Source organism: Acinetobacter sp. YH12205 (genome assembly GCF_013418125.1).
In the GTDB taxonomy this organism is placed as follows: domain Bacteria; phylum Pseudomonadota; class Gammaproteobacteria; order Pseudomonadales; family Moraxellaceae; genus Acinetobacter; species Acinetobacter towneri.
The window spans coordinates 115,343-161,406 of sequence record NZ_VPCQ01000007.1; the positions used below are offsets into that span (position 1 = coordinate 115,343).

The window sequence follows — 46,064 nt, forward strand, 5'->3', positions numbered from 1 at the left end:
AAAAATACTGCAAAAGGTGAAATTAGCGCACCATTCCAAACCCAGTTTGGTTGGCATGTACTGCAAGTGACCGATACACGCCAGCAAGATATGACTCGTGAATACCAAGAACGTATGGCACGTCAAATACTAGGTGAACGCCAGTTTGATACTGAATTGGACAGTTGGTTACGTGAAACACGCAACAATGCTTTTGTAGAAATCAAAGACCCAAGCCTAGATCGTAAAAAGAACTCCTAAGCGCATATAGCTTTTAGAGCTTTAGATCACAATCAAAACCAGTGCCACCGCACTGGTTTTTTTATTTGCAAGGGTATCTGCTCAAACTTATGTCCTCATCCGTTCGACTTTCATCAAGAAAAGTTTTTATTTTCTATTAGTTCCAATGGTAGCTGCAATTCTCCACACTCTTCTTCTGGCTCAGATGGGATAGTAATTTTGACTTGATTATTTAACTGCCATACTCCTTTTACAGGTTCAAATAACTTGTATTTAAGCTGAAAAATACGCTCTTCATCTGGCATTAATTCAACTTTTTTAATAATGGAACACTGCATCTCAGGAAATAATTGATCTTTTGTTTCAGTATTATAAAAATCTAAAGGCACATTGCAATCAGGATATTCTAATATCACTTTATCCGAATAATTATTAAGAAAAGATAATTTAATCTCTATAGGAGTACCTTTATCTTTATCAACTTTTAGATCATACGAAGCATCTTTACGTAAATCTGTTTTTTGATATAAATCCAAAAATTGAATTTCACGAACGACTAGACCACACAAATCAGTTGCAGCCCCAGATAGTCTTAACGTATATTGATCCTGTTTAAAGACATCATCACTATTGCTGTCGTTAGCATTCCCAAGACCAGGTGGAGGTGGAAGCCCATTACCTGTACCTTCTAAACTAGCTCCCCCTACACTAAAATCCTGTCCGCAACCAATCATTGTTAAAAATAAAACATTAAAGCAAAATAGCTTAACCATTTTCTTCACGGTCATGTTGATAAACCCCAAATATAAAAGTTTTAGAAGCATCTAGCTTGCCTTCATCCTCTTTACATTTTTCAGAAGCTAGCTTGAGTAGTTGTAGTGAATATTCGTGCCACAATTTTAGACTTTGATCACGTAAAAACTGAACAGATGCTTCTGTTAAGCCATCCGCACACACAGCTTGTTCTAAAAAGTTTGTCTGATTATTTTCAAATAAATTATGTAAACCTGCAGCCAGATGGGATTGTAAATTTTTAATCAAAATTTTACGAGCTTCTTGTAAAGAAGGATCAGGAATAAACTGTCCTTTTTGCAAGAAAATATTACCCTCTTTTTCAAGTACTATGCCTAATCGGATCAACTCATTTAACACAGACCTAGGATGGCGTTCAGTAGATACTTTTTTTACCAGAATTTCGAAATTATTTTCTTCATCACTACTGAATGGTAAACATTCTCCCCAGCCTTCTGCTAACCACAAACCTATAACCCGAGAAGGAACACTAATTGGTTCAGAGATATTTGCTTCAGTCAAAGGCTTACCCGCCAGCTTTGTCTCTTTATATGCACTGACATCCTTACGGTGTAGACCAGATAATAAACTAATAGCAGAAATAGTAGGCTTTTGATCAATCCTTTCTAATTCTTGAAGAGCCTGTTGATAAAAAATTGGTTTTAAAGCAGCTGAAAATTCTGTATATCCAACACCAGAACGAATTAACCATTGGCTAAGATAATCCATGAGTGCAAGCACTTGCTTTAAATTAAACTCAGCATCATTAGTAGGAAGTTTAGTCATTACACCAACAGCAATAGAATTACAATTGAAATTTTCTCACTATTTTTAGTCTCTTACAAATTATATCAGATGAATTTTCATATCTTGTGAAATAAAAATACTCACAACCTGGCTCTCACTATATCACTTTTTAATTTTTTACTATTTAACGTTCATCTATTTACAACTGTTAATTAAATATTCTATCATAAAAATGCGAATTTTTCGCATTCTTAAACAAAGTATTCAATTTAAATAATCATCGTTAAGGAGTAAGTATGATGAAAATTTCACCCCTGATTCTTCTGTTTACCATTTATGCTAGTTCAACGTCTTCTTATGCTGGCTTTGCAGACAGTTTAAGAGATCTAAGAGGAACCTTAAGTCAAATTAACGAAACGACCAAAGAAGTAGCAGGTACAGCCAAAGAAATGACTAAGTTTCGTGGTAATGATGAAACATCTAAAGATATTGAACGTACTATAGGACAAAAATTAACCCCAAAACTAAACAACTTACCGCTTTATGAAACGTCTAATAAATCAAGCAAAGTAAAAACTAAGCTTTCTAAAAATTCTGACATTATTTATGCAGGTAATGTCAGCTCAAATGGATTAATCGAAGTAACAACAGAATATGGAAATGGATGGGTAGAGTCTCATTTAATTCATTAATTCTTAAAATGGGGGCGATAGTGATAACATAGCTATCAGAATTTTGATGGCTATCTCTGTGAAAAATATTTCTAGTGAGTAGCTTATTATGAACAAGATAATTAAAAGTGGCTTTGTGACTGTAATAATTACTGCTTTGGTTGGTTGTAACAGTGACAGCTCAGATAATTCCAATACACCAACACCAACACCAACACCAACACCAACACCAACACCAACACCAACACCAACACCAACACCAACACCAACACCAACACCAACAACAGTAGCGGATAAATTGGCTGGAGAGTGGATTCAAGGCTCATCTAACTTAGGTATTTCTGATTGTAATTTAGCTCAGATTGAAATTACTAAAACTGGGAATAATTCAGTAGAAGCCAGTAATGAAGGTGTTCAATATTCTCTATATAATCCTTCATTAAAAATGTGTGGAGGTGAATTGGTTAGCAAGCGTTATCAATTACTTGGAGATCTAATACTAAAAGATATTAAAACTGGTATTAAATATGATAATTTCTTTTACTATCCTGTTAAATATCAAAAATATAGCACAACTTCAGAAGAAAATAGAGTCTTAACTTTTTTAAATGATGACTCATTTTGTATTATTAATTCAACTAGTAATAATCCTGCTTACATTAAGTTAGAAAGGAATTCTATATCTAACCCCTACAAGGATAATCGCTGTTATGTAAAAAGTAATGTCGGATTATTTACTGCAGAAAAACCTAAGACCCTTATTACAACAGCAAATTTTTTAAATGTAGATGCGGTTAATTCAACCAGTAGTACTGCATTCCTATCTCAGCTTAATGAAATGGGGAAAAATGGATATAAAATTGTCGCATACAATAATAAGGTGTATGGAAATCAAACTGTAAATAGCTATATGAAGTTAGCTAATCAGAATACTCGCTACTCTGCTATTGTGTCTGATCGAACTGCAAGCTCTATTAGCAATATCTATTTTTCATGGTTAAGTAATCTTAATGAGAATGGAAAATCTGGATACCAATTTCTTCATTCTGTAAGGCCTTCTACTGACTTAAATTTTAAAGACTATTTTTTAAAAAATGAAAATGATAATGCATCATACACTTATGATAGTGGTTATCTTTCCCCACTTGTTGACACTAATCAATTAATAAATGTACTTAATAAATTAGGTCAAGAAGGTTGTCGCATTATTCAATTTAAACAATACTTTACAGGAAATCATGTAGAAATTTTAGATAATAAAGAAAATCAACCTAAGATAGTAACTTGTATAAATAGTAGTAAACATAATGGTACCTACACATATCGATACAAAGATTATCCAACAGAGAGTACAAGACTTGAACGTGCTTTAGCATTGCAAAGTATGATAAATGCTCAGGCTAAGGATGGGTATCGTTTAGTTAGTCGCTCTTTAGATATATCTGCCACTAAAAAAAATGGCTTATTATTTATGAAAGATAGTGAAGAGCTAGATGTAGGAGAATTTAAAGTATTTTCAGAAGAGATTTTCTCAAATACTCCTATCCTTAAATATTTGAATAAACGCTTTAATCAGCAAGGTCAAATAGGCTGGTTGTATACAAATGCAGAATTTGTATACGCAAATAATCCAAAATCTATTCAGGCAGATCTCAATGATTTTCAAATAATTGAATAATTTTAGATGGGCACGATTGCATAAAGAGACTATAAGCAGTAAGCATCCAGTGAACCCCCACTTTCGCTAAAATGCAATGCCCCAATAGTGTCCACTTAAATTTTAGTGGGCACTTATTTATGGGAGGATTACCCTGCCAAATCAGTGGCAACCCGACCAAAATCAAAAAATAGGTATGAGGTTCAGCACACGCTTACACTTAAGCTTATAAATCAGAGTATGTAAATTGACCAGAAAAAGAGTAAGACATAAAAAAAGCCTCTCAAAATGAGAGGCTTTTTTTCAGAATATCAATTAACGATTGTTGTCGTCTTCTTGAGATTCTTCAAATTTAGAATCGTTGTCAAAACCGCTTGCAGACTGACCACCGAAGCCACCTTGACCGCCAAAGCCGCCACCTTGACCACCGAAGCCACCTTGACCGCCGAAGCCGCCACCTTGACCACCGAAGCCACCTTGACCACCGAAGCCGCCACCTTGACCACCGAAGCCGCCACCTTGACCGCCGAAGCCGCCACCTTGACCACCGAAGCCACCTTGACCGCCGAAGCCACCTTGACCGCCAAAGCCTGCGCCTTGACCGCCTGCTGGTGCACCCGCTGGACGTGGATTACGCGCAGGAACAACTGTAGAAATTGCATGTTTGTAAACCATTTGGCTTACAGTGTTTTTCAATAAAACAACATATTGGTCAAAAGATTCAATATGACCTTGTAGCTTGATACCGTTCACAAGGAAGATAGAAACAGGAATACGTTCTTTACGGAGAGAATTTAAGAACGGATCTTGTAAAGTTTGACCTTTAGACATGTTATAACTCCAAAAATAATTAAAAATCAGCGCAAAAACTATCTTTATTTTTCAATTAAAAATTATAAAAAAGACAGTGTGTAAATTTTGCTTTATCCGTACCAGTTTCGCAAGTCTTCTTGAGCCTGCTTTATCGTAAAATATGTGTGAAATTTATGCGATTCCTGCAACGATCTGAGCCAAGTATATTGACGTTTCGCAAGTTGTCGTGTTGCGAATAGCGCCTTATCCTCCATTTCCTGCATTTTTCTGCGACTTTCATCACCTTTTTGTAAAAACTCTAAAGCTTGACGATAACCGACAGAGCGCATGGAAGGTAAATTTGCATCTAAATCGTATTTTTCAATAAGATGACGCACCTCATTTAAAAAACCCATTTCCCACATGATCTCTAAGCGTTTTTCAATACGCTGATGTAATTCTACCCGATCAGGCACTAAGGCGTGGTTATGAAAAGTGTAACGATATGGTACATTTTTAGGTTGTTCTGCTTGCAGTTGGGTAATTGGTGTGCCTGTTAATTTATAAACTTCCAAAGCACGAATAATACGTTGCTTATCGGACACTTTAAACTTTTGTCCCGCCAATGCATCTACCGCACATAATTCTGCATATACAGCCTCCCAACCTTCACGCGCGGCTTTATCTTCAATTTCAGCACGTACTTGGTAATTGGCACTGGGTAAATTTGAAGATAAACCTTCAAGCAATGCCTTAAAATACAGCATGGTTCCGCCCACTAAAATTGGGGTTTTTCCTATCGCGTGCATATCGTCAATCAAGGCGCAGGCATCTTCGACAAATTGTGCAGCAGAATACACTTCAAGCGGGCTGATAATATCAATCAAATGATGCGGATAACGCGCCTGTTCCGCTTTAGTTGGTTTGGCTGTACCAATATCCATATCTCGATAAACTAGCGCAGAATCGACTGAAATCAGCTCAAAATGCCCCATTTCATACAGCTCACATGCCAAAGCAGTTTTACCGCTTGCAGTTGGTCCCATTAAATTGATGACCGGCAATTGATTTGACATGTAACGCTACTCTCCTCGAGCAAAAAGTTTATCTAGTTGTGCCAATGGAAAGGCACGCCAAGTCGGGCGACCATGATTACATTGGCTAGCAAATTCGGTTTGTTCCATTTGACGCAATAAGGCATTCATTTCAGAAAGACTTAGCATCCGATGTGCCCGTACTGCGCTATGGCATGCCATTCCTGCCAAAATATGATCACGCTTTTGCAACAAGGCTTGCGCTTCATCATTCGGGTCTAAATCATCAAGGAGTTCAGGAATTAATTCAGCAAAATCTGCCCTATGCAAAATCGCGGGCACACCGCGCACAATGACCTGTTCATCACCATATTGGTCTATTTCCAAGCCCAGTCTTGCCAATTGTTCTTTTAAATCATCCACCCGCATGGCTTGCATACGACTGATGCTGATAACTTTGGGAATCAGCAATTGCTGCGAAGTCCAAAACTCAGGTTTATCCCAAGCGGCTTTCATTTGTTGCAACACAATTCGTTCATGGGCAGCATGCATATCTACAATAATCAAGCCTTCACTGTTTTGCGCCAATATGTAAATACCGTGCAATTGCGCAATTGCAATGCCAAGTGGATGTTCATCCACCACAGGTGTTGTGGTTGTTTGCGTAAGATTGGCTGAGTCTTGATCCAGTTCACGTAAAGGCGCGAGATAGCTTTTTAAAGCATTGTTGAGCTGTTGCGAACCTTGATAATTGCTCTGCACAGGTCGGTTATATTGAACTGTCTGCGGCTGACTCTGATTAAAATCGGTAAGTAACTCACTTCCCGCTTGTGAAGCGGGCTGCATCGTGTACGCATCTACTGCATCGTCAGCGGAATTGTAAGGATTTGCCTCGGCATGTTTGTGCAGTAAAAATTGTTCCTGATAACGCGGTTGCACCACATAAGGCGCAGCTTGTTCGATAGGATCGGCTTTCATGGCTGTAGCTAAATCTGCAGTTGCAGTTTGAAATTGCGCTAAGGTTTCTTTGGCGTAATGTCTTACAAACTCATGAACTTCTCGCTGATTTAAAAAGCGAATTTCATGCTTGGTCGGATGCACATTGACATCAATATTTTCAGGTTCTACTTCTAAAAATAGCAAATATGCAGCATGTTGATGTCCATGCAAAATACCTTCGTATGCCATACGCAAAGCATGGGAGATGGTCTTGTCTTTTACAATACGTCCATTCACATACACATACTGTAAATCGGCTTGTGAACGTGCATCGGAAGGATGCCCCAACCAACCCGATAAGCGCATGGTGACACTATCAGCATCAATCCAATAGGCATTTTCGACAAAGTTTCGTCCTAAAAGTTGCTGCACGCGCTGAAAACGCAATTCGCCACTGTCTGCAATGGGTAAATTCAGTTTAATGCTGTCGTTGTGTTCCAAAACAAAACGAATATCAAAATGTGTCAGCGCCAAACGACGGACAATTTCTTCAATATGTCCAAATTCTGTACCTGCTTTTTTCAGGAACTTACGTCGTGCAGGCACATTAAAAAATAAATCCTGCACCCGAATATGTGTGCCTTTTTGTGCAGCAACGGCCTGAATATCTTGATGGTCAAAGGCAGTGCCATTGACTTCAACCTGATAACCAACACCATCTTCAGTTTGGCTGCTGACCAAAGTCAAACGCGATACTGCTGCAATTGATGCCAGTGCTTCACCACGAAAGCCTAAACTGACAATAGCATGTAAATCATCAGCCGTTTGAATTTTACTGGTCGCGTGACGAGTCACCGCCAAAGGCAAATCTTCAGCATGAATGCCACGACCATTATCAATAATTTCAATGAGTGTACTGCCGCCTTGTGCCACCCGAATAATTAGCTCGGTTGCACCTGCATCAATGGAGTTTTCTAGTAGTTCTTTGACCACAGAGGCAGGACGTTCAATCACCTCACCTGCAGCAATTTGGTTGGCTAAGGCAGGTTCAAGCGTGTGGATCCGACGTAGATTTAAAACATCATTAGGCATGATTAAATTGTTGCTCCAAAGCTTGTTGTAATGCAACCGAAGACGAACTTAGCGTTGCAGTACGGCTTAATTCATCTTCCGATTTTTTAATTTCAATGATCAGGTCTGCGGGCGGAATTTCATCGCCACCTTTTGATGGCCATTCAAATAAAAACAAGGCATTTGGGGTTTCTAAATAATCACGAATGCCCATCAGCTCTAATTCATAAGGATCATTTAAACGATATAAATCAAAATGAAAAATATCTTGTCCTTGTATTTGATAAGGTTCCACCAAGGTGTAAGTCGGGCTTTTAACCGCGCCCTGATGCCCCAAATGCTGTAGAAAATAACGCGATAAAGTGGTTTTTCCTGCGCCTAAATCACCAATTAAATAAATCACACCCGACCGAAAATGCGTTGCCAAAACCTGCGCCAGATTTTGGGTATCTTGCTCATTATTTAAAGCCAAATTAAATGAATACTGCATAACGCTCACGACATGATTCAAAAGACCAATTATGATAGCATCGCACTGCTTTAAAGCCTATGTACTGATGGATAAAACTGTGTGAATGTGGACAATTTATAACAAGTTTAGACAAGGCAATGAATCAATATTGTTAAGCTTAGCACCCAAACTGCTTAGGCTATTTTCAATATGATGAAAAAGAAACTCTCCCACCTGAATATGAGCAATTTGCAGATGAAGTCGACTCATCCCAACACCTTTGTTCCACCCATGCTAGATGGTGTGAGCGCCAGCAAATTGCATTTACCCAAATTAAGCACACAGCCTGAATCAATTTTTCGTTATTTATGTATCCAGTTTGCCCATATTTCTGCACAGGAATGGCTGCAACGCTTTGAGGAAGGTCTGGTTTATGATGCCGAAGGCAAGCGTTTAGATTTAGATACACCTTATAGCGCACATCAGGATATTTTTTATTATCGTTTTTTAGCGCATGAAGTTGCCGTGCCTTTTCAGCATCAAGTTTTATTTGAAAATGAACACTTATTGGTTGTAGATAAACCACATTTTTTGACCATGAGCCCTACAGGGCAATATGTACAAGAAACCCTATTAGTACGCTTAAAAAAACAAACACAGAATGAGCAGCTCACACCTATTCATCGTTTAGACCGCGAAACTGCGGGTGTGGTGCTGTTTTCCAAACAACCAGAAACTCGGGCGGTGTATCAGCAATTATTTGCAGAACGTCAGGTGCAAAAAACCTACCATGCCATTGCGCCTTATCAAGCTAATTTGTCACTACCATGTACTGTGCAATTACGCATGGAAAAAGGTGAACCTTTTTATTTGATGCACGTCGTGGCAGGCACACCTAACAGCGAAACAGAAATTCGTTTGCTTGAACATAATCAAACATGGGCAAAATATGAATTAAAGCCTACAACAGGCAAGCAGCACCAACTGCGTGTGCATTTAAATAGCTTAGGTATTGCGATTAAGAACGACCCGTTTTATCCCATTTTACAGCACAAACAAGCAGATGATTTTTCTGCACCGCTACAATTGCTTGCCAAGCATTTAAGTTTTTTTGACCCGATTAGCCAGCAACAATTCCACTTTAGCGCACAGCAAGAATTGACATTGTAATATGTTTGTCATTACAAAATAGTGGTTTTTCGTTGTAGTCATATTGAAATTACAAATGAATTGTTTACAATATTGCTAAAATTTAAATCTATTTCCTTCTATTAAAAATTATGAGAAAAACTGAAGTCTATCAAGTACGCTTGGACTCTCAAGAGAAAAAACAAGCCTTTGCTGTGTTTAAACAGTTGGGGATTACGCCTGCGCAAGCGGTACGTTTGTTTTTTAAGCAAGTCGTGCTGACTAAATCAATTCCCTTTTCAATTGAAAATCAGAATATTAATCTGGAACAATTGATTAAGTTACGCAAATTAAAACAAGAGCAAAAAGCAACGCTAGTGGATGCAACCCCAAGCAATGAAGCATCTGTAACTGGCAATAATAGTGTTGAAGATTTTGAACTGGATGATGAACATCTAGACTTGTTTGATGAACTCAATGCAATTTTGGGTGAAACTGACAAAAATTAACAGTGTTGCATTTTTAAACAATTCTTTAAAAATTTACTTTAAAAACTTAGCTATGCTTCATGCAAGGACAATAAAAAAGCATGGAGTATCGTAATGATTGTAAGACGTGCCACTTTAGAAGACTTAGACCAGCTTGCTGTATTGTTCGATGAGTATCGTCAGTTTTATGGTGCATCCTCGAATTTAAGCCTTTCAGCAGCATTCTTAAAACAGCGTTTTGAAAATCAGGAAAGTGTGATTTTCATTCATATCAAAGATCAAAAAATCACTGGATTTGTATTACTTTATTTAGGCTTTTCTTCGGTTGCCTGCTCGACCTACTATATTTTAGATGACGTTTATGTCACCCCTGTTTTTAGACGACAAGGTTCGGCCAAACAGCTCATTGATACTGCAATTTTATTTGCACGACATGAAAATGCGCTACGGATTAGCCTTGAAACACAGAAAAGTAATTACCAATCCCACCAATTGTATGAAAAGATGGGTTTTGTCAAAGATGATGAATTTCAAACCTATCACTGCTTTTTAAAATAGTCATCTGATCTGACGATTGCAGAGTTAGACAATGGATTTAAATTTAACCTAGCCCAAGCCATTGCTCATAAGCTATTGATGAAAGCTCAGCTAAACTCATGTTATTCCATACGGCTTTTTGCCAACTCGACATGTTCAGGGCTTAAATACATCCATTCACCCACATCTAAAGCCAAATCAGTCAAGTTTAATGCACCAACTTGCTGACGATGTAATTGTTCTACTTTATTGCCCACTGCTGCCAGCATACGTTTAACTTGGTGATAAACACCTTGATGAATGGTCATCTGCAATTCATGTTCAGCAAGCTGTTGTACCTCTGTTGCAGCAAATGTCCCTGATTCATTGCGCAATGCGACACCCTGCTCAAGTTGCTGGATTTGTGTTGCATTAATCGGGTCTGCGGTGTGCATAGCATACACTTTTGCCACATGCTTTTTAGGATGGGTCAATGCTTGTAAAAACTGTCCATCATCCGTCAGCAATAACAGCCCTGTGGTGTCCTGATCTAAGCGTCCAACACACTGCAAACCACGATTCAGCAATACATCATCAAACAAGTCAAACACACTAAAATGATGGGTCGCCTGATGCGAACACTCATAGCCTTGTGGTTTATGTAAGGCGATATAGACCTTTTCACGATATTGATAATTTTCCCCATACACCGAAAATTGCAAAACCGTTTCAGGCGCAATTTTTATCGCGAATTTAGGATTGGTCTGGGTTTCGCCCATAATGGTGACTGCACCATTTTTAATGAGTTGTTGGCAATGTTTACGTGATCCAAAGCCTTGTGATTGCAACATTTTTTCCAACAACATGATGAGCGACCTAATGATAAAAAGTATAAATATATTTGCTGCTATTCTAAACCAAATACACCGTAAATTCTGAACACATTGCGTACCTTGCCCGCTTGTAGTTCAAAACAGTTACAATAACTGCACTTTTCCAATTTATTTCCCCTTTTATGGATCACCATGCTCTCTCAATTAGACCTTAACCTGATGGTGCTGATCGTTCTACTCGCATGCGGTATTTTTAGCCAAAATACGGCTGTGACCATTGCCGCAGCAGTACTGATTGTTTTTAGAATTACGCCGCTAAGTGAATTTTTCCCACTATTGCAGCAGCATGGCTTAAATCTGGGCATTATCATTCTCACCATTGGCGTACTGACACCCATTGCCAGTGGCAAACTTCCAGGCGAAGCAATTCTAAAATCTTTCCTGAGTTGGAAATCTTTACTTGCGATTGCAATTGGTGTTTTTGTGGCATGGTTAGGCGGGCGTGGTGTCAAGCTCATGACCAATCAGCCTGATGTGGTCGCAGGCTTATTGATTGGTACAGTCGCAGGTGTTGCTGTGCTACGTGGCGTGCCTGTGGGACCACTGATTGCAGCAGGAATTCTCACCTTGTTTATTGGCTATTCTTAACATAGATTTAGGGACGCTTGGTTTAGATGGTTTTGCTTGAATTCATCGTCTTGTATCAACCAATTTCAATAAAAACCATCCAAATCTAAGCCACTTTGCGAAACAAGATAGATGTTAATATCATTCCCATTGCAGATAAAACGGCCATTAAAATACCAACCCAAAGCCATGTTCCTGTGGCAGATACGATAGCTGCGACCACAGGCGGCAATAAAAATTGTGAAATTGCCGAGCACTGCAACACCAAACCTACGGTGGTACTAATCGCAATCGGTTGTGGTGCAAAATTAAGTACTTGCGCAAATACCACAGCTGCGACTAAACCACCAAATAAAGAGAAATGGATGACCAATAAAAACTGCACAATGAATGGTAAAACATCACGCAAAATATAAAAACTCAGTGCGCATAGCATCAATACCGCAAAACCCATTTGCATCAACACTTGCGCTCTCAGCCCACGCTGTAATAACAACCCACATACAAATGTACCCACCGCATTTGCCATTGCAACCATAGCTGTGAGCACACCTGCGGTTTGTAAAGATATTTGATATTGCTGATAAATGGTCGGCAAAAAACCCACCAAACTGAACCACTGCCCTGCATAAACACCAAAAACCAAAGCCAATATCCATGCGGGTGGATGGCTCAAAGTGCTTTTAATCAGTTCAAAGATGGCAATGGCTTGCGTGCTGATCTGCACACTTGGTACGGCTTTATAAATGATGATTGCGAGCGCAAAGGATAACAATCCCAAACACATCCACATGCCTTGCCAATCCAAGATGGGCAGTAAAAACGGCGTACTTAGTAAACCAATACCCATCCCACCGCCCATATAGGCACTCCACAGCCCCATTTTGGCAGGCAACTGCTCCACTGCAACCAGTTGACGAATAAATGCAGGGCCGCTGAGTGTAATCAGTAAAAAGCCAAAACCTTCAATTACACGCAGACTTAATAGTGCGGAAAAGCTATGTACAAAACCACCAACAAAACTTGCACCTGCCAATAAAGACAAACCCAAAAGTACACAGCGTTTTAAGCCAATTTTTGCGGTATAACTGCCTAGCAACAACGCCAAAGACATGCCCGCAGCTTGTACCAAAGACAGCAAAAAACCTGCCTGAACCAAACTAATTCCGAGTTCAGCTTGTAGGATGGGTACAGTCGGTGGCAACTTGCCAATATGCATTGCTGCCATAAAACCCGCAGCAACAATCCACAAATCCTTTGTCAGCCAACGTACCGAACTCACTGCGCTCTCCCTTAATTTTCGCAAGGCAAGCTTAGCAAGAACATCTCACTGTTTTTAGTGGAGATTTAGATGAGCTTAGTGTTTTTAGCGATAAATTAGCATTCTCTTTACGATGCTGATCGTACGATTTTTAACTTGAATAATACTGCGTGCGTTTTTGGGAAAATTTCTCTAATTGCTTCAAAAAGCCTTCAAAATAGCACTTTTCTTTTTCTTCGCTACGATAACCCGCATACAAGGTACGGCGTAATCCTCCCGCAGCAACGCAGTCTAAACGACGTGAAGTTACCCAGCCTTTTTGCTCATATTCATTCACCACCCAATCTGGCAATGCGCCAATCCCTCGCCCACTCGCCACCAGTTGAATCAACATTTGGGTTAAATCTGTAGTACGAATAGCTTTTGGCTGAATATTGGCTGGAATGAATAGCTTAGACATAATATCTAAACGGTGTTTATCGACAGGATAGGTAATCAGGGTTTCTTCTGCCAACTCCTGTACGGTAATGCGCTCGGCACGTACTAAAGGATGAGTATTTGACAACACCAAACGCGATTCATATTCAAAAATTGGAAAATATTCGATACCTTTTAAGGCAATCGGGTCTGCGGTAATCAATAAATCAAATTCTGCGTTTTGCAATAATTCATGCGGATTGGCTTCAAAACCTGAAGCAAAATCTAAATCTACATCAGGGTATTGCTGACGATATTGATTCAGCAGCGGCATCAACCAGTCAAAGCAACTATGACATTCCGAAGAAAAAATAATTCGCCCCGTTTGACCATGCACAATGCGGGTAATATCAGTTTGGGTGATTTGAATTTGTGGCAGGACATCATCCGCCAGTTTCAATAAACGCTGTCCGACATTGGAAAATGTCACAGGGCGACTACGACGGTTCACCACTTCTACGCCATACCAATGATCTAGTTCTTTGAGTTGATGAGAAATGGCAGATGGCGTCAGACATAAATCATTGGCGGCAGCAACCAAAGAACCATGTTCACGCAGGGCTGATAGCGTTTTTAAGTGGCGAATTTCAAGCATTGCTTGTTCCTAGTTTTTCAAGTTATTGACTGCATGTTTAGACCTAGGTCGCATTTTTATTTTGCAAAATAAGAAACAAAGCCAAACATGATTCAATTTAATAATGAATTAATTTAATCTTAGCATGTAAATAATGAGTTTTCTTCATCTTAGTTTTTATTCGATGATATTTACTACGAAATCAATACAATTCCATAAAAATAATATGGCTTTCAGCAAGCATGTTTTAGGCTTCCAACGTGCAGAGCCAAACTAGAATTGAAATTCTTAACCCAAGCCTCGCTTACTCCGACAACTTCTCTCCACAATGTGGGCAGTATTTATAAGGCTCCTGTTCTAAACGCAGCTCTTCTTCACGACGCTCACGAATTAACTGCAATAAAATATCTTGGGTTTGCTCAGTGGTTAAACCGACTTGTTTGCGTAAATCTTCAATTTTTTCTTGATCATTTAACAGATCAATCTCACTATTTTGCAATAGCTCTCTAAATTTCAACCCTAAATGCTGCTTACGTTGTTCAAGTTCGTTGGCTAAACCTGTGGCTAAAATACCTGCAGGCAATGCTGCCAAGCCGACACCCAATACCGTAATTAACGCACCTAAAATTCTGCCCCAAGGGGTAATTGGTGTGACATCGCCATAACCGACTGTGGTTAAAGTCACCACTGCCCACCACATCGAAGCGGGAATTGAGCTAAAGGCTTCAGGCTGTGCCTTGCTTTCCACCACATACACACCTGCGGCAGACATCACAATCATAATAGAGAGAATAAAAATGACTGCCTGAAATGATCCTTTTTCCCGTTCGATCACTCTTAATAAAATTTGCAATGATACAAAGTAACGTGTCAGTTTTAACAAACGCAGCAAACGTAAAATTCTTAGGAACCGTAAATCTAGATGCACAAAGAAGTTAATATAAGCAGGTAGAATCGCCAACAAATCTATAATTGCCCCACCGCTGGTAAGCCATTTTACACGCTGTTTCCACGGCGAAATAAACGGGTCTTTTTCGGCAATACTCCAAATCCGCAGCAAATATTCAAGCGTAAACACTGCGATGGAAAAGTTTTCAAAATGGTCAAAAAATACCTGATAGGCAAGATAGACATCATTCACCGACTCTAAAATAACCGCACTGGCATTGCCTAAAATCAGTAAAATTAAAAAATAGTTAATGCAACGACTAAACCATGTTTCATAGTCATCGTCGTGTAAGTTGTTATAGACAAATTTTCGAAATGTGTACCACGGTGTAAATGCCATACCGAATATTATATTTTAAGGCTTACAGTGATGGCAGTTTAACCGAAGTTTTTCTCAAAACGATAGTATTTTATGTGACGTTAAGCGGGCATTTTTAATGCAGAATTGCAGTATAAGTCATCATTATCCAAATGACTAAACTACTGAATAAACAGCAATGCTAAACGCACCTGATCATAGCCCATGCGTGGACTAGTCGCTTCAACAATCGGGCGCAGTTTAATTGCGCCATCATCGCTGAAGTGCTCTGCATTTTGACGCTTCATTAATCGCTTATAAATTTTACGGACCTCTTCCACCACTTCTTCACCTGGATGTGCCACTGAAATATCCAGATTTTGTTCTTTTTGCAAACGTGCCAAATGGTTGATAATAGTTGCAGGAGTTAAACCTCGCTCTACTGCAATATCCTGAATATCATAACCTTCTTCAAATAAAGCGCGGGTTTCATCTAACGTGGCAGTCGCATAATTGGTTTTTCCACCTTTGGCAATTTTCTTTTCATTGCGCAAAATTTCGGTTTCGTTCAACGTGCCACCACAGTGACGAATAAATGCATTATGTTGTGGTGTTAAATCCATCAGCTCATAGTGCGTTTCAGCTTCTTCAGACAATTCCTGAAAACGGCGGTCAGCCTTAATCGCTAAACTGTCGAGTTCCAAAGCTTGGCTATTAAATCCCAATAAACGCAAACCGCTTAACGATTTTAATCGTGACAACGCCACATAACCCTGCCCTTTTTCAAAAGTATGGCTAAGATTGATTTCTGCCGCTTCTAAGGTCATACCTTGTGATTTGTGGATGGTAATTGCCCATGCCAAACGCAGCGGAATTTGCTGGAAACTGGCAATGGTTTTGCCTGCATCATTATCCACCGACCAAGTTTCAGGCTCGACCAGTAATACTGTGCCATCGGTCAATTTTACTTTAGGCAAAATACCGTGATCGTCATCTTCTTCAAAGCCAATCACTTCGCCCAAACTGCCGTTGATATAGCCCATATCGAAGTTGTTTTTAACAAACATCACTTTGGCATGTTTTTTTAGATTTAAAATTTCAGGCGCACGTACGGATGATTTCAGCGTTTCAATCAACTTTTCATTGCCATCACACACGGCATCAAACTGCTTGCTCTCAGTTTCAATTTCATTCAGATGCTTAAAGTTGATATTGTCCACGTCCATATTGTGCGTATATAAACGTGTGAAAGTGTCGCCAATATCTTGATGGCGGGTGTGCTCCAAAGCCTGAATATGTTGATGATCAATACTTTGTGCACGAATTGCATTGAGAATGTCATTTAAATAATCGTCGCCCTGACGGTGCTGCTCAGTTAAATAACAGACTCGAAATTTAGCTTCGACCCACGCCTCTGACATAAAACAGAACTTGTCACGATTGCGCTCATCGTTTTTTCCTACAGGCGGTAACTGGAAAAAATCTCCTGCAACAATCACCTGAATGCCGCCAAAGGCTTCATCACTGTCTTTAAAATATTTTAAAACCTGATTGACTAAATTCAGTTGCTTGGCATGCAACATCGAAATTTCATCAATAATCAACACTTGCGCATTTTCTAAATGTTCTTTGAGATATTTGCGCTCTTTCATATTTTTTAGGTCGGCATCGGACAAAAAGTCTTTAATACCAATACCTGCCCACGTGTGAATGGTCATGCCATTCATATGCGTTGCAGCAATACCTGTAGATGCTGTAATGGCTACAGGTACTTTTCGTGCTTTTAAATAATTGATGTATTGATTCAGGGTATAGGTTTTACCCGCACCAGCAGAGCCTGTTAAAAAGACATTTTCGCCTGCTTTTAAAAGTTTAAGTGCAGTTTCCTGTTTCATAAGACCTATACCATTGCTGAACGGCTATAGCCTAACGAGTTTTTGCCTAAAAGTTAAGGCTCAAGTCTGCGAATACGACAACTGTTGTCTTATGCTTTAGCTGGCAATTGTGGATTCAGCCATGCAATAAACTGCTCTGCAATGGTCACCAGTAACTGTTCCGCTTTTTGATTATTCGGATATTCCAACTGATCAAATTCAAGTTGCCCCTGCCGAAAATGACAGCCCAGAGTCAATTGCTGCGCATAATGTGGCGATGCCATGTGAAAAGCCACATATTGCCCTTCACTCATTAGCTTGGCATAGCTAAGTGCCAAACAGTGTTTAAAGTTTTTCGATTCTTCAATAATACGGTCTAAATCGGTCAGTTCTTCAAAACACCAACCTGAAAAGTACAATATTTGCTGCGGGCTTTTCGCCTGCCATGTGCTACACGGAATTTCTTTTTTCAGTTTGGCAAATAGCTCTGCTTTATACACTTGTTGATGCCAACGCACCGCCTGATGAAACAGCCCCAACCAACTCAGACTTTTAGGAATATGCGTATGCGCTGCAAAATATTCCAGTAAATAGTCACGCACATAACTGTCAAACACTGAAACTCGCGTATGCTGCGCCCGTAAATAAAAACGCTGCCTAAAATCATCGGGTTGAAGCTGATAACGCTGCAATACCGTATAAAAGTCACGCTGCTGCTGACTCTCGGGCTGAATATAATCCAACAAAGCGGGTGGTAAATCCTGTGTGATTTGCTGTAAATACAACATATAACTTTGCATGACACGACTCAAACGTCTAAATACATGTTTCACCAAATACTCATCTTGCTGCGCCACTGTTTTTAGCAAACTCATCCATTCATCCAAATACAAAATGGAAGGACTAATCGCAACGCGTGGATCATCTACAGATTGTTTTTCACCATGTGGCATTAGGCTGACATTATGTGCATGCGCAAACCACGCCTGCTGTGTCGCATACACATTACAGCTTTGAATAAACATACGCGCCGCAGAATATTGAAAATATTGCAAAGTTGCCAAAATAATCCGTGGATGTGCCTGACTACAATCGACAAAACTGAGCGCTGTCACTGCGACCCGCACACTGGTGTGCTGCATATTTAAACTGAGCCAATCCAACACTTGTGCAGACTGTTTAAACAGCCAGTTCACCGCTCGTGGATAATCAAATAACGGCAGTTTGGCAACCTTCTTTTGCCAAATTAAAGGACAGGATTTTAAGAAATGCGGTTTTGCCAATGCATCGGAACGCTGCCACACTTCTCGGTGCATTAAACGGGCAAAACCCAGTAAATGACCATGTTCTTCGGCATGCCGATACAACAACTGAATATCATCCTGATGGTCAATTAAATCTTGTAAATTAAAACGCTCAGGAAAGGACACCGCCAAAATACGATACATGGCTTTAGGCAAAAACTGTGCTGCACTAAAACAAAAATCATCATAACTGTGCATTAAGGCTTGCACAGGCAAAAAGGTATCACCCTCAATAAATTCTAAAGCACACAATGCAGATAAAGCAGTCAAAGTTTCCTCTGGAATGACCGCACCATGCTGTACAGCACCTGTAAAAACAGCGTGTTGGGCATAATCAGACTGAATCAAGGCTTGATCTAAAATCTGAGCCTGTACACCATCTAAATGCAGCAGCAACTGTTGAACACGTGCAGCACCATCCACCCACATATAGGCTTGCTGCATAATCAGATGTCGTAATTGCTGCGCCTGATTACGCAAAAATAAGGAGTGTTGTGGCTTTAAATCGCCCGTGTGAAACTGTAAATCATGCAGAAAAAAATCTTCAAACGCTTCTTGATGCAGCCCCGCAAACTCAAACTGCGTCTGAATTAAACTAGGGTTAGATTTAGGCGGATAAAATTCAAGGCTAAATAGACCGTTTAGCAATTCAACCCGATGCTGCAAAGGATCGATCCGAAACAAATTTTGTGCTGTAAAATGTCCAACCAAATCCATTTGATCTTGATAGATTTCTGCGGCCACACTGGAAATACGAACCAATTGCTGTGCAACGGCATGCAACTGGCTATGCTGGCAAATTGGCTGCATATACGCTCCTCATGCTTAAGTGCGGTCTATCTAAGTGTCATCTTATTTTTATTTGATTGCACCGACTAGACCCATCACGTGATACATCCCTATTTTTTGTTTTTTATTTCCATCTGCAAAAAGTGGACAATTCTTCAATCGAGCTTAAGCCACTTATTAATTGAATTACACCTGAAATTTATGTGAACGGTATCTACACCTTAAAATTAGAGATACAAAAACACTATAAACAAGATTTAAGCCCTTGCCTATAGCCTGCGCACAACTTCAGAAAAAATAAAAACCCATTAAAAAACAAATAAATTTCAATTGATTAGTTTGCATTATTTACTCAGAAAATAGGGTTGGTGTTTGGTAGGTAGGATTTCACCACAAAGCATTGAATACTCAAATCACGGTTCAACACCGCGATAACAACACATTATTCCAATACCCAATGCAAGAAGGAATCTGAGCATGGCTTTTAAAAATATTGCAGATCAAACCAACGGTTTTTATATTCCTTGTGTGTCTCTCTTCGGCCCTGGTTGTGCCAAAGAAATTGGCGTAAGAGCGCAAAATTTAGGTGCTAAAAAAGCCCTGATTGTGACAGATGAAGGACTGTTTAAATTTGGCGTAGCCGATACCATTGCAGGCTATCTCACCGAAGCAGGCGTTGCTAGCCATATCTTTGCAGGTGCTGAGCCAAACCCAACCGACATTAACGTACATAAAGGTGTCGATGCCTACAATGCCAATCAATGCGACTTTATTGTGTCTTTAGGTGGCGGTTCTTCACACGACTGTGCCAAAGGCATTGGCTTAGTTACCGCAGGTGGTGGGCATATTCGTGATTATGAAGGCATTGATAAAAGTACCGTGCCAATGACTCCACTAATTGCCATTAACACCACAGCAGGTACAGCATCGGAAATGACCCGTTTCTGTATCATTACCAATACCGACACGCACGTTAAAATGGCAATTGTCGATTGGCGCTGCACACCACTCATCGCCATTGATGATCCAAAACTCATGATTGCCAAACCTGCAGGTTTAACCGCAGCAACAGGCATGGATGCCTTAACCCATGCTGTAGAAGCCTACGTTTCAACTGCAGCCAATCCTATTACCGATGCCTGCGCTGAAAAAGCTATTCGTATGATTAGCCAGTGGCTTAGCCCTGCCGTGGCAAATGGTGAAAATATTGAAGCACGTGATGCCATGAGCTATGCGCAATATTTGGCTGGTATGGCATTTAATAATGCCTCATTGGGTTATGTGCATGCCATGGCGCATCAACTCGGTGGTTTCTACAACTTGCCGCACGGCGTCTGTAATGCAATTTTACTGCCGCATGTTTGCGAATTTAACCTGATTGCCTGCCCTGAGCGTTATGCAGATATTGCAGAATTGATGGGAGTCAATACTGACGGATTAACCACCACAGAAGCCGCCTATGCCGCAATTGATGCAATTCGTGAATTATCTAGCTCAATTGGTATTCCAACAGGTTTAGCAGAGTTAGGCGTGAAAGAAGATGACTTGGCGATTATGGCTGAAAATGCACAAAAAGATGCCTGCATGCTCACCAACCCACGTAAAGCCAATCATGCACAAGTGGTCGAAATTTTTAAAGCCGCGATGTAATTTGAATCTCCTGCTGAGTGAATCACGATTTGCTCAGCATCTCCCATCCTTTTTTCAATTTTCGTCTGTTGCTGTTTTATTTTTATCCTTCCCTTTGGCAGAACCATCTCAGATGCGTTCTGCTTTTTTTGCTGTTCAGAACAAAATGAACTCGCAGCATAAAACTAAAGCGATTTAGATGCAGAGGGTTTGCATAATTCAATTTGACAAATGCGCACAGCTCATCAAGGATATAGTCAAAATAAAATGGATGACGAACACCTTATGCTGTTAAGTAAAAAACAAAAAACAACACCAAGCTATCAACCCGATATTTTGGGTGCCGATTACCAACAAATGACGCTGGATTTTCCTTCGGATTATGAAGGCAAAGTGATTGCTACCTTGGTACGCAAAAAAGCCGAACAGGAAACCCGTAAAGCCGTACTTTATATTCATGGTTTTATTGACTATTTTTTTCAAACAGAAATGGCAGACCAGTTTAATCAGCATGGTTATGACTTTTATGCCCTAGATTTACGTAAATATGGGCGTTCGCATTTGTCACATCAAAATTGGTACAATGTGCGCAGCTTGTCTGAATATGATGCAGAAATTTCCGCTGCACTTGAGCAAATTGCCACAGAAGAACATGACTCAGTAATTTTGGCAGGACATTCAACAGGTGGATTAATCACCACGTTATATGTGGCACATCATCCCAATCATCCACTGATTCGTGGTTTATGGTGCAACAGCCCTTTTTATGATTTCAATATGAGCGAGATTGAGAAAAAATTCGGCATTCCTCGTTTAAGCCAATTGGGCAAATTGCTGCCAGAAATGAAATTTCCAAGCCGCCTTAATCCATTTTATGTACCAAGTCTACACAAACAATATCATGGTGAATGGTTATTTAATTTGGAATGGAAGAAACCGCGTTATCCAAAAGTGCGATTAAGTTTTGTTCGTGCAATTCATGAAGCGCAAAAAGAAATTCATGCCAGTGTGCATTTGGGTGTACCCACCTTAATTATGCATGCGAGTCAAAGTAGTTATCCACGCCAATGGAATGAGATTGCGCAACGCACTGACGTAATTTTAAATGTTGCAGATATGCAAAAATATGGGCATCACATGCATGGCGATATTCAGCTTTGCCAAATTGAAGATGGCGTGCATGATTTGGTGCTTTCTGCGCCAGAAGTCCGCGCGGAAGTGTATCAGTCCTTGTTTGACTGGTTAAACCGCAAAGGGCTGTAAAAACTAAAAAAAACAGTAAGACTAAAGGACAGTGAAATGAAAGCCTAAAGACTTGATTCGTCATTTAGGCTTTGTATTTTAATAAAATTTGATGTGCAGGATGATGCTTTGGCATCAGTTCAATTAAACGCTCTACCGCATCAATCGCTTCAGGGCTATGCGCCAAATGTTTCAGCAATACATCGGTATCTTGTGCATTAAAAATGGCATCACTCAGGCGTGATTCTAAACAATCTCGCCATGCGCATAAAAATGGACTTTCAGTTTTCGCCAAAAATACCCCTGCACACGTTTGCAAGGCAGACTGCACATAACCTGCATCTAAAGCCTGCTCAGCTTGTAAAAAATCGGCTTCAATATGCGCCAAAACTCGGTAAGGACGCGAGCCGAGCATCCCCCCTAAAATATCGCGTAATTGCGACATTTCAGCTTTTAGCGTTCCCATGCTGACTTTACGCTCACCATATAGTGCTTGGTGTAAAGTGTCTAAACTCATGCCTTGTGGGCAAAGTGCCAAAATCACCAATATTTCAATTTGACGCGGTGTCATCACCACCACTTTGCCATTAAATAACACCTGTGGCACACGAAACGCGCGAATATAAAGCTGCTGTTTTTGCTGTTCCAGCAACGCATTTTGAATTAAAGAAGCACAGCGCTCTGCTGCCAACAAACCCAAACTGTTATGATTTTTCCAAGTGGTCGATAAATCAATCACGCCCAACACTTGTTTGGAATGTGGGTCTAAAATTGGTGCGGCATAACAAACCCAGTCATGTAACGATGACATATAATGTTCACTGGAAAACACACAACTGGCTTGCTGAGTTTTGAGTGACAAAGCCAAAGCATTGGTACCCACCAACTCTTCACGCCACTGTCCACCCTCTACAAAATGTACTCGTTCCGCCACATTACGCATTTGAGCGCTCGCTGCCGTCCAAATAATCGTACTGCCCACATCGCCCACGGCTGCCACCATGTCGGACTGCTGCGCGATATGTTTTAAATCTTCTGCGCAATTTTGCACAGCTCTCTGTAAAGCCGAACCGCCTTGCGGATGCGATAAACTGGAATTTAACGGAGCAGCCTGCCGATCTACAGGAATTTCTGCAATTTCAGAGCGTTGCCAAGAATTTAAAATACTCTGCTGAATTTGCTGCGCATGCAGCGGCGATAAACTACTGCTTTGTCTAAACCGTTCAATATGCAGTTTTTTTTCCAATAGATCTTGTTTTTTCATCATGACTGATTCTCACAATCCTGTGGGCATTACATCCATTGTACTGCTTACTTTTGTAAGGATTTGTTCGCTGCTTGTAAACCTGCAACTTTCCAACCTTTTTCCAACCTTATATTGGTATGCTAATCAAATAACGTACTAAAGTACCTTATACCTTAGCCGTAAATTTAACCTGATTTTAGACACAGGATTGTGATAAAAGGTAAAGATGACGGCAGATTATAAAAAACCATCAAAGGAAGAGAATTATGCGTTACGTAGATCCCAATCAACCCGGTTCAAAAGTTCAATTTAAAGCACAATACGAAAACTTTATTGGTGGCGAGTGGGTCGCCCCTGTAAAAGGCGAATACTTTGAAAATATCTCTCCTGTAGATGGCAAAGTATTTACCAAAGTCCCACGCTCATCGGCAGAAGACATTGAACTGGCTTTAGATGCAGCCCATAAAGCCAAAGCACAATGGAACAGCTCATCTCCAACCACACGCTCCAACATTCTGCTTAAAATTGCAGATCGTTTAGAACAAAATCTAGAATTATTGGCAGTGGCAGAAACATGGGATAATGGTAAGCCTGTTCGGGAAACATTGGCTGCCGACATTCCATTGGCGATTGACCATTTCCGTTATTTTGCAGGCTGTATTCGTGCCCAAGAAGGCGGAATTTCTGAAATTGATGAAGATACCATTGCCTATCACTTTCATGAGCCGTTGGGCGTTGTGGGGCAAATTATTCCATGGAACTTCCCAATTTTAATGGCAACATGGAAACTTGCACCTGCTTTGGCTGCGGGTAACTGTATTGTACTTAAACCTGCGGAGCAAACCCCTGCTAGTATTTTAGTTTTGGTCGAACTGATTCAAGATTTATTGCCAGCAGGCGTATTAAACGTAGTCAATGGTTACGGTGTAGAAGTGGGTCGCCCATTGGCAACCAATCCACGTATTGCCAAAATTGCATTCACAGGTTCAACCCAGGTCGGTCAATTGATCATGCAATACGCCACTGAAAACATCATTCCAGTGACTTTAGAGCTTGGTGGTAAATCTCCAAATATTTTCTTTGAAGATATTATGGCGCAAGATGACGACTACTTAGACAAAGCACTCGAAGGCTTTGCTATGTTTGCGCTGAATCAGGGTGAAATTTGTACTTGTCCATCACGTGCGCTCGTACAGGAAAGTATTGCTGACCGTTTCCTTGAAAAAGCCATTGAACGTGTTAAACGTATTAAAACAGGTCACCCGCTTGATACTGAAACTATGATTGGTGCGCAGGCATCGCAAGAACAACAAAACAAAATCTTGGGTTGTATTGCGACAGGTCGTGCCGAAGGTGCGCAAGTTTTAACAGGTGGCGGTGAACGTCATGAAGTTGGCAGTGGTTTCTATATTGAGCCGACAATTTTCAAAGGCACCAATGACATGAAAATTTTCCAAGAAGAAATTTTCGGCCCAGTGCTTTCTGTGACTACATTTAAAGACTTTGATGAAGCCATTAAAATTGCCAATGACACCATTTACGGTTTAGGTGCAGGTGTTTGGTCACGTTCTGCGCACACTTCTTACCGTGCAGGCCGTGCTATTCAGGCGGGTCGCGTTTGGACGAACTGTTACCACATCTACCCTGCGCATGCCGCTTTCGGTGGTTATAAAAAATCAGGTATTGGCCGTGAAAACCACAAGATGATGTTAGAACATTATCAACAAACCAAGAACTTGTTGGTGAGCTACTCAACTAAACCTGCGGGCTTCTTCTAAGCTTTGTTAAATTTTAAAAGCTAAAGCTCCTATATAAAAATGCGAACTTCGGTTCGCATTTTTTTATATTTGGGATGTACAGATGGACAAAAAGAAAAACAGAAAAAGCCATTTATCTACATAGATTTACAAGTCATAGACCTAAAATTACTAACATCAAAGTCATGTAGATGAAATCACAGACATAAAAAAAGCACCATTTAAAAAATGATGCTTTTTGATCAAATTACAACTGCTTATTTTTTTGCAGCTACAGATGCTTCAGTAGTGATGTTAACAGTAATTTTATCACCCACGTTTGGTACATAGCTTGCAATACCAAATGCAGAACGGTTGAATGAAGTTGTTGCATTAAAGCCAACAGTCGCCGCCTGAGTCATTGGGTGTGGACCTTGTTTGTTCAATACTGCGTCAAGTACCACTGGCTTAGTAACACCTTTAACGGTTAAATCACCTGTGATTTTAAAGTTTTTCTTGTCTTGAGTTTCAACTTTTGTACTTTTAAAAGTAATGGTTGGATATTTTGCTGCATCAAACCAATCTGCTGCCATTAAGTGCTCATCTAAAGCTTTTACGTTGGTGTTGATGCTACTTAATGGAATCGTCACATTCACAGATGAGTTAGCAGGTTTTTTCTCATCAATGTTGATAGTACCTTGAATGTCTGAGAAGTTACCTGATGGCGTAGAAAAACCGAAGTGATCCCAAGTAAATACAGTAGCAGTATGCGTTGGGTCAATTTGATAAGCCACTGGTTTAGCCATTGTCATTGTTGCTGCAGACGCGATAGCCAAACCTAAAGCAATTGATTTCATGTTCATATTGTTCATCTCTAAAAGTGTTGATACGTTTCAATGAGGTTTAGTTTATAGATTTTTGCTGCAAATACAGGATTAAAGATAAAACAGTATGTTGCATGACTGAAACGATAAATTTGTAAAAATATGCATGCGCGTTTTACATCGCTGTTGCAGGGCTGCGATATTGAATAAAACCTGTTCTTTTTGCGACACGATCATACAACTGCCGTGCCTGTAAATTATCTTCATGAGTCAGCCAATATACCCGATCACATTCACGCTGTTGCGCTGTTTGATTCACCTGCTGAATAAGCTGCTGAGCAATTCCCATCCCTCTGTACTCAGGCAAGGTATATAAATCTTGCAAATAGGCATAAGGTTTAAGCGTCCAACAACTGTCATGTTCAATTACATGCACAATTGCCACAACTTGAGTTTGATATACGGCAGCAAAACTATAAATATGCGTACTGTGTGGATTAATTAGTTTTGACCACGTATTTTGCGTAACCTCATCACTTAATTGCACCTGATAAAATTGCTGATAACCCTGCCAAAGTGGTTGCCATTGCTCAAATTGGATTTCACTTAACGCTACAATGTCGATGTGCTTAAATTGACGATCTAATATAGTTGTCTGCAAGCTTTGATGTTGCCTGATTATTTTTGCATCGAATCATTTTACTAATTATGCACAATTCATATTATGCTTAGGCTATTTTATACACTATTTTTCAGCAATAAAAAAGCTTTACCCTACGCATAGAATAAAGCTGTTTTTGACGATACACCTTTTAATGCACCGTATTCATCGCAATAGATTAAAGCTTCTCAATCAAAATACGATCAACCTGCTTTAAGCCTGATTGCTTTTCATGGTTCTTACGGCGAATTTTGATTTGCTGATCTTCAGCCAAATCCTGTAACAACAACTCTACCGCCACCATAGCTTCAAGTGGTAAATCTTGTCCAATCCACTTTTGCTCACCCGCATCCATTAAAGTGACTTCATCATTAATTTGCTCGTACAAACTCATTTCTCATCTCACTCAATTACACAGAGGTTTATTCACAAACCTGACTTACACTGACAAAATTTGTTGGATCATCACATCGAATACCAAACAAATATGCAAAAATAAAAGACGTCCCTTTGCAGGAACGCCTTTAAAAACACTGGATTAAAAAATTAAGCTGTTAATTCTTTTACTGCAGCAACAACCGCTTCAGTGGTAATGCCAAAGTACTGATACAAGTCTTTTGCAGGTGCAGATTCACCATAAGTTGTCATACCAATAACTTTACCGTCTAAGCCGACAAACTTCCACCAGTAGTCTACATGCGCTGCTTCAACCGCAACACGTGCACGAATATGTGATGGCAATACCGCTTCACGATATGCTGCATCTTGCTTCACAAATTCTTCTGCACACGGCATAGACACAACACGTACACCTTCAAGCTGCGCGTATGCTTCCATTGCCAAGCCCACTTCTGAACCTGTTGCAATAATAATGGCTTTCAATTCACCTTTTTCTTCAGCCAAGACATAACCACCTTTTGCCACGTTCTCAATTTGCGCTTGAGTACGAGTTTGGAATGGCAAGTTTTGACGTGAGAAAATTAAAGCAGTTGGACCTTCGCTGCGTACTAATGCAGATTTCCAAGAAATAGCCGCTTCAACGGTATCTGCAGGACGCCATGTATTTAAGTTTGGCGTACCACGTAAAGATGCAATTTGTTCAATCGGTTGGTGTGTTGGACCATCTTCACCCAAACCAATCGAGTCGTGGGTATACACATGAATCACACGTTGCTTCATTAATGCAGACATACGCACGGCATTACGCGCATATTCCATAAACATTAAGAATGTTGCAACGTAAGGAATGAAACCACCGTGAAGTGCTACACCATTTGCAATAGCAGTCATACCAAACTCACGTACGCCATAATGCACGTAGTTCCCTGCTGCATTGTCCTGAACGCCTTGGCAACCCTTCCAAAGGGTTAAGTTTGAACCTGCCAAGTCTGCAGAACCACCCAATAATTCAGGCAATAATGGGCCAAATGCTTGCAAAGTATTTTGGCTGGCTTTACGCGTTGCAATAGTTTCAGCTTTAGCATTGGTTTCAACAATAAACGCATCTGCCTGCGCGATGAATTCTGCAGGTAGTTCACCGCTTAAACGGCGTTTAAGTTCTGCAGCTTCCGTTGGATATTTTGCTGCATAGGCATCAAAAGTTGTATTCCATGCTGCTTCTGCTTCTGCACCTTTCGCTTTAGCATCCCAAGCGGCATATACATCTTCAGGAATAACAAATGCTTCATCTGTCCAGCCTAATGCTTGACGCGTCAAAGCGATTTCATCATGGCCTAATGGCGCACCGTGACAGTCTTCTTTACCTTGTTTGTTTGGCGAACCTAAACCAATAACAGTTTTACAAATAATAATAGTCGGTTTTTGCGTTTCAGCTTTTGCTTCAACCGTTGCAGCACGAATTGCATCGGCATCGTGACCATCAACTTTTAAGACTTGCCAGCCGTAAGATAAGAAACGTTGTTCGGTATCGTCAGAGAACCAGCCTTCTACTTCACCATCAATAGAAATGCCGTTGTCATCATAATAAACAACCAGCTTGCCTAAACCTAAAGTACCTGCCAATGAACATGCTTCGTGTGAAACACCTTCCATTAAGCAACCATCACCCAAGAAACAGTAAGTGAAATGGTCTACAACCTGAATATCTTCTTTATTAAATTGTGCAGCCAGTGTTTTTTCTGCTAAAGCAAAACCAACAGCATTGGCAATCCCCTGACCGAGTGGACCAGTGGTGGTTTCAATCCCTGGTGCATAACCCAATTCTGGGTGGCCAGGTGTTTTAGAGTGTAACTGACGGAACGCTTTTAAATCTTCGATTGAAAGATCATAACCTGTTAAATGCAACAACGCATATTGCAACATTGAACCATGACCATTAGACAATACAAAACGGTCGCGGTTTGCCCATTGTGGATTGGTTGGGTTGTGATTCAAAAATTCACGCCACACCACATCGGCAATATCTGCCATCCCCATCGGTGCACCTGGATGTCCTGAATTTGCTTTTTGCACAGCATCCATTGCCAATACACGAATTGCGTTTGCAATACGACGTTCGTTAAGCGGGGTCGTCATAGGTCAGAGTCCACAAAAAATCGTTAAATAGAAGAAGATGAATAGAATTCAAAACAGCCGCTATTCTCTCAAAAAAACGCCTGAGGGGTAAAGCCTATGCAACAATATTTCCGCATTAATTCCCATTCAGGGTATTTTTCGTGCAAATTCAAAGACGTTTTCACGTTTATAACAACAAGAAAATAGCTAATTGCCGTGTTAAGCTCTATTCTTGGCAAAATTCTAAAGTATAGATATTTCAATTTATAGACGCAGGATGGAATTGTGATGTCGCTCTTGCAGCAACTCCAATCAAATGCCTAGCAACAAGTTAAAACACAACAGTATTCTGTAGAAATAATAGACAGATTTTAACACATCTTGAATTTTATTCACTTTTCACACAATAAATTGAATCACAGCCATCGTCCAAAATTTTAAAACAGCTTTTGAAAATGCAGCTTGATGCAGATAAAGTCAATTCAAAGTCTTTAAATTACCCATCTACAATATTGTTTTTAAAAATGATTCACCACTTAAAAACAAGGTGCTCCTTAGTTTAAAATTATGACAGCATACTTTAGCCAACATGAATATTTTTGAGTCACAATATAGTCATACCGATACTTTATCTATTTTTTAGCTAAAGATATGCGATAAAAAGTCATTGAATTGAAATAAATTCAGCCAATTTAGTCGTAATGCGCTAGTCCTAAAGTCTAACTCGATGTAACATATTGCGTCTTTTGAATTTAACTGTGATAGGACTTATGCGCGAGTACGCTGTATTTACCTCGGAATCTGTAAGCGAAGGCCATCCAGATAAAATGGCTGACCAAATCAGTGATGCCATTTTGGATGCAATCTTAAAAGAAGACCCTTATGCGCGGGTTGCTTGTGAAACGCTTGTAAAAACGGGTGCGGTTGTACTGGCAGGTGAAATCACAACAACTGCAAATGTCGATTTTGAAGCCGTTGTTCGTCAAACCGTAAATGGCATTGGTTACCATCATTCTGACTTAGGTTTTGATGGTTCAACCTGTGCGGTCATTAACATGATTGGTAAACAATCACCTGAAATTGCACAAGGTGTAGACCGTCAAAAGCCTGAAGATCAAGGCGCAGGTGACCAAGGTTTGATGTTTGGTTACGCCAGCCGTGAAACTGATGTATTAATGCCTGCCCCAATTTCTTACGCACACCGCTTAATGGAAAAGCAAGCTGAATTACGTCGCAGTGGTGCTTTGCCGTGGTTACGCCCAGATGCAAAAAGTCAGGTGACTTTTGCTTATGAAAATGGTGTGCCTGTACGTTTGGACGCGGTGGTGTTATCTACTCAGCATGATCCTGAAATTTCTCAAATTCAGCTTAAAGAAGCGGTAATTGAAGAAATTGTGAAAAAAGTGATTCCTGCAGAAATGTTCCATGCAGACACCAAATTCCACATCAACCCAACAGGTATGTTTGTGATTGGCGGTCCTGTAGGTGACTGCGGCTTAACAGGTCGTAAAATCATTGTCGATACTTACGGCGGCATGGCGCGTCATGGTGGTGGTGCATTCTCTGGTAAAGACCCATCTAAAGTTGACCGTTCTGCTGCTTACGCAGGCCGTTATGTTGCCAAAAATATTGTGGCAGCTGGCTTGGCAGACAAATGTGAAATTCAGGTGTCTTATGCTATTGGTGTTGCAGAGCCAACATCAATTTCAATCAACACCTTCAACACTGCAAAAGTGGCAGATGAGTTGATTATTGCTTTAGTACGTGAACACTTCGATTTACGTCCATACGGCATTACCAACATGTTGAACCTGTTACAACCGATGTATAAGCAAACTGCAGCCTATGGTCACTTTGGTCGTCAAGGTTCTGACACTGCATTTACATGGGAAAAAACCGACAAAGTTGAGGCGTTAAAAGCTTCTGCAGGTCTGTAATGTAAAACTTTTCAGTTTTATCAAGCTCACTTCGGTGGGCTTTTTTATGCCTAAAATTTAGCTGTCAAACCACAATATACAAAATACAAATATGTTATAGTGAATCATTCCTGAGATTTTTTAAATACTCATCTAAGATAATGATGTAGGAGTTTATTATGGCGGTTATTCTTCAAGTCGATTTCCCTTCTGAAGGCCCATTTGGCGAAAGCATGAGCCAAGCGTACCGTGAACTTGCAGAAAGCATTAACCTAGAAACTGGCATGCTTTGGAAAATTTGGACTGAGAACGGTCAAACACAGGAAGCAGGTGGAATCTATCTGTTTGATCATGCGGCCAATGCTGAACGCTATTTAAAAATGCACACTGCACGTTTAGAAAGTTTTGGCGTGAAGGATATTCGTGGCAAGATTTTTGAGGTGAATGCTGCACTGTCTGCAATCAACCAAGCTGACTTCTTAAGTCGCTAATCTTTTTAAATTGCTCATCCATATTGAAGAATAAAATGGTGAGTCTCTTCAATATTGAAAAAACAGTTGAATAAAATCCTGAGCCATTTAATGATTCAGGATTTTTTGAAATCTTGTATAGACGAAATAAGCGTTAAGCTTAGATGCAGCACTTATTGCGTACGAATCACCTCAAGCACCGATTGTTGCACGGGCACTTCTTGATGATCTTGCAAATAAACATGCACGACTTTAAACACAACGGCTGCTGCCAAGCATGCCAAAATACAGAATAACCAGAAACCATAAGGACTACGAATATTGTGTGAACCACAAGTACCACATTCTTTTTCTGATGATTCCACCACCCGATTGCAACATGCGCAACGATACTGATGATACAGCATAGGTATTCTCCTACTTCACTGTAATTCTTGTTTTTATTGTTACACCATCTACCCTGATGCAGTGTAATTTTGTTTAAGCAACTGTGACACTTTGTAGCTTACACCCTTTGGATGATTGAGCAGACACAATCGCTTGTAAATTAGAATGTCAAAGTTCGGCTATTCGCGCAAATCGTATTTTTGAATAAACAGTCACTTTATCCATCTAAAATAGGTATGTCGTGGTAAAATTCTACATGTTCGATCATCTAAAACTTAGGTTCAAACTTAGCTTTCAGTACATATTTTTTTATTACACGGAGTAAGTTAAAGTGGTACAACTCATTAAAAAAGGCGGCTTGCGTGAACGTGCCAACCGTAGCCGTAAATATCAAGGTTCGGAAAATACCGAAGCAACTTTGCGATCAAACCGTACTTATCAACCCAATCATTTAGATAAAACTGAAAACACGACTAAAACCGAAATTCCGAATAAAAAATCGTCAAACTTGGCTTTTGACGACATCAAAGCGTCTGATTAATTGACATTAAAACTTATGTTTTAAAACATACGTAGTGCATCTAACCACAACCACACAGCAAACAATAAAAATAATCCGCCCGAGACCATATCAATATAACTGCCTGAACGCTGATATAACTTTTTCATTTTTGGTGTCGAAAGTAGCAACATAAATAATGTAAATGTCACAAAAGTTTGGATTGGAATAATCACTGCCAATTGGGCTTTTAAAGATGCACTTGCCGATGAACTCAGCGCCAAAGCAAATACGCTGCTAAAATAAATTAAGGTTTTCGGATTAGATAAATTGGTGAATAGCCCCAATAAAAAGTAGTTTTTTGCGGCTGGAATTTGCACTTGAGTATCATCAAACTGTTTGCGCTGCTGCCAACTATGCCAACCGCCCGACAACATGCCCCATCCCATTTTGGCAAGAAATAAACCGCCAATCAGCATTAAGACTTGCTGAATCCAAGGAAATTGCTGCACCAAAACCGTAAAACCTAATAAGGTCAGCACCACCCACACCACAATCCCTGATGAAATACCCGCAATAATCTGCAAGGTATTACGGCGGGTATTGCTGGCTGCACTTTTGGCAATTAATAAAACATCTGGTCCTGGACTAAGCTGTGCCACAAAATGCAGCGCACAAATGGTGAATAACAAAGACATAAATACATCAGGAGAATTGAAAATCCGATTATACCTTGTGCGGTAGGAGAATAAATAAGGCTTTAAATGCACACCTCAATGTTTAAACACTCACGTGCATATTCACCAAAAAATACCCATAAAAAAACCGAATCAGCACGATTCGGTTTGATCTCAAGCATCACCCATATTATTTAGGTGGATTGACATCTTTCATTTCAATTTTTTTCGCATCGGGGGTAATTTCACGTGCTTCACCATCAATAATACTGGAATCACGACCACCGCCCTGCTGATTTTGCATGTCTTGCATTTGGCGCATTAAATCTGCAAACGGGTTTTGACCTGCTCCGCCCATGCCATTCATATCGCCCATCATGCCACCCATCATTTGATCCATCATGGCTTGCTGACGTTTCATCATGGCTTTCATCATTGCCGCTTTAAAGGCATTTTGTACGGCAGGAATCATCACCAGCAATGCCAAAACATCGCTGATTAATCCTGGAATCATCAATAAAAAACCCGCAAAAATTTTAGGTAAATTATTACTCAGCGCAGGATCGGCACTCATCTGCCCCATTTGCATTTGCTGCATTTGTGGCATCACGCCTGCAGAATATTTACGAATCAGGTTCAAACCAATGAAGAAAGCAGCGACAAACCAAAAGAACACGTACCACATGCTCCCCACTAGGTCGCCCACACCAATCCAGACGAAGACTTCAAGAACTAAGCCAATTAGAACAATAAGAAATAATTTCATGAAAATTAATCTAATCTCAACAAAATAAATAAAATGCAGTAACCAAGTGCTTCATCGGGATCAAGCTTTTTTGATTCGCTGTTGTTTCAATATGGGCATTATTGTATTTTTAAAGGTTAAGTCTGTCATTAATATTTTCATCATCACCCAATAACAGACTTAATACGTCTATATATTTAAACGATAAAGATAAAAATATGCGGCATAAGCCAATAATAACCACAACGCAATAAAAACTGATGCTGCAATATAACTGCTCGGTTTTTGACTGATCGCATCGGCTTGTAAGCGACAACGCTGCATTACTTCAGCAGGTACTAAACGCAATACCAACATGATGCCCAATGGCACTAAAATCAGGTCATCTAAATAACCCAAAACAGGTATAAAGTCTGGAATTAAATCAATGGGAGAAATGGCATAAGCAGCGACCAACAATGCCAAAAGCTTTGCCATAAACGGTGTTTCAGGATCACGTGCGACAAACCAAACCGCATAAACATTTCGTTTAATTTGCTTCGCCCACTGTTTTAGCCTATCAATCCACTTCATTGCCACTCTCATTTGCTACCGTATATAAAATATACACCTCAAAACTTAAAATAAAATGAAGTCCAAAATTGAAAATGTGGCGTGGGATACATTCCAATGGTTTAAACAGCAGCTTACTGACCGAATGTTTTGAAATTACTCCACACAAAAGAGATTTAAACTCCTATAATTCAACTTGATGTAATTTTTTAAGGCTTGGCATGTCACTTATTATTGGAATCGACCCTGGTTCTCGTCTAACGGGCTACGGCATTATTGAACGTGATGGCGCTAAATTACGTTTTGTAGATGCAGGAACCATTCGCACCGAAACCAGTGAAATGCCTGAACGCTTAAAACGGATTTTTGCAGGGATTGAACGGATTGTGAAATTTCACGGCCCGACTGAAGCTGCAGTTGAACAAGTGTTTATGGCGCAAAACCCAGACTCTGCCTTGAAATTGGGACAGGCTCGTGGTGCAGCGATTGCCGCTTTGGTGAATTTAGATTTACAAGTGGCGGAATATACCGCCCGTCAAATTAAACAATCTGTCGTGGGTTATGGCGCTGCCGATAAAGAACAAGTACAAATGATGGTCATGAAACTATTAAATCTATCCATTAAACCACAACAAGATGCTGCCGATGCTTTGGCTGCTGCAATTTGCCATGCTCATGCATCAGGCAGCATGACCAAATTGGCTGTGCTCAATGCCTTGGGCGGTATGGCTCGCGGGCGCAGTCGCTCAAGCTCCAGACGTCGCTAAATCAGCATCGCCATCGCTTATATTTTACCGATTCACAACCTGATAAATCGCTTGGCTCATGTGCTGTGCCTGTAAACCGCGCATGCCCTGCTGTGCCAATACATCCCCCGCCAAGGCATGTAACATGACAATTTCATGCAATTGAATTTTATGATGAAACTGGGCTTTTAAACTGGCAATCATGCCTGCCAACACATCGCCCATACCACCTGTACCCATACCAGGATTGCCTGCGGTACAAATCCACAATGAACTTGCTTGCGGTTCTGTAGATGCAGCTTGCAAAGTCAAACTACCTGAACCTTTTAACACCCAATCGCCTGCATAGCGTTGCTGCAATTGCTGAATCGCGGCAATACGGTCTGCTTCAATGGCTGCAACCGTCGTATTCAGTAAGGTCGCAGCCTCACCTGAATGTGGTGTGGCATAACTGTTCGGTTTTAGTTGGGCTGGATGATGCGATGAATGCGCTTGTTTCGCCAAAAACCACAAGGCATCGGCATCGTAAACTACTTCTACCTCGGACTGATTTAGTGCGGCAAACCAGTCTGCATAATGCTGTTCTGCCCAAGCATCTCGTCCTAGTCCCATCCCTAAACTCACGGCATCGATCTGTGAAATTAAGTGCTGAATTTCTGCGCCTGTCAGTGCGTCTATATCCCGCAACATTAAATTCGGCGCACGGCTTAATATCGCCACATGATGTTTGGCATGACAGACCACAGTCACTTTCCCTGCACCTGCGCTTGATGCGGCTTCTGCAGCCATCATCACCGCACCACCCATTTGCGCATGTCCGCCCACAATCAACACATGCCCATAACTGCCTTTGTGTCCAAAAGCCTGCCGTGCGGGTAATTGAATCAAATGTGGTGTGAGTTGGGCCAACGCTTTGAGTTCTGCATCGGCTGGAATCAAATCCAGCACATCGACCAGTCCAGTATATTCCTGTGCCTGCCCTGTAAATAACCCTGCTTTCAAACCCAAAGCTGTAAAGGTGTAATCGGCTTTAATTGCACATGGCAATGGCTGCCCCGTGTTGGCATTTAAACCGCTTGGAATATCAACCGCAATTTTTAAACCCGCTTGTTGATTCATTGCGTGAATAAGCGACTGCCACTCATCATTTAAAGGACGATCTAAACCAATACCAAATAATGCATCAATATAGCAGTCATAACTTTGTTGAAATGCAAAACCTTGAATTATATTGACTTGTTCTGTCTGAGCTTCTAAAAAAGCCTGATGTAAATCTGCCGATGAACCGCGTGTTGCGGCATAAATATCGACTTGAAAACCTGCTTGTTTTAAATATTTTGCAGTTAAATAGCCATCGCCTGCGTTATTGCCTTGTCCACAACACACAGCAATTTTTTGTATTGTAGATGGCTGTTTTGCAAAAATTTTGCGAATTTGTAAATGCAGTGTCCACGCCACTTGCTGCATTAAACCGTAAGAACTATTTTGACGGGCAAACCAGCGCTGCTCCCACGCTTGAATACTTTGACTATGATAAACAGGGCTATGGTACACTTGCTGCGGCATTTTCTTCCCTTCTATTTTGTTATGGCAACATCCACCACTTCAGCACATATTTCTCTGCATCAAGACGATCCAGCCGCCTTGAAAGCGTGGATTAAAGCTCAAGCTTTGGCGCTTGGTTTTGCTGATTGTGTCATTGCCAAACCAGATGCTCAAGCAGAATTAGCACGTTTTCAGGAATATTTAAAACGTGGCTATCATGGCGATATGAAGTTTCTAGAAGAAAATTTAGACAAGCGCGCCAATCCCACACTATTAGTCCCGAATACAAAAAGTATTATTTGTGTGCGGATGAATTATTTGGTGGAAACACCACGTCCACGACACATTCCCGATGCACCTAACTCTGCAATTATTGCCCGTTATGCACGTGGGCGCGATTATCACAAAGTCATGCGCGGACGCCTAAAAACTCTTGCCACCCGTATTCGTGAAAAAGTGGGGAATTTTGAATCACGCCCCTTTGCGGACTCAGCCCCGATTTTTGAAAAGTCACTGGCAGAAAGTGCTGGTATGGGTTGGACAGGTAAACATACCTTACTGATTCATAAAAAATCTGGATCTTTTTTTGTATTGGGCGAGTTGTTTACTTCACTAGATTTGCCTTTTGATGCACCTGCAACTCCGCATTGCGGTTCTTGCACAGCCTGCATCGACATTTGCCCAACACAGGCCATTGTTGAACCTTATATGTTGGATGCGCGTAAATGTATCGCTTATTTAACCATTGAATATCAAGGTGTGATTCCTGAAGAATTACGCCGTGGCATTGGTAATCGTGTGTTTGGTTGTGATGATTGCCAACTGATTTGCCCGTGGAATAGCTTTGCCCAAGTCACCACGGTGGATGATTTTCATCCTCGACATGCCTTAGATCAGATCAGCTTGCTAGATTTATGGCAATGGGATGAAAGCACGTTTTTAGCCAAAACTGAAGGTAGTCCATTGCGACGTACAGGCTATCAAAGTTTTATGCGTAATATTGCCATCGGGCTTGGTAATGCCCCTTTTTCAGCACAAATTTTACAAATTTTGCAGCAAACGCGAACACAGCATGATGAGATTGTGCAAATCCATATGGATTGGGCCATTCAGGAACAATTGCTTAAACAGCCTAAAATTTAAACAAAAACTACCACCAAAATAGTGCGATATTTTAAGTGCAGTTTTCTTGCCAATTTATGCAAATAACTAAATTTTAGCAACCAATTCATCGCAAAAATAATAATCCATAAAATTTAATTTTGCAGCGAAATATCAGAAAAATTGCTTAAGTTTGCAACTAAATAGACTGCATGATTTTAATTCTATTCTGTCGAATATTTGCCACGAAATTGGGAGATTATGCCTTTCTGATTCAAACTATTTGTGTATGATACAGACTATGAATAATAGGGATGATGGACTTTTACTTATGTCAGTACGCAATGATTGGACTCGAGAAGAAATTCAGCAGTTATATGAACAGCCTTTTCTGGATTTAGTCTTTGAAGCACAGCGTGTGCATCGCCAACATTTTGCTGCCAATACTGTACAAGTCAGTACCTTATTGTCGATTAAAACAGGTAAATGCCCTGAGGACTGCAAATATTGCTCGCAGTCTGCGCATTATGATTCACAGCTTGAAGCTGAAAAACGCATTGCGGTTGATAAAGTCATTCAAGAGGCTAAAGAAGCTTTAGCATCAGGTTCTTCACGTTTTTGTATGGGCGCAGCATGGCGTAATCCGCATGAACGCGATATGCCGTATGTTTTAGAAATGGTGCGTGAAGTCAAAGCACTCGGCTTAGAAACTTGCATGACTTTGGGGATGTTAAACCAATCTCAGGCAGAACGTTTAAAAGATGCAGGCTTAGATTATTACAACCACAACCTAGACACCTCGCGTGAGTATTATCCTAATGTGATTAGTACCCGCAGTTTTGATGATCGCTTAAACACTTTGGATATTGTGCGTCAAACAGGTATGAAAGTATGTAGTGGCGGTATTGTCGGTTTAGGTGAAGATACCCAAGACCGTATTGGTTTATTACATGAATTAGCGACTTTACCGTTACATCCTGAATCTGTGCCGATCAATATGTTAGTTCCGATTGAAGGTACACCATTGGCTGAAGTAGAAAAACTGGATGTGATTGAGTGGATTCGTACTATTGCAGTTGCACGTATTATCATGCCAAACAGCTATATTCGTTTATCTGCAGGGCGTGAATCGTTATCCGATTCAGATCAGGCGTTGGCATTTATGGCAGGTGCGAACTCGTTATTCTCAGGTGAAAAGCTTTTAACCACACCAAACGCAGGCGAAGGCAAAGACAAACAATTGTTCCAAAAGTTAGGCTTAGTGCCTGAACGTGCTAAACCAACGGTTTCTGAATTGTCGGTAGATGCGATGGCAATGGCTTAAAGTTTTAGCATCCATCCAAATGTACAAAGTCCCGCAAAGGGACTTTGTTTTTTATGCAGCAAAATAAGTTTATGCGGCAATGCTTTTAAGAGGTGATTAAAATTCCGTAACTGGCATTTAAATACTGCCCTGTTTTAATAATATCTACCCCGTTGGCATGTTCTACCGTCAGTTGTTGCTGAATCGCATCATAATAAAACCGATCATAACAGTCCTGATGATGCAGCAACCACGTCAAAGTATCTGCTAGATTGTCATCTACAATATACGTTTTTTCTTGAAAGTTTTTAGCCATAAATACGGTCAGTTCAATATTTCTAGGTACTGGATTTTAAGCGGAATACCTTGTGGGATAAAGTGTGCGGAGGATAGAAAATTTAATTGTGCACTTGTATAAATCAAACTTCGTACAGCATGAGAAGTCTCCCCACCAAAAGAGGTGGGAATGATATATGTAGTTTTGAAGATGGATAAGTGCAGTCTAATCTATACATGCAGGCAAGACTAAGCAAAATATTCAGGCTATTAGCCTAAAATAAAAAAGTGAGTCATAAAGACTCACTTGGTTTTAATACAGATTCAATACTTAACATTATTGTGTCTTAGAATCCCCACACTTACGACACTCTAAATGCGCCCCGATTTCTTCCATTGCGTCATATTCATAAATATGGATACAGAAAATTTGCTTTAACAGTTTGATCATAAATGACATTCCTTTTGATTTTTATACATCACGTTTGTGATCTCATCCTGAGATACAAATGCCATCAAGGCTGATTGACATAAACTACTATTATCATATTTAAAAAAAATAGCAAATCTAATTTAGGAACTTTCCGACAAATGACAAATTCATCTGCATACTTGCTGAAATTGAGTGCATAAATAGCTGTAAATTCATTCGCTTATATTATTTCAATTTTCAGCGCACTTGAAACAAGAAAAACTGCTCAAAAGCTAATTTATTAAAAACCAAAGAATCGCAATAGCCAATAACATCATGCTTTCTGTTATTTCAATACTCGCACCAACGGTATCGCCCGTAATTCCACCTAAACGCTGCATAAATTTATATCGCAAATACAAGGTGCTAAGGATAAAAGTCAGAACGGTCACCAAACCCACCCATCCCCAAAGCACTCCTGCAAGCAAGGTCAATGCGATCACAATTTTTGTGCCTGTTTTAGGTAAATACTCCTGAATAGAAGTTCCTAAACCATTGGCACGTAAATAAGGCGTGCTTAAAAATAAAATCAAAGCACTTAACCGTCCCAATACGGGTACAAACAGCAAAAAGGCAAAATACTGTTGTTCAAGCAGTACATATAGCGCAGACCATTTTAATAAGCAGCAGATCAGTAAGCTCAACACTCCAACCGGGCCACTGCTTGGGTCTTTCATGATGCTTAAGCTACGTTCAGAATCGCCAAAACCACCGACCCATGCATCGGCAGTATCCGCCAATCCATCTAAATGTAAACCACCTGTCAGCCAAATCCAGAGTACTAAAATTAAGCTGCTACTGAGCACCAAAGGCAGGAATTGCAATAGATGCGCCATTCCCCACAACACAGCCCCGATTAATAAGCCAACGAGCGGATAAAACAACAGTGATTGCGCATTTTGCACTGCAGTTGGTATCTGTTTTAAAGAAACAGGAAACGTGCTCAGAAATTGCAAGGCAATCCAAAAAGGTGTCATGTTTGCCCCTGCATGTAAATCTTGCCATTAGGATGTAACTGGAATGAACTCAATTGCCCCAACGCTGCAGACATTTTTAAAATATCGTCTAAAGGTTGTTTCTGCGCCATCACTTTGAGTAATTTAATTACCCCGCCATGCGTAACCAATAACACACGTTTAGGTTGTTGCTCAAGTTGTTGTATATATTGGTTTAGATCAGACAGACCCTGCAAAACGCGCTGCTGAAAATTTGGCAAAGATTCTGCTTGTGGTGGACAAAACTGGGTTGGTGTCATCCAAAATTTAGCTAAATCTTCAGGGTATTGTTCATACAAAGTTTGGGTGGAAATAGCTTCCCATGCACCAAAATGCATTTCCTGAAATTGTGCATCAATATACAGTGGCAATTGCTGTTCCAGCGCAAAAGTCTGAGCAATCTGCACACAACGCTGTAAAGGCGAACTCGCTACGATATCCCATCGTTGCCCTGTAGCTATTGCCGTGTTTAAAGTCTGCTGCATGTCTTGCCAACCTTTTAAAGTCAAAGCATCATCGGTTGAGCCACGCAAAGTATGACCCAATTCTGTTTCGCCATGTCTTAATAGGTCTAGCATGATCATAAAGATACTTTCTCACCAATAACCGCAGCTTCGGCAAAAGTCGCCATTTGATTATGCAAGGCACAGGCCAGTTGGATAATGCCCAATGCCGCGCCCGCACCGCTGCCCTCACCTAAGCGTAAATTTAGATGCAGCAAGGCTTGTGCACCTAATGCTTCTAATAAGCGACGATGTCCATATTCAGCCGATTGATGCCCAAACAACATCCATTCTCGGACTTGAGGATTTAAACGCACTGCAACTAATGCAGCAGCACTGCTGATAAAACCATCCACCACCATCGGCAAGCCCAACTGCGCACAGCGAATATACGCGCCCACCATTGCAGCGACCTCCAATCCACCAACTGCACATAAGGCTTTAAAAGCATCATCTTGCACATAGTTCTGATGTAGAGCTAAAGCAGCATCAATCACCTGTTTTTTATGTTGCAATTGTGCAGTGTCAATTCCTGTGCCTATGCCAGTCAAGGCTTCAGCAGGTTCTTGTAATAAAAAGCAAGACAAGGCTGATGCCGAACAGGTATTTCCAATACCCATTTCACCTGCGACATAAATCGAGGCCTGCTGTGCGATGGCATCTTCCACACTTTGACGTCCAAGTGCCATCGCATCTGCACACGCTTGTTCAGTCATGGCGCGGGTTTTAGCAAAATTCGCTGTGCCTGCACGAATACAATGCCGCTCTACTCCTGCATATTCATACGCTTCCCCGACCGAGCCGCAATCCACCACTTGTAAATGCGCCTGATATTGTCGGGCGATGACGCTGATACATGCCCCACCTGTGGCAAAATTTTGTAGCATTTGCCGAGTCACGGCTTGGGGATAGGCGGAAATATTTTCTTCCATCACGCCATGATCGCCTGCGAAAATACATATCCACGGACGTTCAATATTCGGCTGCGTTGTTCCTTGCAAAGCCGCCAGTTGAATCGCAATATTTTCCAATGCTGCCAATGAACCTGTTGGTTTGGTCAATTGAAGTTGTCGTGCAATTGCCTGTTGTTTCATCTGTTCATTTGGCTTTTGACACGCTGCAAACCACCAAGTCATTTCTTCTCTCCTTTTAAAAGCATTGGAAAACCTGCGACACAGAACTGCACTTTGTCTGCAATTTGTCCCAATTGCTGATGTAATCGCCCTGTTTCATCGACAAATTTTCGGGTTATTTCGCCCATCGGTACAACGCCCAAACCTGTTTCATTGCTCACTAAAATAATATCGGCTTGCAACTGAGGTAAAACTTCGAGCAATGCTGAAATTTGTTGTTCGGCAAAGCTTTCTGCAGATTGCATCAACAAATTACTCATCCACAAGGTCAGACAATCTACTAAAATCACAGCATTCGGATGATCCAGCATCTTTAACTGCTCCGCCAAATACAAAGGCTCTTCGCACAATTGCCAAGTCTGCGGACGCTGTTGTTGATGATGCTGAATCCGCGCCTGCATTTCTGCATCGCCCGCTTGTGCAGTTGCTACATAAATGACGGATTTGCCAAGTTGCTGCGCGGTTTGCTCAGCCATACGGCTTTTACCCGAACGCGCACCGCCCAAAATAAGTTGAATCACATGTGCTCCAAAGGAAATTGATGCGTGCTAAATAGCTGACCTTGTAAAGTGTGTGCCTGATAATAACCAAAATTTAAATGATGGATATCTAAATCGAAATATTGCACGGGGAGATTTTGAATACGCTGCAAAATCAAATTGGTTGAACACGCTGTTTGATATAAACCCAAAGTAATATGTGGATGATACTGTAAAGCTGCGATTTCAGCCCCGCCTACGCTAAGTGCCTGACGTATACGCGCCAGTTGCTGTGATTGATCTTGCACTTCTACAAATAAAGCACTATCAAAACTATTGATGCCGCCCACTTTCAGTTGAAAAGGCTCTAGTTGCAACTGCTGTAAGGCTTGAACTTGTTGTTGAAATTGTGACTCGAGAAAGTCATCTTCCCAATGCTTTTTTGCTGCATAAAACCCACAAATATATAAGGTGATATGAAACTGGCGAGTGTTTGGGCGAAATAATACATCTGAAAATTGCTGTTTTAATTGTTGTAAATAACATTCTAAAGCTGGATGTTGAACAGCTAAATACCAAAGCACATAACGCTCACGCCCACGATGCCATTCAGGATAATCATGCTGCTGTGTTGGAATAACGTACTGATTGGCTTGAATAAACACGGGATAATTCAATGAATTAAAACAGCTTATGGTAAAACATTCACAACTGAATAGACATGAAAATCATGCAATTTGAGGTGAATATTTTTCAGTTTGGTATTTTAACCATCTACATCATTTAAATAATTTTGATTTTAATGAGATGGATAAAATTCAGAAGATGGCTGAAACAGGTCTGCAATGTTATGCTGAAATGAAGATGATATTTTCTAATCTACACAAGACACTACATTACTGTGAAGCTTTACCCCATCAGAATCGGTATAACTGGAGTTTATGATGCAACAAGAATTGATCTGTTATAAACAACTTCCTATTTGGAATCATGACTCAATTCCACAAGGGTTTAAAAAACAACACAATACCCAAGTCGGCACATGGGCGAAGTTGACTATTTTAAAAGGCGAATTGCATTTTTCGATGCTGCATGAATCTGGTGAAGTACAATCTGAGCATATTTTTTCCGTGGAAAATCAACCACCATTTATTGAACCGCAAGCGTGGCATAAAATTGTATCTGCCAGTGATGATATTGAGTGCCAGCTTAGTTTTTATTGTTTGCCTCAAGATTATTTTGTTAAAAAATATAAATTAAGCCCAACACATTCTGAAATTTTAATGGCACTTCCACAGTTAACCGTGGGTAAAGCTTTGGATGTTGGCTGTGGTACAGGCCGAAATGCGCTGTATTTGAGCCAAAACGGTTTTCAGGTGGATGCTTGGGATGTGAATCCGAGTAGTATCCAAAAATTAAATGAAATTATTGCTACAGAACAGATTTCATCTATTCAAACTACTGTGCGGGATTTAAATCAGGATGCCACAATTACGGAGGAATATGACTTCATTAACTGTACAGTGGTGATGATGTTTTTGGCGCCTGAAACCATTCCTACGCTTATTCAGCACATGCAGCAAGCGACCAAACCACAAGGCTTTAACTTAATTATTTGCGCGATGGATACTGAAGATTACCCCGTGCAACAAGACTTCCCTTTTAGTTTTAAAGCGGGTGAGTTAAGTGCATATTATGCTGATTGGGATATTGTGAAATACAATGAAAATGTCGGTGAGTTGCACCGCACAGATGCAGATGGCAATCGCATTAAACAGCGTTTTGCGACGTTGTTGGCGAGGAAAAAGTAGATGTGCAAGTGGAATCTTAAATGAATAAGCTTTTGAGCTGCTCACAGACTACATTTCAATTGCTTACATAAAGCTTAAAATAAAAAACCACTTAGGATTAGTACACTGAACCGTACCAGGTTTGTCGGAGACTTTTTTATTTAAGTTAGGCCACCTGACCTAACGGGTTAATCTTATCATAGTACATTGCTTCAAACTCAAAAGGCGATACATAACCCAGTGCACTGTGTACACGCTTTTTATTGAACCAATCTACCCAGTTTAGTGTCGCAAGTTGTACATCTGCTAAACCTTGCCAATCTGCTTTTAAATATTCAATCACCTCTGTTTTGTATAAGCCATTCACCGTTTCAGCCAAAGCATTATCGTATGAATCACCGGTCGTACCGACTGATGCTCGTAAATTTGCTGCTTCTAAACGATTGGTATAACGAATGGAAAGATATTGCACGCCTCTGTCACTATGATGAATCACGTTCTTTGGCATGCCTCGATCGTGCAATGCTTGCTCCAGTGCATCGAGCACCATATCTGTATTCATACGTGTTGATACTTTCCATCCAACAATTGCTCGCGAGAACACATCAATAATAAAGGCGGTATAGACCCAGCCTGAATGAGTTTGAATATACGTGAAGTCAGCGACCTGAGAAGCACTGCTTCGCAAGGGTCAGGATGATCTGCATTAAAATTGCGTTTTACTAAGTCATCTGCTCGTTTTTGATCATCTCGGCTACGGGTGGTTTGTTTATTCTTACCACGCCAAACACCTTGTATACCTAGCTTCTGCATCAATCGAGCAACTGTACAACGTGCGATAACATAACCTTCACGTTTCAATTGTTGCCAGACCTTACGCACACCATATCGACCTAAACTTTCTTTCCAAATACGTTTGATTTGCTCTGCATGATGTAAATCATGCAGAGCACGTTTCGCTCGATGTTCTGGATTGTCAGCGAGATCTAAAGCCCGATAATAGGTCGAAGCTGCGATCGGTAAAATCCTACAAATCGCATCAACACCATATCGATCTTTATTGTTATGGATAAAATCCACCATTATTTGTGTGGGCGGTCGAGCTCCGCCTGGGCGAAAAAAGCGGCTGCTTT

The 46,064-nt window shown here is 40.5% G+C and carries 45 protein-coding genes, 1 pseudogene and 1 other annotated feature (1 of these 47 cut by a window edge); of the genes and pseudogenes, 17 read left to right on the forward strand and 29 right to left on the reverse strand.

Annotation, left to right across the window (positions count from 1 at the left end; all coding sequences use genetic code 11):
- Positions 1 to 240 carry the end of a peptidylprolyl isomerase gene (locus FTU92_RS10825; RefSeq protein WP_179988723.1) on the forward strand. 1,062 nt of this gene lie to the left of the window's left edge, so the window shows 240 of its 1,302 coding nt (coding positions 1,063-1,302); its start codon lies off the left edge, out of view; its stop codon occupies positions 238 to 240.
- A 113-nt stretch (positions 241 to 353) separates the two neighbouring features.
- On the opposite strand, the gene FTU92_RS10830 is transcribed toward FTU92_RS10825, so the two are convergent.
- Together FTU92_RS10830 and FTU92_RS10835 are read right to left on the reverse strand one after the other, a co-directional pair.
- Entirely contained in the window at positions 354 to 1,007 is a 654-nt protein-coding gene (locus tag FTU92_RS10830) for a hypothetical protein (protein WP_131261490.1), read from the reverse strand.
- A complete protein-coding gene (locus tag FTU92_RS10835) occupies positions 985 to 1,797 on the reverse strand; it encodes a DUF6502 family protein (protein ID WP_180096242.1) in 813 nt (270 codons plus the stop codon). The genes FTU92_RS10830 and FTU92_RS10835 overlap by 23 nt, the downstream gene beginning before the upstream one ends.
- Positions 1,798 to 2,054: 257 nt before the next feature.
- On the opposite strand from FTU92_RS10835, the gene FTU92_RS10840 reads away from it, so the two are divergent.
- Both FTU92_RS10840 and FTU92_RS10845 read left to right on the forward strand, forming a co-directional pair.
- Positions 2,055 to 2,450 carry a hypothetical protein gene (locus tag FTU92_RS10840; protein WP_131261492.1) on the forward strand — a complete coding sequence of 132 codons (396 nt, stop codon included), beginning with the start codon at positions 2,055 to 2,057 and terminating at the stop codon, positions 2,448 to 2,450.
- Between the two features lie 88 nt (positions 2,451 to 2,538).
- The gene (locus tag FTU92_RS10845) at positions 2,539 to 4,107 is read left to right on the forward strand and encodes a PT dipeptide repeat lipoprotein (RefSeq protein ID WP_180096244.1); all 1,569 of its coding nucleotides are present in this window, start codon (positions 2,539 to 2,541) and stop codon (positions 4,105 to 4,107) included.
- Positions 4,108 to 4,401: 294 nt separating this feature from the next.
- On the opposite strand, the gene hfq is transcribed toward FTU92_RS10845, so the two are convergent.
- From hfq to tsaE, 4 genes are all read right to left on the reverse strand, one after another.
- Positions 4,402 to 4,917: an RNA chaperone Hfq gene (gene hfq / locus FTU92_RS10850; protein ID WP_180096246.1), complete on the reverse strand. Its 516-nt coding sequence runs from the start codon at positions 4,915 to 4,917 to the stop codon at positions 4,402 to 4,404.
- A gap of 92 nt (positions 4,918 to 5,009) precedes the next feature.
- On the reverse strand, positions 5,010 to 5,954 hold the full coding sequence (gene miaA / locus FTU92_RS10855; RefSeq protein ID WP_131261621.1) for a tRNA (adenosine(37)-N6)-dimethylallyltransferase MiaA: 945 nt from the start codon (positions 5,952 to 5,954) through the stop codon (positions 5,010 to 5,012).
- Positions 5,955 to 5,960: 6 nt separating this feature from the next.
- Complete coding sequence (gene mutL / locus FTU92_RS10860) at positions 5,961 to 7,943, reverse strand: DNA mismatch repair endonuclease MutL (protein ID WP_180096248.1); 1,983 nt, start codon at positions 7,941 to 7,943, stop codon at positions 5,961 to 5,963.
- Positions 7,936 to 8,412, reverse strand: a complete 477-nt coding sequence (gene tsaE / locus FTU92_RS10865; protein ID WP_096901184.1) for a tRNA (adenosine(37)-N6)-threonylcarbamoyltransferase complex ATPase subunit type 1 TsaE — start codon at positions 8,410 to 8,412, stop codon at positions 7,936 to 7,938. The genes mutL and tsaE overlap by 8 nt, the downstream gene beginning before the upstream one ends.
- A 216-nt stretch (positions 8,413 to 8,628) precedes the next feature.
- Here tsaE and FTU92_RS10870 point away from each other — a divergent pair, with 216 nt between their 5' ends.
- From FTU92_RS10870 to FTU92_RS10880, 3 genes are all read left to right on the forward strand, one after another.
- A complete protein-coding gene (locus tag FTU92_RS10870; protein ID WP_180096256.1) occupies positions 8,629 to 9,543 on the forward strand; it encodes a pseudouridine synthase in 915 nt (304 codons plus the stop codon).
- A gap of 110 nt (positions 9,544 to 9,653) precedes the next feature.
- The gene (locus FTU92_RS10875) at positions 9,654 to 10,010 is read left to right on the forward strand and encodes a type II toxin-antitoxin system RelB/DinJ family antitoxin (protein ID WP_004976848.1); all 357 of its coding nucleotides are present in this window, start codon (positions 9,654 to 9,656) and stop codon (positions 10,008 to 10,010) included.
- A 93-nt stretch (positions 10,011 to 10,103) separates the two neighbouring features.
- A complete protein-coding gene (locus FTU92_RS10880) occupies positions 10,104 to 10,547 on the forward strand; it encodes a GNAT family N-acetyltransferase (protein WP_004976850.1) in 444 nt (147 codons plus the stop codon).
- A 101-nt stretch (positions 10,548 to 10,648) separates the two neighbouring features.
- Here the strand turns inward: FTU92_RS10880 and FTU92_RS10885 are convergent, their stop codons facing one another.
- Entirely contained in the window at positions 10,649 to 11,371 is a 723-nt protein-coding gene (locus FTU92_RS10885; protein WP_131261624.1) for a pseudouridine synthase, read from the reverse strand.
- Between the two features lie 159 nt (positions 11,372 to 11,530).
- Here FTU92_RS10885 and FTU92_RS10890 point away from each other — a divergent pair, with 159 nt between their 5' ends.
- A complete protein-coding gene (locus FTU92_RS10890; RefSeq protein WP_004976854.1) occupies positions 11,531 to 11,986 on the forward strand; it encodes a DUF441 domain-containing protein in 456 nt (151 codons plus the stop codon).
- 85 nt (positions 11,987 to 12,071) lie between these two features.
- On the opposite strand, the gene FTU92_RS10895 is transcribed toward FTU92_RS10890, so the two are convergent.
- The 5 genes from FTU92_RS10895 to FTU92_RS10915 all read right to left on the reverse strand — a co-directional run bounded on the left by FTU92_RS10895 (position 12,072) and on the right by FTU92_RS10915 (position 19,511).
- Positions 12,072 to 13,247, reverse strand: coding sequence for an MFS transporter (locus FTU92_RS10895; protein WP_180096250.1), 1,176 nt, complete (start codon positions 13,245 to 13,247; stop codon positions 12,072 to 12,074).
- 130 nt (positions 13,248 to 13,377) lie between these two features.
- Positions 13,378 to 14,298, reverse strand: coding sequence for a LysR family transcriptional regulator (locus FTU92_RS10900; RefSeq protein WP_131261626.1), 921 nt, complete (start codon positions 14,296 to 14,298; stop codon positions 13,378 to 13,380).
- Between the two features lie 283 nt (positions 14,299 to 14,581).
- Entirely contained in the window at positions 14,582 to 15,565 is a 984-nt protein-coding gene (locus FTU92_RS10905) for an ion transporter (RefSeq protein ID WP_096901190.1), read from the reverse strand.
- A 140-nt stretch (positions 15,566 to 15,705) separates the two neighbouring features.
- Entirely contained in the window at positions 15,706 to 17,418 is a 1,713-nt protein-coding gene (locus FTU92_RS10910) for an AAA family ATPase (RefSeq protein WP_180050215.1), read from the reverse strand.
- 89 nt (positions 17,419 to 17,507) lie between these two features.
- A complete protein-coding gene (locus tag FTU92_RS10915) occupies positions 17,508 to 19,511 on the reverse strand; it encodes a hypothetical protein (RefSeq protein WP_131261628.1) in 2,004 nt (667 codons plus the stop codon).
- Positions 19,512 to 19,967: 456 nt separating this feature from the next.
- Here FTU92_RS10915 and FTU92_RS10920 point away from each other — a divergent pair, with 456 nt between their 5' ends.
- Positions 19,968 to 21,140 (forward strand): iron-containing alcohol dehydrogenase, encoded by a 1,173-nt coding sequence (locus tag FTU92_RS10920; RefSeq protein ID WP_004976867.1) that lies wholly within the window; start codon positions 19,968 to 19,970, stop codon positions 21,138 to 21,140.
- A 246-nt stretch (positions 21,141 to 21,386) separates the two neighbouring features.
- Entirely contained in the window at positions 21,387 to 22,382 is a 996-nt protein-coding gene (locus tag FTU92_RS10925) for an alpha/beta hydrolase (RefSeq protein WP_179990127.1), read from the forward strand.
- A 64-nt stretch (positions 22,383 to 22,446) separates the two neighbouring features.
- Here the strand turns inward: FTU92_RS10925 and FTU92_RS10930 are convergent, their stop codons facing one another.
- Positions 22,447 to 23,628: a hypothetical protein gene (locus FTU92_RS10930; RefSeq protein WP_004976871.1), complete on the reverse strand. Its 1,182-nt coding sequence runs from the start codon at positions 23,626 to 23,628 to the stop codon at positions 22,447 to 22,449.
- A gap of 245 nt (positions 23,629 to 23,873) precedes the next feature.
- Here FTU92_RS10930 and FTU92_RS10935 point away from each other — a divergent pair, with 245 nt between their 5' ends.
- On the forward strand, positions 23,874 to 25,385 hold the full coding sequence (locus tag FTU92_RS10935) for an aldehyde dehydrogenase family protein (protein WP_004976873.1): 1,512 nt from the start codon (positions 23,874 to 23,876) through the stop codon (positions 25,383 to 25,385).
- A 236-nt stretch (positions 25,386 to 25,621) separates the two neighbouring features.
- Here the strand turns inward: FTU92_RS10935 and FTU92_RS10940 are convergent, their stop codons facing one another.
- The 4 genes from FTU92_RS10940 to tkt all read right to left on the reverse strand — a co-directional run bounded on the left by FTU92_RS10940 (position 25,622) and on the right by tkt (position 29,363).
- Positions 25,622 to 26,206 (reverse strand): YceI family protein, encoded by a 585-nt coding sequence (locus FTU92_RS10940; RefSeq protein ID WP_004976875.1) that lies wholly within the window; start codon positions 26,204 to 26,206, stop codon positions 25,622 to 25,624.
- Between the two features lie 136 nt (positions 26,207 to 26,342).
- Positions 26,343 to 26,828, reverse strand: a complete 486-nt coding sequence (locus FTU92_RS10945; protein ID WP_218944566.1) for a GNAT family N-acetyltransferase — start codon at positions 26,826 to 26,828, stop codon at positions 26,343 to 26,345.
- Positions 26,829 to 27,006: 178 nt separating this feature from the next.
- Positions 27,007 to 27,222: a hypothetical protein gene (locus FTU92_RS10950; RefSeq protein WP_004976879.1), complete on the reverse strand. Its 216-nt coding sequence runs from the start codon at positions 27,220 to 27,222 to the stop codon at positions 27,007 to 27,009.
- A gap of 152 nt (positions 27,223 to 27,374) precedes the next feature.
- Positions 27,375 to 29,363: a transketolase gene (gene tkt / locus FTU92_RS10955; RefSeq protein WP_179997015.1), complete on the reverse strand. Its 1,989-nt coding sequence runs from the start codon at positions 29,361 to 29,363 to the stop codon at positions 27,375 to 27,377.
- A gap of 749 nt (positions 29,364 to 30,112) precedes the next feature.
- On the opposite strand from tkt, the gene metK reads away from it, so the two are divergent.
- A complete protein-coding gene (gene metK, locus FTU92_RS10960) occupies positions 30,113 to 31,279 on the forward strand; it encodes a methionine adenosyltransferase (protein WP_004976883.1) in 1,167 nt (388 codons plus the stop codon).
- A 158-nt stretch (positions 31,280 to 31,437) separates the two neighbouring features.
- On the forward strand, positions 31,438 to 31,749 hold the full coding sequence (locus tag FTU92_RS10965) for a monooxygenase (RefSeq protein WP_096901196.1): 312 nt from the start codon (positions 31,438 to 31,440) through the stop codon (positions 31,747 to 31,749).
- A gap of 152 nt (positions 31,750 to 31,901) precedes the next feature.
- Here FTU92_RS10965 and FTU92_RS10970 read toward each other — a convergent pair whose 3' ends face one another.
- Positions 31,902 to 32,132 carry a hypothetical protein gene (locus FTU92_RS10970; protein WP_372238839.1) on the reverse strand — a complete coding sequence of 77 codons (231 nt, stop codon included), beginning with the start codon at positions 32,130 to 32,132 and terminating at the stop codon, positions 31,902 to 31,904.
- 314 nt (positions 32,133 to 32,446) lie between these two features.
- Here FTU92_RS10970 and FTU92_RS10975 point away from each other — a divergent pair, with 314 nt between their 5' ends.
- Positions 32,447 to 32,656, forward strand: a complete 210-nt coding sequence (locus tag FTU92_RS10975; protein WP_004976887.1) for a hypothetical protein — start codon at positions 32,447 to 32,449, stop codon at positions 32,654 to 32,656.
- Positions 32,657 to 32,676: 20 nt separating this feature from the next.
- Here the strand turns inward: FTU92_RS10975 and FTU92_RS10980 are convergent, their stop codons facing one another.
- From FTU92_RS10980 to FTU92_RS10990, 3 genes are all read right to left on the reverse strand, one after another.
- Complete coding sequence (locus FTU92_RS10980; RefSeq protein WP_096901197.1) at positions 32,677 to 33,312, reverse strand: LysE family transporter; 636 nt, start codon at positions 33,310 to 33,312, stop codon at positions 32,677 to 32,679.
- Positions 33,313 to 33,481: 169 nt separating this feature from the next.
- Positions 33,482 to 34,057 carry an FxsA family protein gene (locus FTU92_RS10985; protein WP_004976892.1) on the reverse strand — a complete coding sequence of 192 codons (576 nt, stop codon included), beginning with the start codon at positions 34,055 to 34,057 and terminating at the stop codon, positions 33,482 to 33,484.
- Positions 34,058 to 34,225: 168 nt separating this feature from the next.
- Positions 34,226 to 34,609: a YkvA family protein gene (locus FTU92_RS10990; RefSeq protein WP_178318391.1), complete on the reverse strand. Its 384-nt coding sequence runs from the start codon at positions 34,607 to 34,609 to the stop codon at positions 34,226 to 34,228.
- Positions 34,610 to 34,809: 200 nt separating this feature from the next.
- Between FTU92_RS10990 and ruvC the strand changes: the two genes are divergently transcribed.
- On the forward strand, positions 34,810 to 35,355 hold the full coding sequence (gene ruvC / locus FTU92_RS10995; protein WP_004976895.1) for a crossover junction endodeoxyribonuclease RuvC: 546 nt from the start codon (positions 34,810 to 34,812) through the stop codon (positions 35,353 to 35,355).
- Positions 35,356 to 35,379: 24 nt separating this feature from the next.
- Here the strand turns inward: ruvC and FTU92_RS11000 are convergent, their stop codons facing one another.
- Positions 35,380 to 36,900, reverse strand: coding sequence for an NAD(P)H-hydrate dehydratase (locus FTU92_RS11000; protein WP_180096252.1), 1,521 nt, complete (start codon positions 36,898 to 36,900; stop codon positions 35,380 to 35,382).
- Positions 36,901 to 36,921: 21 nt separating this feature from the next.
- Here FTU92_RS11000 and queG point away from each other — a divergent pair, with 21 nt between their 5' ends.
- On the forward strand, positions 36,922 to 38,022 hold the full coding sequence (queG, locus tag FTU92_RS11005; RefSeq protein ID WP_218944567.1) for a tRNA epoxyqueuosine(34) reductase QueG: 1,101 nt from the start codon (positions 36,922 to 36,924) through the stop codon (positions 38,020 to 38,022).
- A 289-nt stretch (positions 38,023 to 38,311) separates the two neighbouring features.
- A complete protein-coding gene (bioB, locus tag FTU92_RS11010; RefSeq protein WP_104851863.1) occupies positions 38,312 to 39,304 on the forward strand; it encodes a biotin synthase BioB in 993 nt (330 codons plus the stop codon).
- An 85-nt stretch (positions 39,305 to 39,389) separates the two neighbouring features.
- Here the strand turns inward: bioB and FTU92_RS11015 are convergent, their stop codons facing one another.
- The 6 genes from FTU92_RS11015 to FTU92_RS11040 form a co-directional block, all read right to left on the reverse strand.
- Entirely contained in the window at positions 39,390 to 39,599 is a 210-nt protein-coding gene (locus tag FTU92_RS11015) for a hypothetical protein (RefSeq protein ID WP_004976903.1), read from the reverse strand.
- Between the two features lie 665 nt (positions 39,600 to 40,264).
- Positions 40,265 to 41,008 carry an adenosylcobinamide-GDP ribazoletransferase gene (locus tag FTU92_RS11020; RefSeq protein WP_180061179.1) on the reverse strand — a complete coding sequence of 248 codons (744 nt, stop codon included), beginning with the start codon at positions 41,006 to 41,008 and terminating at the stop codon, positions 40,265 to 40,267.
- Entirely contained in the window at positions 41,005 to 41,610 is a 606-nt protein-coding gene (locus tag FTU92_RS11025) for a histidine phosphatase family protein (RefSeq protein WP_180061178.1), read from the reverse strand. The genes FTU92_RS11020 and FTU92_RS11025 overlap by 4 nt, the downstream gene beginning before the upstream one ends.
- The gene (gene cobT / locus FTU92_RS11030; RefSeq protein WP_004976913.1) at positions 41,607 to 42,665 is read right to left on the reverse strand and encodes a nicotinate-nucleotide--dimethylbenzimidazole phosphoribosyltransferase; all 1,059 of its coding nucleotides are present in this window, start codon (positions 42,663 to 42,665) and stop codon (positions 41,607 to 41,609) included. The genes FTU92_RS11025 and cobT overlap by 4 nt, the downstream gene beginning before the upstream one ends.
- The gene (gene cobU / locus FTU92_RS11035; protein WP_096901203.1) at positions 42,662 to 43,183 is read right to left on the reverse strand and encodes a bifunctional adenosylcobinamide kinase/adenosylcobinamide-phosphate guanylyltransferase; all 522 of its coding nucleotides are present in this window, start codon (positions 43,181 to 43,183) and stop codon (positions 42,662 to 42,664) included. The genes cobT and cobU overlap by 4 nt, the downstream gene beginning before the upstream one ends.
- Complete coding sequence (locus FTU92_RS11040) at positions 43,180 to 43,806, reverse strand: 2'-5' RNA ligase family protein (protein WP_096901204.1); 627 nt, start codon at positions 43,804 to 43,806, stop codon at positions 43,180 to 43,182. Before FTU92_RS11040 ends, cobU begins: the two co-directional genes overlap by 4 nt.
- A 279-nt stretch (positions 43,807 to 44,085) precedes the next feature.
- Between FTU92_RS11040 and tehB the strand changes: the two genes are divergently transcribed.
- Positions 44,086 to 44,952: an SAM-dependent methyltransferase TehB gene (gene tehB / locus FTU92_RS11045; RefSeq protein ID WP_180096257.1), complete on the forward strand. Its 867-nt coding sequence runs from the start codon at positions 44,086 to 44,088 to the stop codon at positions 44,950 to 44,952.
- Between the two features lie 145 nt (positions 44,953 to 45,097).
- On the opposite strand, the pseudogene FTU92_RS11050 reads toward tehB, so the two are convergent.
- Positions 45,098 to 46,064 (reverse strand): annotated as a pseudogene (locus tag FTU92_RS11050) (IS3 family transposase); the annotation flags it as partial.
- Positions 45,940 to 46,056: a sequence feature (AL1L pseudoknot), on the reverse strand. Its footprint overlaps the pseudogene before it by 117 nt.

Bases quoted from the DNA above. Each gene is read 5' to 3' on its own strand.
- FTU92_RS10830 (WP_131261490.1), bottom strand. From the start codon at position 1,007: ATGACCGTGAAGAAAATGGTTAAGCTATTTTGCTTTAATGTTTTATTT.
- FTU92_RS10835 (WP_180096242.1), bottom strand. From the start codon at position 1,797: ATGACTAAACTTCCTACTAATGATGCTGAGTTTAATTTAAAGCAAGTG.
- FTU92_RS10840 (WP_131261492.1), top strand. From the start codon at position 2,055: ATGATGAAAATTTCACCCCTGATTCTTCTGTTTACCATTTATGCTAGT.
- FTU92_RS10845 (WP_180096244.1), top strand. From the start codon at position 2,539: ATGAACAAGATAATTAAAAGTGGCTTTGTGACTGTAATAATTACTGCT.
- hfq (WP_180096246.1), bottom strand. From the start codon at position 4,917: ATGTCTAAAGGTCAAACTTTACAAGATCCGTTCTTAAATTCTCTCCGT.
- miaA (WP_131261621.1), bottom strand. From the start codon at position 5,954: ATGTCAAATCAATTGCCGGTCATCAATTTAATGGGACCAACTGCAAGC.
- mutL (WP_180096248.1), bottom strand. From the start codon at position 7,943: ATGCCTAATGATGTTTTAAATCTACGTCGGATCCACACGCTTGAACCT.
- tsaE (WP_096901184.1), bottom strand. From the start codon at position 8,412: ATGCAGTATTCATTTAATTTGGCTTTAAATAATGAGCAAGATACCCAA.
- FTU92_RS10870 (WP_180096256.1), top strand. From the start codon at position 8,629: ATGAAGTCGACTCATCCCAACACCTTTGTTCCACCCATGCTAGATGGT.
- FTU92_RS10875 (WP_004976848.1), top strand. From the start codon at position 9,654: ATGAGAAAAACTGAAGTCTATCAAGTACGCTTGGACTCTCAAGAGAAA.
- FTU92_RS10880 (WP_004976850.1), top strand. From the start codon at position 10,104: ATGATTGTAAGACGTGCCACTTTAGAAGACTTAGACCAGCTTGCTGTA.
- FTU92_RS10885 (WP_131261624.1), bottom strand. From the start codon at position 11,371: ATGTTGTTGGAAAAAATGTTGCAATCACAAGGCTTTGGATCACGTAAA.
- FTU92_RS10890 (WP_004976854.1), top strand. From the start codon at position 11,531: ATGCTCTCTCAATTAGACCTTAACCTGATGGTGCTGATCGTTCTACTC.
- FTU92_RS10900 (WP_131261626.1), bottom strand. From the start codon at position 14,298: ATGCTTGAAATTCGCCACTTAAAAACGCTATCAGCCCTGCGTGAACAT.
- FTU92_RS10905 (WP_096901190.1), bottom strand. From the start codon at position 15,565: ATGGCATTTACACCGTGGTACACATTTCGAAAATTTGTCTATAACAAC.
- FTU92_RS10910 (WP_180050215.1), bottom strand. From the start codon at position 17,418: ATGAAACAGGAAACTGCACTTAAACTTTTAAAAGCAGGCGAAAATGTC.
- FTU92_RS10915 (WP_131261628.1), bottom strand. From the start codon at position 19,511: ATGCAGCCAATTTGCCAGCATAGCCAGTTGCATGCCGTTGCACAGCAA.
- FTU92_RS10920 (WP_004976867.1), top strand. From the start codon at position 19,968: ATGGCTTTTAAAAATATTGCAGATCAAACCAACGGTTTTTATATTCCT.
- FTU92_RS10925 (WP_179990127.1), top strand. From the start codon at position 21,387: ATGGATGACGAACACCTTATGCTGTTAAGTAAAAAACAAAAAACAACA.
- FTU92_RS10930 (WP_004976871.1), bottom strand. From the start codon at position 23,628: ATGATGAAAAAACAAGATCTATTGGAAAAAAAACTGCATATTGAACGG.
- FTU92_RS10935 (WP_004976873.1), top strand. From the start codon at position 23,874: ATGCGTTACGTAGATCCCAATCAACCCGGTTCAAAAGTTCAATTTAAA.
- FTU92_RS10940 (WP_004976875.1), bottom strand. From the start codon at position 26,206: ATGAACATGAAATCAATTGCTTTAGGTTTGGCTATCGCGTCTGCAGCA.
- FTU92_RS10950 (WP_004976879.1), bottom strand. From the start codon at position 27,222: ATGAGTTTGTACGAGCAAATTAATGATGAAGTCACTTTAATGGATGCG.
- tkt (WP_179997015.1), bottom strand. From the start codon at position 29,363: ATGACGACCCCGCTTAACGAACGTCGTATTGCAAACGCAATTCGTGTA.
- metK (WP_004976883.1), top strand. From the start codon at position 30,113: ATGCGCGAGTACGCTGTATTTACCTCGGAATCTGTAAGCGAAGGCCAT.
- FTU92_RS10965 (WP_096901196.1), top strand. From the start codon at position 31,438: ATGGCGGTTATTCTTCAAGTCGATTTCCCTTCTGAAGGCCCATTTGGC.
- FTU92_RS10980 (WP_096901197.1), bottom strand. From the start codon at position 33,312: ATGTCTTTGTTATTCACCATTTGTGCGCTGCATTTTGTGGCACAGCTT.
- FTU92_RS10985 (WP_004976892.1), bottom strand. From the start codon at position 34,057: ATGAAATTATTTCTTATTGTTCTAATTGGCTTAGTTCTTGAAGTCTTC.
- FTU92_RS10990 (WP_178318391.1), bottom strand. From the start codon at position 34,609: ATGAAGTGGATTGATAGGCTAAAACAGTGGGCGAAGCAAATTAAACGA.
- ruvC (WP_004976895.1), top strand. From the start codon at position 34,810: ATGTCACTTATTATTGGAATCGACCCTGGTTCTCGTCTAACGGGCTAC.
- FTU92_RS11000 (WP_180096252.1), bottom strand. From the start codon at position 36,900: ATGCCGCAGCAAGTGTACCATAGCCCTGTTTATCATAGTCAAAGTATT.
- queG (WP_218944567.1), top strand. From the start codon at position 36,922: ATGGCAACATCCACCACTTCAGCACATATTTCTCTGCATCAAGACGAT.
- bioB (WP_104851863.1), top strand. From the start codon at position 38,312: ATGTCAGTACGCAATGATTGGACTCGAGAAGAAATTCAGCAGTTATAT.
- FTU92_RS11015 (WP_004976903.1), bottom strand. From the start codon at position 39,599: ATGGCTAAAAACTTTCAAGAAAAAACGTATATTGTAGATGACAATCTA.
- FTU92_RS11020 (WP_180061179.1), bottom strand. From the start codon at position 41,008: ATGACACCTTTTTGGATTGCCTTGCAATTTCTGAGCACGTTTCCTGTT.
- FTU92_RS11025 (WP_180061178.1), bottom strand. From the start codon at position 41,610: ATGATCATGCTAGACCTATTAAGACATGGCGAAACAGAATTGGGTCAT.
- cobT (WP_004976913.1), bottom strand. From the start codon at position 42,665: ATGACTTGGTGGTTTGCAGCGTGTCAAAAGCCAAATGAACAGATGAAA.
- tehB (WP_180096257.1), top strand. From the start codon at position 44,086: ATGCAACAAGAATTGATCTGTTATAAACAACTTCCTATTTGGAATCAT.